60 protein-coding genes, 2 tRNA genes and 1 pseudogene (2 of these 63 running past the window's edge) are annotated in these 56240 nt (G+C 51.2%); 37 read left to right on the plus strand and 26 right to left on the minus strand.

Annotated features, from left to right (window positions below; translation table 11 throughout):
* The 7 genes from phnC to AAC622_RS02070 form a co-directional block, all read left to right on the plus strand.
* A protein-coding gene (phnC, locus tag AAC622_RS02040; protein ID WP_340260057.1) for a phosphonate ABC transporter ATP-binding protein crosses the window boundary here: on the plus strand, positions 1 to 355 show its 3' end. The gene continues 476 nt to the left of window position 1, outside the view; only the last 355 of its 831 coding nucleotides appear in the window; its start codon lies beyond the left edge, outside the window; it ends in the stop codon at positions 353 to 355.
* 52 nt (positions 356 to 407) lie between these two features.
* Entirely contained in the window at positions 408 to 1307 is a 900-nt protein-coding gene (phnD, locus tag AAC622_RS02045; RefSeq protein WP_340255022.1) for a phosphonate ABC transporter substrate-binding protein, read from the plus strand.
* A 76-nt stretch (positions 1308 to 1383) separates the two neighbouring features.
* The gene (phnE, locus tag AAC622_RS02050; RefSeq protein ID WP_340260058.1) at positions 1384 to 2259 is read left to right on the plus strand and encodes a phosphonate ABC transporter, permease protein PhnE; all 876 of its coding nucleotides are present in this window, start codon (positions 1384 to 1386) and stop codon (positions 2257 to 2259) included.
* 7 nt (positions 2260 to 2266) lie between these two features.
* Positions 2267 to 3601, plus strand: coding sequence for a phosphonate ABC transporter, permease protein PhnE (gene phnE, locus AAC622_RS02055; protein ID WP_445322611.1), 1335 nt, complete (start codon positions 2267 to 2269; stop codon positions 3599 to 3601).
* Positions 3602 to 3610: 9 nt separating this feature from the next.
* Entirely contained in the window at positions 3611 to 4246 is a 636-nt protein-coding gene (locus AAC622_RS02060) for a chloramphenicol acetyltransferase (RefSeq protein WP_340260060.1), read from the plus strand.
* A gap of 96 nt (positions 4247 to 4342) precedes the next feature.
* Positions 4343 to 6169: an ABC transporter transmembrane domain-containing protein gene (locus AAC622_RS02065; RefSeq protein WP_340260061.1), complete on the plus strand. Its 1827-nt coding sequence runs from the start codon at positions 4343 to 4345 to the stop codon at positions 6167 to 6169.
* Between the two features lie 116 nt (positions 6170 to 6285).
* A complete protein-coding gene (locus AAC622_RS02070) occupies positions 6286 to 8175 on the plus strand; it encodes an acyl-CoA synthetase (RefSeq protein ID WP_340260062.1) in 1890 nt (629 codons plus the stop codon).
* A gap of 56 nt (positions 8176 to 8231) precedes the next feature.
* Here the strand turns inward: AAC622_RS02070 and AAC622_RS02075 are convergent, their stop codons facing one another.
* From AAC622_RS02075 to AAC622_RS02090, 4 genes are all read right to left on the minus strand, one after another.
* The gene (locus AAC622_RS02075; protein WP_340260063.1) at positions 8232 to 9119 is read right to left on the minus strand and encodes an amidohydrolase family protein; all 888 of its coding nucleotides are present in this window, start codon (positions 9117 to 9119) and stop codon (positions 8232 to 8234) included.
* Positions 9120 to 9171: 52 nt separating this feature from the next.
* Entirely contained in the window at positions 9172 to 10179 is a 1008-nt protein-coding gene (locus AAC622_RS02080; RefSeq protein WP_340260064.1) for a 4-hydroxythreonine-4-phosphate dehydrogenase PdxA, read from the minus strand.
* A gap of 109 nt (positions 10180 to 10288) precedes the next feature.
* Positions 10289 to 11065 (minus strand): enoyl-CoA hydratase, encoded by a 777-nt coding sequence (locus tag AAC622_RS02085; RefSeq protein ID WP_340260065.1) that lies wholly within the window; start codon positions 11063 to 11065, stop codon positions 10289 to 10291.
* Entirely contained in the window at positions 11062 to 12264 is a 1203-nt protein-coding gene (locus AAC622_RS02090; protein ID WP_340260066.1) for a CaiB/BaiF CoA transferase family protein, read from the minus strand. The genes AAC622_RS02085 and AAC622_RS02090 overlap by 4 nt, the downstream gene beginning before the upstream one ends.
* Positions 12265 to 12446: 182 nt before the next feature.
* Here AAC622_RS02090 and AAC622_RS02095 point away from each other — a divergent pair, with 182 nt between their 5' ends.
* A complete protein-coding gene (locus AAC622_RS02095) occupies positions 12447 to 13340 on the plus strand; it encodes an NAD(P)-dependent oxidoreductase (protein ID WP_340260067.1) in 894 nt (297 codons plus the stop codon).
* Between the two features lie 149 nt (positions 13341 to 13489).
* On the opposite strand, the gene AAC622_RS02100 is transcribed toward AAC622_RS02095, so the two are convergent.
* Positions 13490 to 13564: transfer RNA gene (locus tag AAC622_RS02100), tRNA-Thr, on the minus strand.
* A 383-nt stretch (positions 13565 to 13947) separates the two neighbouring features.
* Here AAC622_RS02100 and murA point away from each other — a divergent pair.
* The 13 genes from murA to AAC622_RS02165 all read left to right on the plus strand — a co-directional run bounded on the left by murA (position 13948) and on the right by AAC622_RS02165 (position 22181).
* Positions 13948 to 15219 carry a UDP-N-acetylglucosamine 1-carboxyvinyltransferase gene (gene murA, locus AAC622_RS02105; RefSeq protein ID WP_340260068.1) on the plus strand — a complete coding sequence of 424 codons (1272 nt, stop codon included), beginning with the start codon at positions 13948 to 13950 and terminating at the stop codon, positions 15217 to 15219.
* Positions 15212 to 15673 (plus strand): DUF2948 family protein, encoded by a 462-nt coding sequence (locus AAC622_RS02110; protein ID WP_340260069.1) that lies wholly within the window; start codon positions 15212 to 15214, stop codon positions 15671 to 15673. The genes murA and AAC622_RS02110 overlap by 8 nt, the downstream gene beginning before the upstream one ends.
* Before the next feature lie 65 nt (positions 15674 to 15738).
* Positions 15739 to 17052, plus strand: a complete 1314-nt coding sequence (gene hisD, locus AAC622_RS02115) for a histidinol dehydrogenase (protein ID WP_340260070.1) — start codon at positions 15739 to 15741, stop codon at positions 17050 to 17052.
* Entirely contained in the window at positions 17049 to 17531 is a 483-nt protein-coding gene (locus AAC622_RS02120; RefSeq protein WP_340260071.1) for a UPF0262 family protein, read from the plus strand. Before hisD (AAC622_RS02115) ends, AAC622_RS02120 begins: the two co-directional genes overlap by 4 nt.
* Before the next feature lie 4 nt (positions 17532 to 17535).
* Positions 17536 to 18012: an arsenate-mycothiol transferase ArsC gene (locus tag AAC622_RS02125; protein WP_317655414.1), complete on the plus strand. Its 477-nt coding sequence runs from the start codon at positions 17536 to 17538 to the stop codon at positions 18010 to 18012.
* Complete coding sequence (locus tag AAC622_RS02130; protein ID WP_340260072.1) at positions 18012 to 18404, plus strand: ketosteroid isomerase-related protein; 393 nt, start codon at positions 18012 to 18014, stop codon at positions 18402 to 18404. Before AAC622_RS02125 ends, AAC622_RS02130 begins: the two co-directional genes overlap by 1 nt.
* Complete coding sequence (locus tag AAC622_RS02135) at positions 18401 to 18985, plus strand: GNAT family N-acetyltransferase (RefSeq protein ID WP_340260073.1); 585 nt, start codon at positions 18401 to 18403, stop codon at positions 18983 to 18985. Before AAC622_RS02130 ends, AAC622_RS02135 begins: the two co-directional genes overlap by 4 nt.
* Positions 18982 to 19875 carry a carbon-nitrogen hydrolase family protein gene (locus AAC622_RS02140; protein WP_340260074.1) on the plus strand — a complete coding sequence of 298 codons (894 nt, stop codon included), beginning with the start codon at positions 18982 to 18984 and terminating at the stop codon, positions 19873 to 19875. The genes AAC622_RS02135 and AAC622_RS02140 overlap by 4 nt, the downstream gene beginning before the upstream one ends.
* 73 nt (positions 19876 to 19948) lie before the next feature.
* Positions 19949 to 20167, plus strand: a complete 219-nt coding sequence (infA, locus tag AAC622_RS02145) for a translation initiation factor IF-1 (protein ID WP_011455993.1) — start codon at positions 19949 to 19951, stop codon at positions 20165 to 20167.
* Positions 20168 to 20173: 6 nt separating this feature from the next.
* Positions 20174 to 20749 (plus strand): Maf family protein, encoded by a 576-nt coding sequence (locus AAC622_RS02150; protein ID WP_340260075.1) that lies wholly within the window; start codon positions 20174 to 20176, stop codon positions 20747 to 20749.
* Positions 20746 to 21798 carry a ribonuclease E/G gene (locus AAC622_RS02155; protein ID WP_340260076.1) on the plus strand — a complete coding sequence of 351 codons (1053 nt, stop codon included), beginning with the start codon at positions 20746 to 20748 and terminating at the stop codon, positions 21796 to 21798. Before AAC622_RS02150 ends, AAC622_RS02155 begins: the two co-directional genes overlap by 4 nt.
* Positions 21795 to 22013, plus strand: a complete 219-nt coding sequence (locus AAC622_RS02160; protein WP_340260077.1) for a DNA gyrase inhibitor YacG — start codon at positions 21795 to 21797, stop codon at positions 22011 to 22013. The genes AAC622_RS02155 and AAC622_RS02160 overlap by 4 nt, the downstream gene beginning before the upstream one ends.
* Positions 22014 to 22106: 93 nt before the next feature.
* Positions 22107 to 22181: transfer RNA gene (locus AAC622_RS02165), tRNA-Phe, on the plus strand.
* Positions 22182 to 22754: 573 nt separating this feature from the next.
* Here the strand turns inward: AAC622_RS02165 and AAC622_RS02170 are convergent.
* The 8 genes and pseudogenes from AAC622_RS02170 to pcaC form a co-directional block, all read right to left on the minus strand.
* Positions 22755 to 23984 carry a mandelate racemase/muconate lactonizing enzyme family protein gene (locus tag AAC622_RS02170; protein WP_445322589.1) on the minus strand — a complete coding sequence of 410 codons (1230 nt, stop codon included), beginning with the start codon at positions 23982 to 23984 and terminating at the stop codon, positions 22755 to 22757.
* Between the two features lie 218 nt (positions 23985 to 24202).
* Positions 24203 to 24382: pseudogene (locus tag AAC622_RS02175) on the minus strand (FAD-dependent monooxygenase); the annotation flags it as partial.
* A 39-nt stretch (positions 24383 to 24421) separates the two neighbouring features.
* Positions 24422 to 25477, minus strand: a complete 1056-nt coding sequence (locus tag AAC622_RS02180) for a 3-carboxy-cis,cis-muconate cycloisomerase (RefSeq protein ID WP_340260078.1) — start codon at positions 25475 to 25477, stop codon at positions 24422 to 24424.
* Positions 25474 to 26259: a 3-oxoadipate enol-lactonase gene (pcaD, locus tag AAC622_RS02185; protein WP_340260079.1), complete on the minus strand. Its 786-nt coding sequence runs from the start codon at positions 26257 to 26259 to the stop codon at positions 25474 to 25476. Before pcaD ends, AAC622_RS02180 begins: the two co-directional genes overlap by 4 nt.
* The gene (locus AAC622_RS02190) at positions 26252 to 27103 is read right to left on the minus strand and encodes a BKACE family enzyme (RefSeq protein ID WP_317657379.1); all 852 of its coding nucleotides are present in this window, start codon (positions 27101 to 27103) and stop codon (positions 26252 to 26254) included. Before AAC622_RS02190 ends, pcaD begins: the two co-directional genes overlap by 8 nt.
* Positions 27096 to 27650, minus strand: a complete 555-nt coding sequence (pcaG, locus tag AAC622_RS02195; protein WP_340260080.1) for a protocatechuate 3,4-dioxygenase subunit alpha — start codon at positions 27648 to 27650, stop codon at positions 27096 to 27098. The genes AAC622_RS02190 and pcaG overlap by 8 nt, the downstream gene beginning before the upstream one ends.
* On the minus strand, positions 27650 to 28372 hold the full coding sequence (pcaH, locus tag AAC622_RS02200; RefSeq protein WP_340260081.1) for a protocatechuate 3,4-dioxygenase subunit beta: 723 nt from the start codon (positions 28370 to 28372) through the stop codon (positions 27650 to 27652). The genes pcaG and pcaH overlap by 1 nt, the downstream gene beginning before the upstream one ends.
* Positions 28373 to 28423: 51 nt before the next feature.
* Positions 28424 to 28804, minus strand: coding sequence for a 4-carboxymuconolactone decarboxylase (gene pcaC / locus AAC622_RS02205; RefSeq protein WP_445322559.1), 381 nt, complete (start codon positions 28802 to 28804; stop codon positions 28424 to 28426).
* Positions 28805 to 28900: 96 nt separating this feature from the next.
* On the opposite strand from pcaC, the gene AAC622_RS02210 reads away from it, so the two are divergent.
* A complete protein-coding gene (locus AAC622_RS02210) occupies positions 28901 to 29812 on the plus strand; it encodes a LysR substrate-binding domain-containing protein (RefSeq protein WP_340301235.1) in 912 nt (303 codons plus the stop codon).
* A 152-nt stretch (positions 29813 to 29964) separates the two neighbouring features.
* Here AAC622_RS02210 and AAC622_RS02215 read toward each other — a convergent pair whose 3' ends face one another.
* The 5 genes from AAC622_RS02215 to AAC622_RS02235 all read right to left on the minus strand — a co-directional run bounded on the left by AAC622_RS02215 (position 29965) and on the right by AAC622_RS02235 (position 34590).
* Positions 29965 to 31854 carry a bifunctional sugar phosphate isomerase/epimerase/4-hydroxyphenylpyruvate dioxygenase family protein gene (locus AAC622_RS02215; RefSeq protein ID WP_340260084.1) on the minus strand — a complete coding sequence of 630 codons (1890 nt, stop codon included), beginning with the start codon at positions 31852 to 31854 and terminating at the stop codon, positions 29965 to 29967.
* The gene (locus AAC622_RS02220; RefSeq protein ID WP_340260085.1) at positions 31851 to 32081 is read right to left on the minus strand and encodes a hypothetical protein; all 231 of its coding nucleotides are present in this window, start codon (positions 32079 to 32081) and stop codon (positions 31851 to 31853) included. The genes AAC622_RS02215 and AAC622_RS02220 overlap by 4 nt, the downstream gene beginning before the upstream one ends.
* Before the next feature lie 120 nt (positions 32082 to 32201).
* Entirely contained in the window at positions 32202 to 33122 is a 921-nt protein-coding gene (locus AAC622_RS02225) for a LysR family transcriptional regulator (RefSeq protein WP_340260086.1), read from the minus strand.
* 480 nt (positions 33123 to 33602) lie between these two features.
* On the minus strand, positions 33603 to 33857 hold the full coding sequence (locus AAC622_RS02230) for a DUF3303 domain-containing protein (protein WP_340243521.1): 255 nt from the start codon (positions 33855 to 33857) through the stop codon (positions 33603 to 33605).
* 103 nt (positions 33858 to 33960) lie between these two features.
* Positions 33961 to 34590, minus strand: a complete 630-nt coding sequence (locus AAC622_RS02235) for a DUF6854 domain-containing protein (RefSeq protein WP_340260087.1) — start codon at positions 34588 to 34590, stop codon at positions 33961 to 33963.
* A 111-nt stretch (positions 34591 to 34701) separates the two neighbouring features.
* Here AAC622_RS02235 and AAC622_RS02240 point away from each other — a divergent pair, with 111 nt between their 5' ends.
* Complete coding sequence (locus tag AAC622_RS02240; protein WP_340252843.1) at positions 34702 to 35190, plus strand: winged helix-turn-helix transcriptional regulator; 489 nt, start codon at positions 34702 to 34704, stop codon at positions 35188 to 35190.
* Positions 35191 to 35430: 240 nt separating this feature from the next.
* Here AAC622_RS02240 and AAC622_RS02245 read toward each other — a convergent pair whose 3' ends face one another.
* The 6 genes from AAC622_RS02245 to AAC622_RS02270 all read right to left on the minus strand — a co-directional run bounded on the left by AAC622_RS02245 (position 35431) and on the right by AAC622_RS02270 (position 38469).
* Entirely contained in the window at positions 35431 to 36000 is a 570-nt protein-coding gene (locus tag AAC622_RS02245) for a pyridoxamine 5'-phosphate oxidase family protein (RefSeq protein ID WP_340260088.1), read from the minus strand.
* Positions 35997 to 36209: a DUF2805 domain-containing protein gene (locus tag AAC622_RS02250; RefSeq protein ID WP_340252839.1), complete on the minus strand. Its 213-nt coding sequence runs from the start codon at positions 36207 to 36209 to the stop codon at positions 35997 to 35999. The genes AAC622_RS02245 and AAC622_RS02250 overlap by 4 nt, the downstream gene beginning before the upstream one ends.
* 557 nt (positions 36210 to 36766) lie before the next feature.
* On the minus strand, positions 36767 to 37114 hold the full coding sequence (locus AAC622_RS02255) for a cupin domain-containing protein (RefSeq protein ID WP_340260089.1): 348 nt from the start codon (positions 37112 to 37114) through the stop codon (positions 36767 to 36769).
* A gap of 90 nt (positions 37115 to 37204) precedes the next feature.
* Positions 37205 to 37489, minus strand: a complete 285-nt coding sequence (locus AAC622_RS02260) for a hypothetical protein (protein ID WP_340260090.1) — start codon at positions 37487 to 37489, stop codon at positions 37205 to 37207.
* 76 nt (positions 37490 to 37565) lie between these two features.
* Positions 37566 to 38054, minus strand: coding sequence for a hypothetical protein (locus tag AAC622_RS02265; protein WP_340260091.1), 489 nt, complete (start codon positions 38052 to 38054; stop codon positions 37566 to 37568).
* A 40-nt stretch (positions 38055 to 38094) separates the two neighbouring features.
* The gene (locus AAC622_RS02270; RefSeq protein ID WP_340260092.1) at positions 38095 to 38469 is read right to left on the minus strand and encodes a hypothetical protein; all 375 of its coding nucleotides are present in this window, start codon (positions 38467 to 38469) and stop codon (positions 38095 to 38097) included.
* Positions 38470 to 38648: 179 nt separating this feature from the next.
* On the opposite strand from AAC622_RS02270, the gene AAC622_RS02275 reads away from it, so the two are divergent.
* Positions 38649 to 39122, plus strand: coding sequence for a winged helix-turn-helix transcriptional regulator (locus AAC622_RS02275; RefSeq protein ID WP_340260093.1), 474 nt, complete (start codon positions 38649 to 38651; stop codon positions 39120 to 39122).
* Between the two features lie 647 nt (positions 39123 to 39769).
* Here AAC622_RS02275 and AAC622_RS02280 read toward each other — a convergent pair.
* Positions 39770 to 40849: a LacI family DNA-binding transcriptional regulator gene (locus AAC622_RS02280; RefSeq protein ID WP_340260094.1), complete on the minus strand. Its 1080-nt coding sequence runs from the start codon at positions 40847 to 40849 to the stop codon at positions 39770 to 39772.
* Positions 40850 to 41023: 174 nt separating this feature from the next.
* On the opposite strand from AAC622_RS02280, the gene AAC622_RS02285 reads away from it, so the two are divergent.
* The 7 genes from AAC622_RS02285 to AAC622_RS02315 all read left to right on the plus strand — a co-directional run bounded on the left by AAC622_RS02285 (position 41024) and on the right by AAC622_RS02315 (position 48277).
* On the plus strand, positions 41024 to 42346 hold the full coding sequence (locus AAC622_RS02285) for an ABC transporter substrate-binding protein (protein ID WP_340260095.1): 1323 nt from the start codon (positions 41024 to 41026) through the stop codon (positions 42344 to 42346).
* 143 nt (positions 42347 to 42489) lie between these two features.
* A complete protein-coding gene (locus tag AAC622_RS02290; RefSeq protein WP_340260096.1) occupies positions 42490 to 43437 on the plus strand; it encodes a carbohydrate ABC transporter permease in 948 nt (315 codons plus the stop codon).
* On the plus strand, positions 43434 to 44372 hold the full coding sequence (locus tag AAC622_RS02295; RefSeq protein WP_340260097.1) for a carbohydrate ABC transporter permease: 939 nt from the start codon (positions 43434 to 43436) through the stop codon (positions 44370 to 44372). The genes AAC622_RS02290 and AAC622_RS02295 overlap by 4 nt, the downstream gene beginning before the upstream one ends.
* Positions 44369 to 44557 (plus strand): hypothetical protein, encoded by a 189-nt coding sequence (locus tag AAC622_RS02300; protein WP_340260098.1) that lies wholly within the window; start codon positions 44369 to 44371, stop codon positions 44555 to 44557. Before AAC622_RS02295 ends, AAC622_RS02300 begins: the two co-directional genes overlap by 4 nt.
* Before the next feature lie 3 nt (positions 44558 to 44560).
* Positions 44561 to 45658, plus strand: coding sequence for an ABC transporter ATP-binding protein (locus AAC622_RS02305; RefSeq protein WP_340260099.1), 1098 nt, complete (start codon positions 44561 to 44563; stop codon positions 45656 to 45658).
* Complete coding sequence (locus AAC622_RS02310) at positions 45651 to 46646, plus strand: ABC transporter ATP-binding protein (RefSeq protein ID WP_340260100.1); 996 nt, start codon at positions 45651 to 45653, stop codon at positions 46644 to 46646. The genes AAC622_RS02305 and AAC622_RS02310 overlap by 8 nt, the downstream gene beginning before the upstream one ends.
* Positions 46647 to 46657: 11 nt before the next feature.
* Complete coding sequence (locus AAC622_RS02315) at positions 46658 to 48277, plus strand: dihydroxyacetone kinase subunit DhaK (protein WP_340260101.1); 1620 nt, start codon at positions 46658 to 46660, stop codon at positions 48275 to 48277.
* A 276-nt stretch (positions 48278 to 48553) separates the two neighbouring features.
* Here AAC622_RS02315 and AAC622_RS02320 read toward each other — a convergent pair whose 3' ends face one another.
* Entirely contained in the window at positions 48554 to 49543 is a 990-nt protein-coding gene (locus AAC622_RS02320) for a nuclear transport factor 2 family protein (RefSeq protein ID WP_340260102.1), read from the minus strand.
* A 160-nt stretch (positions 49544 to 49703) separates the two neighbouring features.
* On the opposite strand from AAC622_RS02320, the gene AAC622_RS02325 reads away from it, so the two are divergent.
* From AAC622_RS02325 to AAC622_RS02350, 6 genes are all read left to right on the plus strand, one after another.
* Positions 49704 to 50753, plus strand: coding sequence for an ABC transporter ATP-binding protein (locus AAC622_RS02325; protein ID WP_340260103.1), 1050 nt, complete (start codon positions 49704 to 49706; stop codon positions 50751 to 50753).
* Between the two features lie 89 nt (positions 50754 to 50842).
* Entirely contained in the window at positions 50843 to 52084 is a 1242-nt protein-coding gene (locus AAC622_RS02330; RefSeq protein ID WP_445322612.1) for an ABC transporter substrate-binding protein, read from the plus strand.
* Between the two features lie 63 nt (positions 52085 to 52147).
* On the plus strand, positions 52148 to 53173 hold the full coding sequence (locus tag AAC622_RS02335; protein ID WP_340260104.1) for a carbohydrate ABC transporter permease: 1026 nt from the start codon (positions 52148 to 52150) through the stop codon (positions 53171 to 53173).
* Entirely contained in the window at positions 53173 to 54054 is an 882-nt protein-coding gene (locus AAC622_RS02340) for a carbohydrate ABC transporter permease (RefSeq protein ID WP_340255156.1), read from the plus strand. The genes AAC622_RS02335 and AAC622_RS02340 overlap by 1 nt, the downstream gene beginning before the upstream one ends.
* 58 nt (positions 54055 to 54112) lie before the next feature.
* Positions 54113 to 55441, plus strand: a complete 1329-nt coding sequence (gene hisD / locus AAC622_RS02345; RefSeq protein ID WP_340260105.1) for a histidinol dehydrogenase — start codon at positions 54113 to 54115, stop codon at positions 55439 to 55441.
* Between the two features lie 39 nt (positions 55442 to 55480).
* Positions 55481 to 56240 carry the 5' portion of an ester cyclase gene (locus tag AAC622_RS02350; RefSeq protein ID WP_340260106.1) on the plus strand. Its footprint extends 284 nt past the window's final position, so only the first 760 of its 1044 coding nucleotides appear in the window; the start codon lies at positions 55481 to 55483; its stop codon lies off the right edge, out of view.

The following is a 56240-nucleotide window of genomic DNA, read 5'->3' on the forward strand; positions in this document are numbered from 1 at the left end:
GATGCAAGATCCCCAGATCATTCTGGCCGATGAGCCAATCGCCAGCCTTGATCCCATGAATGCCCAAATCGTGATGGATACGCTCAAGCGGATCAACACAGAAGACGGGCGCATGGTAATTGCGAACCTGCACACATTGGATACGGCGCGCCAATATTGTGACCGCGTGATCGGAATGCGGGACGGGCGCATCGTGTTCGATGGCACTCCTGCGCAACTGACCACGGGTGTCGCGCGCGACATCTATGGCGCGGATGAAACATTCAACGAATTCGCTACCTCTACCAAGATTTCGGGTGCTGAGGCGGTGGCGGAAAAGCGGGTCAAACATCCCGCGATACAAGGCCTGATGTAGGGCCAAAACCCCAGTCCATCTGTTCGGACATCTCATCTCACGGAGACTTCTCATGAAGAAACTGGCAACCCTCCTAGCAGTGACAACAGCCCTTGCTGGGCCTGCGGCGGCGCAAGAAATCACAGAATTCAATATCGGCCTTTTGGGCGGTGAAAACGCGCAAGACCGTTTGGCAAATAACGAATGCTTCCGCGCCTATGTTGAAGAGGCCCTTGGCGTTCCAACCCGTTTGTTCACCCCTGCAGATTACAACGGCGTGATCCAAGGCTTGCTTGGCGGCACGCTTGATTTCGCATGGTTGGGCGCGTCTTCCTATGCCGCGACCTATATCGCAGATGAAAACGCGGTCGAGCCTGTCTTGGTTAAGACCAATTTGGATGGCTCTTTCTCGTATCATTCCATCGGCTTTGCCCGCGTTGACAGCGGCATTGCCGATTTGGCCAATCTTGAAGGCAAAACCTTTGGCTTTGGTGATCCAAACTCGACCTCTGGTTTCTTGATCCCTTCGGTTGAGATCCCACAGTTGGGTTACTCGATGGAGCCAGGCGATTTCTTTGGTGATGTTGTATTCACAGGCGGTCACGAGCAGACAATCATCGCCGTAAACAATGGCGATATTGATGCAGGCGTGACTTGGGCCGATGGTTTGGGCAACTGGGAAGACGGCTACAACTCGGGCGCATTGCGCCGCGCGGTTGATGCAGGTCTGGTTGATATGAACGACTTGGTTGAAATCTGGCGCTCTAAGCCAATTCCAGAAGGCCCTGTCGTTCTGCGTCAATCGCTGCCTGACGATGTAAAGGCGACTGTAACCGAACTTTTGGCCAATCTGCACGAAACAGATGAGGCCTGCGCTTATGGCGTGGCGGCAGGTGAAACCGCAGGTTTCGCACCCATCAGCCACGAAGCCTATGAGACCATCATCGCTGTGCGTTTGGCACAAGGTAACTAAGCCCTTGTTGCAAACTGGTGCATGACATTGGGGGGTGCGCAGATTTGCGCGCCCCCATCTTCAAGAAAGGTTGACCATGACCGATATCACCTCATCCCAGATCGATCGGGAAAGACGTGAAACAGTGCGCGAAGATTATCTGCAGATGACGCAGCGCCGCCGTCTCTATTCAGGTCTGCTCATTTTGATCTTTGCGGTGATGTTGATCTCTGGCTTCTCTATTGCAGAAGATCGCAATGCAGGTGGTTTCTTGGAAGGCCTACATCGCCTTTTTGATTTCCCTGCTGATCTGATTTCTGAGGCGATTGAAAAAGCAGCAAAACTGCCTGGCCATATGGTGGATGCACTGCCTGCTTTGATTGAGACGCTTAACATTGCGGCGGTCGCGACTTTGCTTGGCTGCGCGGGTGGGGTGGTGTTCTCGCTCTTGGGCACGCGCGGGCTGGCCTATTGGCCGCGTCTGATCCCGTTCTTTCGCCGTATCACCGACATCTTGCGCGCGATCCCTGAGGTTGTGGTGGCATTGGTGCTGATTTTCATCATGGGCGGTGGCCCTGTGCCTGCAATGATTGCCATCGCGCTGCATACGATGGGTGCCATGGGCAAATTGTTTTCTGAGGTGACTGAAAACACGGACATGAAACCTGTCGAAGGGTTGCAGTCTGTCGGTGCAAATTGGGGTCAACGGATTTGGTTAGGTGTCATCCCACAGGTTTTGCCCAATTACCTCAGCTATGGGTTGCTGCGCTTTGAGATCAATATCCGCGCGTCAGCCATCCTTGGTTTTGTGGGCGCGGGTGGCATTGGCTACGAGCTGAAAAACGCGCTGACGTTTGGGCAGGGCAAGTTCGATGAGGCCGCCGCCGTTTTCGTGATCCTGTTTTTGACCATTGTCGCGGTTGATCAGCTCTCAAGCAGCCTGCGCAATTATTTGACCAAGGGGACGTTCTGATATGGTCATGGCTACCCAAGATGTTGCGGCTTTGCGTGCCTCCGAAATCCGCCGCATTGGGCGCAAGAAACTATTTGGTTTTGCGATCCCAGCGGTGATCTTTGCCTATGCGGTCTATGTCTTTTTTGCCTTTGACATTCTGGGTCTGGCCGAACGGGCGCGGATGGATAACGCGGCGGTGTTGGTGTCGGATGCGGTCAGCTATAAAACCCATGTCACGCGCGATAATCGCTCAGGCGAGATCACGGTCGCCATTGAAGGTTCACGCCGTGCCACCTATGCGCCTGATCAAATCCCCGCTTGGGCCGAAGTGGCAAGCCACACAGCCGAAATCGAACTGCGCCATGGGCATCGCGTGACCTATGCTGGGCCGCTGATCACCTATCACTATCCTGAATTTGGCGACATTGTCATTGATACCGCAAATGGGGTTGATTTGCGCCTATCCGCCGAGGCGGTTCCTGATTTCATCAATGCCTCTGGCAATCGCGTCTCGATTGCGACCGAAGGTGGGCGGCTGTCTGTCACCCGCAACCGCACCGAAACCATGCGCTATTTCGCGGGATGGGAGATGTTCTTTTTCGATCTGGCCAGCCCCTATTCAGGCATGAGCGCGGGCGAGGTTTTCGCGACCATCACCCGCGGCGCGCAAATTGACCCCGCGCATTCCAATTTTGGTCTGATGCTATCGAATGTCTGGAACAATTCAATCTGGCGGCATGGGGATGTTTTTTGGGCTTTGGGGGAAACGATCCTGATGGCCTTTCTGGGCACATTTGGCGCGGCAATGATTGCGCTGCCTTTGGCGTTTTTTGCGGCAACAAATTTCGCTCCGTCCAAAGCGGTGCGGTTTGTCATCCGCCGCCTGTTTGATTTTGTGCGTGGCTTGGATGCGCTGATCTTTACCATCATCCTATCGCGGGCCTTTGGGCCAGGGCCGATGACAGGGGCCTTGGCTATTTTGCTGACAGATACGGGCAGCTTTGGCAAACTGTTTTCCGAGGCCCTTGAAAATGTCGATGAAAAGCAGATTGAGGGGCTGGCATCGACAGGCGCGAATGCAGTGCAGCGCAATCGTTTCGGCGTCTTGCCGCAGGTCATGCCCATTTTGCTCAGTCAGGTGTTGTATTTCTTTGAATCGAACACGCGCTCGGCCACGATTGTGGGCGCGATTGTGGGCGGGGGCATCGGTCTATTGCTGACCCAAGCCATCCAGACCACGGCAGATTGGGAAAAGGTCACTTATTATATAACCTTGATCGTGCTGATGGTGGTTGCAATGGATGCGGTTTCTGGTCGTATACGGGCGCGCCTGATCAAAGGCGATGGCTCAGGCAAGTGATAGGCCAACATGAGTGACGCAAAAAAACTGACAGCCGATACGCCCCTGATCCATCAAGGCTGCGAAATCGCCAATTCTACCTTCGGGGCTTATTGCGAGGTGGGGGCGTTCTCGCGCGTTCTGAACTCGGCTTTCGGGGCCTACGCCTATTGTGACCGTATGGCCGATATTGCCAATGCCGATATCGGCAAATTTTCGAACATTGCTGCGATGACACGGATCGGGCCAACCGATCACCCGATGCGCAATGCGGCGCAACATCATTTCCTCTATCGCTCTGAGCTCTATTTCGATGACGCGTCAGACGATGCTGCATTTTTTGCCGCGCGTGCGGCGCGCCGTCTTAGCCTTGGGGCCGATTGTTGGATCGGTCATGGTGCGATTATCAAACCCGAAATCCGCGTGGGCATCGGCGCGATTGTTGCCGCAGGCGCTGTGGTGACCAAGGATGTGCCAGATTTTATGATTGTGGCAGGCACGCCCGCAAAGCCCTTGCGCATGCGCTTTGCCGATGAGGTCGCGCAAGATCTCATGGATTTGGCGTGGTGGGACTGGGATCATGCCCGTCTGCGCCGCGCATTACCTGATTTCCGCGCAATGCCTGCGGCGGAATTTGTTGCCAAATATCGCGGGCCGCGTCCCTGATTTCATTTCTGCGCGCATTAAGTCGCGCCACGCGGGGCTTGTTTGATGAGCCGTGCCGCTTTATCCCACTTTCACAGATTGAGGATAAACGCGACCATGACCACCCAAACCGATGCCGCTAAGGCAGCACCGCCTGCAAAGGCCGCCAATGCCACGGAGGAGCGTGCGCGCTCCAAAAAGATTGGATCGCTGCGTGCGCTTGTGCCCTTTCTCGTGCCGTATCGTGTCTGGATCATCGGGGCGGGTTTGGCGCTTGTGACCACGGCGCTTGTGGCGCTGATTATGCCCTTGGCCGTGCGCCGTGTCGTAGATGGGTTTGAGACAAACACCGCCGCCCTCTTGGACAGCTATTTTCTTGCTGCCTTGGGGATCGCGGGCCTTTTAGCCCTAGGCACGGGCGCGCGTTATTACCTTGTGACACGATTGGGTGAGCGTGTGATTGCCGATATTCGCAAGGCAGTGTTTTTCCGCATGATCTCGATGAGCCCAAGTTTTTATGAGAAGGTCATGACGGGTGAGGTGCTTAGCCGTATCACCACGGACACTACGCTTTTGCTCAGTGTGATTTCTTCTTCGGTGTCTGTAGCCCTTCGCAATGCGCTGATTTTAATGGGCGGCTTGGTGATGATGGTTGTCACATCGCCCAAGCTGACGGGGATGGTTTTGTTGCTTGTGCCTGCGATTATCGTCCCGATTGTGGTTTTGGGGCGCAAGCTGCGCGTGTTGTCGCGTGAAAACCAAGATTGGATTGCGCAAAGTTCTGGCGCAGCATCTGAGGCGCTTTTGGCCGCTCAAACTGTGCAGGCCTTTACTCATGAGCGAGCCTCTTCCAATGATTTTTCCAACGTTACAGAGGCCAGTTTCAACAGTGCCAAGCGCCGCATTTCAACCCGTGCCTTTATGACAGTGATTGTGATCTTCCTAGTTTTTGCGGGGATTGTGGGGGTACTTTGGGTGGGAGCGCGGGATGTTCGCGCAGACGCAATGAGCATCGGCGCGCTGATCCAGTTTTTGATCTATGCAATTATGGTCGCAGGCGCGGTGGGTGCGCTGTCTGAGATTTGGGGCGAATTGCAGCGCGCCGCTGGTGCGACCGAGCGGTTGGTAGAACTTGTCTACGCTGAGGACGCAGTCACCGACCCAGTCCGCCCTGTGTCCCTGGCACATGCGGGCAAGGGCGATATCGTGTTTGACGGCGTGGGTTTTGCCTATCCGACCCGCTCAGAAACTGCGGCGCTCAAAGATGTGAGCTTCACCATTAAATCGGGTGAGACAGTGGCGCTTGTCGGGCCATCAGGCGCAGGTAAATCCACGATCTTCCAATTGCTGCAACGCTTCTATGATCCGCAAAAAGGCAAGATCACCCTTGATGGGGTCAATCTGCGCGATATGCGCCGTGAGGGGTTCCGCGCGGCTATGGCGCTGGTGCCGCAAGACCCTGTGATTTTCGCGGCCTCTGCGCGTGACAATATTCGCTTTGGCCGTCCTGACGCCACCGATGCTGAGGTCGAGGCCGCCGCCCGCGCCGCCGCCGCGCATGAGTTCCTTGCGGCTTTGCCCGAAGGCTATGACAGCTATGTGGGCGAGCGGGGGATTATGCTGTCTGGGGGGCAGAAACAGCGTATTGCCATCGCCCGCGCCATTTTGCGCGATGCGCCGATCCTGCTGTTAGACGAAGCGACCAGTGCGCTTGACGCTGAAAGTGAGCGATTGGTGCAGCGCGCGGTTGCAGATCTCAGTGCCGAGCGCACGACCTTGATTGTTGCGCATCGTCTGGCAACGGTGAAAAAGGCCGACCGCATTTTGGTCTTTGATGCGGGGCAGATTGTTGCCGAAGGCAGCCATGATGCGCTTGTCGCGGAAGGCGGACTTTATGCACGTCTGGCACGGTTGCAATTCACCGATGGAATCGCTGCTGAATAATCACAGCGTGCTTGCGAAAACGCGCTTTTCTCTTCATTCTCACGCAAAGCCTGCCGTGCGACCGCGTGCATCGTGACCGCAGGACCATTTGGGAGAATGATGGGGGAGGCAAGGCCATGCTGCCTTTTGCGAATAATCAAGATGTGCGCAAAATTGAGACAGATCACCCGTGGCCTGCGGCCGCGCCTGCGCAAAGCATTTATGAATTGCTGACTGACGTTGCAGCGCGCCATCCCGCGCGCCCGGCGGTTACCTTTCAACTGTTTTCAGATCCTGACGCAAAAGCAGAGACATTGGATTGGCAAAGCCTCAGGGCGGAGGTGACCCAACTGGCCAATCTGTTTGCACGGCTTGGCATTGGCCCAGAGGATGCGGTTGCCTTTGTGCTGCCCAATAGCACCGAAACAGTCTTGACCCTTCTGGCGGGGATGGTTGCGGGCGTTGTGGTGCCCATAAACCCGCTGCTTGAGCCTGATCAAATCGCAAGCATCTTGCGCGAAACGAAAGCGCGGCTTGTGGTCACTTTGGCGCCATTTCCCAAGACGGATCTTGCACAAAAGACCGCCGCCGCCGTGGCCATGGCCCCCGAAGTTGAAACTGTATTGGAAGTTGATCTTCTGCGCTATCTGACGGGGATCAAGCGGGTGATCGCGCCCTTGCTGCGGCCCAAGGTAAAGGTCACGCATCAGGCCTGCGTGTTGTCGTTGCGCGCGGAAATGGCGGGCGAGACGGCTGATCTGTTGCGCCACCCAGATCAGGGGAGAGATCGTATCGCTGCCTGTTTTCATACAGGCGGCACAACCGGCATGCCCAAAGTGGCGCAGCACAGCTATTCGGGCATCATCTATAATGGTTGGGTAGGTCACAGTCTGTTGTTTACAGAAACCGATACGGTGCTCTGCCCGCTGCCGCTGTTTCATGTTTTTGCAAGCCATGTGATCCTTATGGGGGGACTGTGTTCAGGCGCCCATACGGTCTTTCCGACCCCGCAAGGATATCGCGGAGCAGGGGTGTTCGATAATTTCTGGAAATTGGTCGAACGCTGGCAGGTCACATTCTTGATCACGGTGCCAACCGCGCTTGCGGTGTTGATGCAACGGCCTGTAGATGCGGATATCTCCTCTGTGAAAACCGCATTCTCAGGATCAGCTCCCCTGCCATTGGAATTGTTTCGCCGGTTTGAGGGCGCAACGGGCGTCAGCCTTGTCGAAGGATATGGCCTGACCGAGGCTACTTGTCTTGTCTCCTGCAACCCAGTTGAAGGTGAGAAAAAGGTTGGGTCTGTTGGCATCCCCTTTCCGCATTGTAACGTGATCATCCTCAAAGATACGCCCGAAGGCCTCACAGAATGTGCCATTGATGAGATCGGCGAGATTTGCGTGGCAAGCCCCGGCGTGACGGAGCAGGGTATTTACAAAGACGCTACAAAATCGGCGGCGCAAATGTATGAGGGCCAATATTTGCGCACGGGCGATTTGGGGCGGTTTGATGCGGACGGGTATCTCTGGATCACGGGCAGGGCGAAGGATTTGATTAATCGCGGTGGTCACAACATCGATCCTGCAATTATTGAGGAGGCTTTGGCCACTCATCCGTCAGTGGCAATGGCAGCGGCCATTGGCCAGCCTGATCCAATCGCCGGCGAACTGCCCTGCGCCTATGTGGAATTAGTTGAAGGGGCAGATGTGACCGTGGATGCCTTAATGGAACATGCCCGCATCCATGTTACCGAACGTGCTGCAGCGCCCAAATATGTCGAAATTTTACCTGAATTACCGAAAACTGCCGTAGGTAAAACCTTTAAGCCTGCTTTACGCAAACTCGCGATTGCTCGCGTATTAGATGCAAACCTTGCTGAGGCGGGTTTTGCGGCCCGTGTTGTATCAGTGCGCGATGATATAAAATTTGGTCTAATTGTTTGTTTGAATAGTAATATTGATGAGGAGGAAGTAAAGCTGTCGCAGGTTATGGATAGGTTTTCATTGAAGTGGGAGTATCGACCCTAGCCTCAACTGATCTCAGAATTATTGACCAAATGATTATAAATTTTGTATTTTAAAAATTACAGCATCTTGATCCCGTATACTTCCGATGCAGTGCCGCTAAACAATGACTGTCTCTCCTCGTTTGAATAGTCATTGGTGGCGGTGTCAAACCCTGAAAAAATAGTGTTGAAATCTCCGCACAAGCCGTCCACCGGGAAGTTTGACGCAAACATAGATCTGTCAGGCGAGAAAATATCAATTGCCCTTCTGATGATGTCGCGATTGTCCGCTAGGGACCAAGGCTTTCCTGGAACACCTAATCCTGAAATTTTGATAAATGTTTGGGGAATTTGCGCAAAATCTTTTAGCGCTTCGTACCACCCAGCCAAACCCTCGGCGGATCTATCAGAAGGAAGTCCAGTGTGATTGAGTATAATTGGCACTTCTGGAGCCATATCTGCCATCGATTTTACTTCACACAAGTGCCACCACGGGGTCTGTAAATCGAACATCAGGTTTGATTTTGCTAAGGCTTTGTAACCGGCTTTGAAATATGGGTCTGTCATACCGCCCGGTGGTCCTCCTGGAGATGCATTGAACCGTGGTTTATGGCGTACAGATTTGACAATTGGTAGATTGGCTAAAGTAGAAAGAACCTCATCTAAATCGTTTTTGTCCAACCATGCTTGAGCGACATGCGCGGCTGGTTTTCCGGTACTATCTGCAACTTTTTGCATCCAAATTGCTTCGCCAGTTGGGTCCGCGGGATCCCATTCTCCCTCCATTGTTACATTCGCAACAATCTCCCAATCTGCTGATACTAAATCGTATTCTTTATGCATGAACCTTGTGCGGATACTGGAGTAATCACCATATCTAAACGGGATTAGGGGCTCGTCGCGGAGCCAAGGATGGTAATTTAAGTCTGGATCCCAAAAGTGATGATGAGCGTCGATGATTTTCATATTTCGCTCCCGATAAAGACAAATCAGCAGAAAGTTGGGTTATTGTAGATAATTAAATTACGGCATTAACGTTTCTTGTGCGCAGTAATAAACGAAAAGCTTGAAGCGTCGCGCTGGCAGAGGCAACGCCTTTACCGGCAATATCAAAAGCAGTGCCGTGCGCAGGGGTGACGATTGGTATTGGTAAACCGCCTGCAACGGTTACCCCACGCTCAAACCCCATCAATTTCATCGCGATTTGCCCTTGGTCGTGATACATTGTAACCACAGCATCCACTTCGCGGTTCTGCGCTTTTAAAAACACAGTGTCAGAGGGCCAAGGCCCAGTGACTTTCATCTGACTTTGTTGGTAATTCTGAATTACGGGCCCAATTACATCAATCTCTTCGCGCCCAAATTTTCCATTGTCGCCGGCATGGGGATTGAGTGCTGCAACCGCTATGTGAGGGTATTCAATTCCGAAGCGTTTGAGAGTTAAAGCGGCTAAATCAATGGCTCGGCTGATTGACAACTCATTTATATTGCGGGCCACTTCGCCCAAGCTTATGTGGCTTGTGACCCTGGTGGTCATGATGTTGTCCAAGACATTTATTTCAGAGTGATGGCCAGAAAACCCTATATGCTTGGCAATAAACTGATGCTCGTCTTGTTCTTCCATGCCTGCGAGTGTCAACGCTGCCTTATTGAAAGGTGCGAATAAAATACCATCGATAAGACCACTTTTAGCAAGATCTAAGGCGGTTTCCAGGCTGCGTAATGACGATCTTCCGCTTGCTAAACAAATATTGGCCACTTCAATTTCTTCAGGTTCACAGGTCTGTAAGTTAAGGTGTGCAACTCCTTCAAAACTGGAAATTTCTGAACGGGGTATTGTATTTAAAACTACATCTTTTCTGGCCTGCTTCGCGCCTTGTTTCCAAACATGAGCATCACCGACAAGAAGGATATTCGCCGCTTCTTTTACATCTGCTTCTTGTAATAATTTCGCGATAAGCTCAGGCCCAATACCGGATGGATCTCCTGGAATAATAGCAATTCTTGGCTTCATTGGATGCTTCACTTTCAAAAGTCCTCTATCATATCCGTAGAGTTTAAAATCGTGTTGGAGAAATCATCGATCATGGACATTTGGGGGCTCGAAATAGATGACAGATATCACCTGCATTAGTTCATTCCCCAGTCCAATTAGGGCGTCTTTTCGCCTTAAAAGCTTGAACGCCTTCTTGAAAATCTGAACTCCCATAACAAAGCTCGATCAAGTCCTCGCCGCTAGGTAAATCTGCGGTCCTTAAACGTTGAAGTGCTTTTTTACTTGCCGTGATGGTGAGAGGCGCCACGGAGCATAGCTTTTCAATCAATTCATCGCTTGCAGTGTCCATCTCCTGGGGGGGGACTATGCGGGCTAGAAATCCAGTTCCGGAAAGCTCTTCGGCGGTCATTAGTTCTGCTAAAAACAACATTCGTTTTGAAGCGGGTTCGCCAATAAGACTGATCATATTGGCATAGTTCCGCATAGAGAGGCAGTTTCCCAGTGTTCTAGATATCGGAACACCAAACCGAGCGCCTGTAGCAGCTAGTCTCAAGTCGCATGATGCTGCAATATTTAGGCCACCACCAATCGCCAAGTCGTCAATCACTGCCAGAGTAGGTGCCGGAATCGACACGAATTCATTGAGTATTCGGTCCATTTTTTTTTCATACTCAACGCCATGCTCACTGCGATCAAAATCAGAGAATTGATGTATGTCGGTACCTGCGACGAAGGCTTTACCACCCACACCACGTAAAACTACCGCTCTTAGCTTTGACATTGTTTGTAGACGAAGACTTATTTTTTCAAAGTCATTGTACATCTTCCAAGTCATCGAATTCATTGCTTCCGGTCGATCAAACCAAATTCTAGCAACAGATCCCTCGACTTGCATATGTACCTCACCGCTACTCACTCAAAAGCTCCTTCTGCGCGTAATTTGTTTGTATCTAATCCCAGTTCAATTGCTAGTTCATGAGTATGCTCCCCCAGCAGAGGCGGAGGTAAACGTACTTGTTGTGGGGTGTCTTGCAACTTTACCGGGAAGCCCAAAGATTTTATTGGCCCTTCAACGGGGTGATTGATTTCCAGAACCATGTCGCGTTCCAATGTATGATCAGCACTCAACACTTGCTCAAAGTCGTTAATTGGGCCTGCTGGAACACCGTAGTTTAAAAACTTTGTGACCCAAAACCCTACATTCTGTTCGCTGAAAATAGGTTTGAGTTCGGCTTCCAATTGGCTGCGGTTAGCGACCCGATCCATGTTAGTCATAAAGCGCGGATCTTCTTTTATTTCCGGGCGGTTAATCACATCACAAAATAACTCCCATAATTTTTGGTTTGCAGCGCCTACAACAAACATACCATCGCTCGCCATGAATGCTTGGTAGGGCGCGCTCATACGATTTGCTGTACCGAGTGGCTGGGGCGATTTGCCTGTGGCCCAAAATTCGGTGGTTTCCCAGATCGATAGAGATAGCGCTGCCTCAAAAAGAGAAGCGTCAATATATTGACCCGTACCAGATTTTGTGCGGCCAATTACTGCGCTTAGAATGCCATAAACGCAGAATAAGCCTGCTCCCAAATCGCCAACAGAAACGCCAGACTTTACTGGTCCCATATCGGGGTGCCCCATGGCGCTCATAACGCCAGACATAGCTTGTGCCATAAGGTCGAAACCTGGACGCTGAGACCAAGGCCCAGTCTGCCCAAAACCAGATATGCTTGCATAAATCAGTTTAGGGTTAATTTGTTTGAGAGATTGATAGTCTATGCCCAGCCTCTTTGTGACACCTGGTCGATAGTTTTCAACAAGCACGTCGGCTGTTTTAACGAGCTCTATGAACATGGTCATGCCTCCAGAGCTCTTTAGATTTAAGACAACTGATTTTTTATTCCGGTTCAACGCAAAAAAACCGGGACTGTCATTTCCTTTCATCCGAAAGCCCATTGCCGCTCGGGTTTGATCACCTTTTGGCGGCTCAACTTTTATAACATCTGCGCCCATATCTCCAAGCATCATGCAACAGAATGGCCCAGCCATCACCTGTGTCAGGTCAATTATTCTCAATCCTGTTAGTGGTAAGTTTGACGTGCTTGTTTGGCTGGGCATATCTTTATCAGTTCTTTGAGGTCGCAATTTGTTTGCAATATGAGAGACTATAAATTGGCTAGATCCAAGATTCTTATCCTGAAAGCTAAGCAAATTTGGTTAGATTAAGCTATGATTCATCGAGCTCGTGTTAGCTTTTCGAATGTCCGTAAAGTGTCATTTCCTGTAAAACTGGAGCTATTATGAAAGACCATTCGAAATTACCTCAAATTGGATTTGTCGGGCTTGGGATTATGGGCGCCCCAATGGTGAGGCGCCTTCTGTCGCGTGGCTTTGAAGTGACTGTATGGAACTTAGAGCCGGAACGGGCTTTAGAGGTATTGCCGCATGGAGCAATTTGGGCAGACACTCCAGCAGAAGTGCGCGAGTGCAGTGATATCCTTGCAATGTGTGTTCTGAACACTGAAGCAGTTGAAAACTGTTGCTTTGGTCCTTTAGGCTTTGCCAAATCAGATGGTGGCGCCGACCTGATTATTGATTTCTCAACTGTGCCACGCGAAGACACTGTGAGAATTGCTGGCAGAATGGCTGAACATGGAGTTGCTTGGATTGACGCTCCCGTATCAGGAGGTCCTGATCCAGCAGAGACCGGAACTTTAACGGCTATGCTAGGCGGTGTGCAGGCCGATTTTGAAAGAGTAATTCCGATACTTGATGCTCTGACAAAGACCTCAACTCTATTGGGTCCATTGGGTGCTGGTCAAATTGCTAAAACTTTAAATCAGGCGATTGTTGGAACGAATTATGTACTGATGGCAGAGGTTTTGACATTGGCGCGATCTGCGCAGATTGATCCCAGGCTTTTACCAGAAGCATTATCGGGTGGAATGGCGGATTCTCAAATTTTGCAACGGATCTACAAGCAGATGGTTTCTGAAGATTTTGATCCCCCTAAAGCTTACGCAAGACAGTTAGCCAAAGACATGACCGCTCTTGCCGCCTTTATGAAGGCTATTAATGGCGGGCTACCGCTTATTGATAAATCTATAGAAATCTACACATCCTACGCGAATGACGGGAACGACTTTTCCGACTCTGCTGCTATCAGTGATTACTATTTAAAAAAATATACATAATATGAAATAATTATTAGTTTTTGAATCACCTTGATCATCTGGTCATTCTGTCAATCGCGTACAACGTGTGTACTTTTGTAAGCTCAGAACCAATTGGATTACACACACCAACTTGGGCGTTTGTCGTATTAATGATCATATGATTTTGATGGTGCTGCAGGGGAGGATTGAACTCCCGACCTCTCCCTTACCAAGGGAGTGCTCTACCACTGAGCTACTGCAGCGCACGTGTGGCGCGTGGATTAGACGCAATCGCAGACCCATGCAAGACCAAAGCAAACGAAAATTCGCACCAGGGCCCAATTCCTTTTGATGGCTGCGGATGCGCATAGGCAATTTATGCCAATTTCGATTTGCATCGCGCTAGACGCGAATTGTCCGCTTCGCTATTAGAGGCTGCATGAAGCAACCATCAAACTCGCCGAAAAGATCGAATTCTGGTCAAAGAAGCGCACAAGACATTCGTACGGAGCGGTTGAAAGCAGCGCTTAAGGCCAATTTGGCCCGCCGCAAGGCGCAGGCCCGCAAAAGACGTGCGGAAGATGGCGAAAATGGCGCGGGCCCGTCATCTTGACGCGACCTGAGCAGAGCAAAAGAGGCAGCACCCGTGGACAGTATCATCGTTAAAGGAAATGGCCCGCTTTCGGGCGAGGTTCCCATCGCGGGCGCGAAGAACACCTGCCTAAAGCTGATGTGTGCGGCCCTCTTATCGGATGAACCTTTGACGCTGACCAATGTGCCGCGCCTGTCTGATGTGGCGACACTGGGCAGCTTGTTGGAAAGCTTGGGCTGCGAAGTGGCCCGTTTGGCAGATGGCCGCGCGATGATGATCTCGTCTGCCGATGTGACCAATCTAACCGCGCATTACGACATCGTGCGCAAGCTGCGCGCTTCTTTCAACGTGCTTGGGCCCTTAGTGGGCCGATTTGGTGAGGCGGTTGTCTCGCTTCCGGGCGGTTGTGCAATTGGTGCGCGCAAAGTGGATTTGCATTTGACCGCGCTTGAGGCTTTGGGGGCCACAATTGATCTGCGTGAAGGCTATGTTCAAGCAACGGCAAAAAATGGCCTCAAAGGGGCTGAGATCAGCTTTCCCTTTGTTTCCGTGGGTGCCACGGAAAATGCGCTTTGCGCGGCGGTTTTGGCCAAAGGCACCACCGTTTTGCGCAATGCCGCGCGCGAGCCCGATACCGTGGCGCTAGCGCATTGTTTGCAAGGCATGGGCGCAGATATCGAAGGCGCAGGCACAGACACCATCGTTATTCGTGGCGTGGATCGTTTGCATGCAACAACGCATCGTGTCATCGCAGATCGTATTGAACTGGGCACCTATATGATTGCCCCCGCGATTGCAGGCGGCAGCGTAGAATTGATCGGCGGCAGCCGTGCTATTGTGGCGGCCTTGGCCGATAAGTTGGAAGAGGCGGGGGTCGAGATTGTTGAAACCGATCGCGGCTTGCGCGTCAGCCACAAAACGGGCCGCGTGCGGGCCGTGGATGTGACCACCACCCCATTCCCAGGGTTTCCAACCGATTTGCAGGCACAGATGATGGCGCTGATGTGCACCGCTGACGGGGTTGCCACATTGGAAGAGACCATCTTTGAGAACCGCTTTATGCATGCGCCCGAATTGATCCGCATGGGGGCCAAAATTGATGTACATGGCGGAACAGCCAAGGTGACCGGCGTTGTACAATTGCGCGGCGCGCCTGTGATGGCCACGGATTTGCGTGCCTCGGTCAGTTTGATCCTCGCGGGGCTTGCAGCCGAAGGGGAAACCCGTGTGAACCGCGTCTATCACCTTGATCGCGGGTATGAGCGGGTTGAAGAAAAACTCAGCGGCCTTGGCGCACAAATTGAACGGGTGGCAGACCATGGTTGACGCCCGATTTGAGGATGGTTTCGAAGCGCCTTTGGCGCTTGCCGCTGCAGATGCAGAGGATGTGAAAATCCTGTCTGCGCTTGCGCAAGATGCCGTCCTTACTGCGGCTGATATCAAATACACGCGCGCCAAACGTCAGGTGGTTCTGCTGCTCAATCGCTTTCGTTGGGAAAATGGGGCGCGCGTCAGCCCGCCTGAGCGGGTGCGCAGTTTGCTGATTGTGGATGATTTGCTGAGTATGGCCGCGCAAGGCATCAGCCCGCAGGCGCGCGATGTGGTTTTATCATTGCTTTCGGTCGAGTGGCAGGCGGGCGAAGATGGTATGGGGCGCCTCACCCTGACCTTTGCAGGCGATGGGGCCTTGGCGCTTGAGGTCGAGGCAATCAATCTTGCTCTGCGCGATGTGACCAGGCCCTATCAGGCCCCTTCAGGAAAAACCCCCTCGCACCCGTGACGCTTTCGCGTCTTGAGCACGCGGCCAACAAAAGGTAAGCCCCTCCTATTCTGACGGAGACGGGTATGCCTATTTTTCTGAACACGGATACGGCGGATTTTGAGGCGGCGTTTGAAGCGCTTCTCGGGATGAAGCGCGAGGATAGCCCTGATGTAGATGCGGTGGTTGCCGATATCATTGCGCAGGTGCGCCGTGATGGCGATGCAGCCTTGATTGCCTTTGGCGAAAAATTTGATCGTGTCCGTCTGACGCCCGAGCAGTTGATCTTTTCCGAGGCCGAGATTGATGCGGCCATTGCCACTGTGCCCGCCGCCGAGCGCGCAGCACTGGAATTGGCCGCCACGCGCATACGCGCCTACCATGCCCGCCAACTGCCCGAAGATGCTGCGTGGCAGGACGAACTTGGTGCCAAACTTGGGTGGCGGTGGAGCCCTGTCTCCCGCGCGGGTCTTTATGTGCCAGGCGGACTAGCTAGTTATCCCTCATCCGTTTTGATGAATGCAATCCCCGCGGCCGTTGCAGGGGTTGGTCATTTGTCGATGGTGGTGCCGACGCCCGATGGCAAGGTAAACCCCCTTGTTCTCTTGGCGGCGCGTCTTGCGGGGGTGCATCGCATTTACCGCATGGGTGGTGCGCAGGCGATTGCAGCCTTGGCTTATGGCACTGAAACCGTGCTGCCCGTGGATAAGATCACAGGGCCCGGCAATGCCTATGTTGCAGCCGCAAAACGGCGGGTCTTTGGCAAGGTCGGCATTGACATGATCGCAGGCCCGTCTGAGATTTTGGTGATCGCAGATCGTGACAATGACCCCGATTGGATCGCACTGGATCTTCTGTCGCAAGCGGAACATGACGAAAGCGCGCAATCCATTTTGATCACGGATGATGCAGAATTTGGCTGCGCTGTTGCGGAGGCTGTAGATAAACGCCTCGAAACCCTACAGCGGCGGGCCATCGCAGGGGCCAGTTGGCGTGATTTTGGCGCTATCATTGTTGCGCGTGATTTGGATGAAGCGGCTGCGCTCTCCAACCGCATTGCGCCTGAACATCTCGAGCTTTGCGTGGCTGAGGCCGAAACCTATGCCGATAAGATCACCCATGCTGGGGCTATTTTTGTGGGGGCGTGGACGCCCGAAGCGATTGGCGATTACATCGGGGGGCCAAACCATGTGCTGCCGACCGCGCGCTCTGCGCGGTTCTCTAGCGGGCTATCGGTGCTTGATTTCATGAAACGCTCCACCATGGCGCAAATGACACCCGCAGCATTGCGGGCCATTGGCCCTGCGGCGGCAACATTGGCGAAATCAGAAAGCCTTGAAGCACATGGCCTATCGGTTTTGGCGCGGCTTGCGCGGATCAATCAGGGGGATGGTGAATGACAATGCGCATTACCGATATTCAGATTGACACCTCGAATATGCCTGCACCAACCCCTGAGATCGAACAGGAACGGCGCGTAGCGATTTTTGATCTACTCGAAGAAAACAGTTTTGTTTTGCCTGCGCGGGATCGGCGCACACCGCTCGATGGGCCCTATCATTTGGCTTTGGCCATTCGTGACAAACGTCTGGTCTTTTCTGTTGCCACCCAAGAGACGGAACTGGCCGCCGAATTCCACCTTTCACTGTCGCCATTTCGTCAGGTGGTCAAAGATTACTGGCAGATTTGTGAGAGCTATTATTCTGCCGTGAAAAAGCTACCTGCGGCCCAAATCGAGGCGATTGATATGGCGCGGCGTGGTATTCACAATGAGGGTGCGCGCGTTTTGCAAGAACGGCTTGAAGGCAAAGCCGAGGTTGATACCGATACCGCGCGCCGCCTCTTTACCCTGATCTGCGTGCTGCATTTCGGGAATTGATGTGGTGGGAAAAGAATTTCCATCCTCGGTTCTGTTTTGTTGCGATCATAACGCAACCCGCTCACCCATGGCGGAAGGGCTGATGAAGAAATATTACGGCCACCGCGCCTATGTTCAATCTGCGGGCGTTCATCATGAATTGGAGATAGATGGCTTTGCCGTTTCTGTTTCCGCCGAGATCGGTGTCGCCCTTGAACGTCATCGCGTGCGCTCTTTCGATGAAATGGCGGAATGGGGGGATGATCTCTCCGGGTTTGATCTGATCGTGGCGCTTTCGCCCGCCAGTCAACGCCGCGCGCTGGATCTGACGCGTCATGCGCATCTCGATATTGAATATTGGCCCATCATTGACCCAACAGGGTTGGGTGAAACGCGCGAGGCGAAATTGGATGCCTATCGCCAAGCCCGTGATCAAATCAAAAAACGCATTCTAGATCGTTTTGGCCCCCCAGATGCGGGGCTAGAACAGGAGGGGGACTAATGGATCTGATCAATCGGTATTACGCCGCGTTTAATGCGGGCGATCTGGAGGCCATGCTTGATTGCCTCAGTGAAGATGTGGCGCATCATGTTAATGAGGGGCAGGTGCGCATGGGCAAAGCGGCCTTTGCCGAATTTTGCGCCCATATGAACCGCTGCTATAAAGAACATCTCACCGATATTGTGGTGATGCAGAATGAGGCAGGCAATCGCGTTGCCGCCGAATTTATCGTGAATGGCACCTACCTGGCCAAGGATGGAGGATTGCCCGAGGCGCGCGGACAGAAATATGTCCTGCCCGCTGGCAGTTTCTTTTCCGTTGAGGACGGTAAGATCACCCGTGTTGTGACCTATTACAACCTTGCTGATTGGATCGCTCAGGTTTCGGCATGAGCCTTGCCTATCGCATCTATCGCGGGGCTGAGATCGCGGCAATTGTTCCCGATCTGGCACGGCTGCGCATCTCGGTCTTTAGTGATTGGCCCTATCTCTATGAGGGGGATTTGGCCTATGAGACGGGTTATCTCGCTCGCTATGCGCAAGGCGAGGCCATAGTGGTTGCCGCCTATGATGGCGCGCAGATGGTTGGCGCGGCCACGGGGATGCCCTTGCTTCAGCATGATGATGATTTCTCTGGTGCTTTGGCGGCCTGCGATATCGCCGCCGAAGATGTGTTCTACTGCGCAGAGTCTGTTCTGATGCAAGACCATCGCGGGCAGGGGGCAGGGCATATGTTTTTCGATACGCGCGAGGCAGAGGCCCGCGCACAGGGGAAAGCCTACAGCGCCTTTTGCGCAGTGGTGCGCCCTCTGGATCATCCGATGGCCCCAAAGGACTATCTCCCGCTTAATGAATTCTGGAAAAAGCGGGGCTATCAGAAATTGGATGGCGTCTTTGCAGAATTTTCATGGCTCGATATCGGAGATTCCGAAAAAACCCAAAAGCGCCTGCAATTTTGGATCAAACAGCTATGAAATGTGCCGCCGCTGCCTATCCGCTTGATCCCTTGACCCGTTTCGCTGATTTTGATGCGAAGATCACCGCATGGGTCGCTGAGGCCGCGGATGGCGGCGCAGAGATTGCGATTTTTCCTGAATACGGCGCGATGGAATTGGCCCATCTTGCAGGGCCATCCGTTGCGGCCGATCTTGAAGGCAGCCTGCGCGCAGTCAGTGATATTTGGCCTGAGGCGGATGCCCTTTTTTCGCGGCTTGCGGTGCAGCATGGCCTTGCCCTATTGGCTCCCTCTGCGCCAATTTTTGACCAAGATTATGGGCTGCGGCCCGTCAATCGCGCCTGCATTTATGGGGCGCAGGGGCGGATTGGGCATCAAGACAAGCAGATTATGACCCGCTTTGAACGCGAGATTTGGCATGTTCAATCGGGCGGGCCTTTGCAGGTCTTTGACTTTGGCGATCTGCGGGTGGGTGTTTTGATCTGCTATGATGCGGAGTTTCCGCTTTTGGCGCGCGCCTTGGTTGAGGCGGGGGTTGATTTGCTTCTGGTGCCATCCTGCACGGATAGCGGCGCAGGCTATTGGCGTGTTCGGGTGGGGGCGATGGCCCGCGCGCTAGAGGGACAATGCGCAGTTTTACAATCACCCACAGTCGGACAGGCGGCATGGTCGTCCGCAGTGGATGAAAACCATGGCGCAGCGGCGATCTACGGCCCGGCCGAAGCGGGCTTTTGTGACAATGGCGTGTTTGCTGAAGGCGCAATGAACAAGCCAGGATGGGTGATGGCCGATATTGACCTTGGTCGGCTGCGAGATCTGCGCCAAAACGGCACTGTTTTAACCCGCCGCGATTGGCCCGAGAGCGCCACGCGCACAGCGCTTGTGCCGCAGGTGAAAGATTTACCTTGAAAATCCGCTCCTTTGGGCGCATTTACCGCGGCGAAGCTGCCATTTGGGGCAGTGAGAAAGCTAAGGAGAGACCATGGCCAAGGAAGAGATGCTCGAATTCCCCGGTGTCGTGAAGGAACTCTTGCCAAATGCGACATTCAGGGTCGAGCTCGAAAACGGCCATGAGATCATTGCACATACGGCAGGCAAGATGCGCAAAAACCGCATCCGCGTTCTGGCAGGCGACAAGGTGCAGGTTGAGATGACCCCCTATGACCTGACCAAGGGCCGTATCAATTACCGCTTTAAGTGATTTGTTTTGCGCCTGATTTTGGGATCAGCAAGCCCGCGCAGGCGGGAGTTACTGGCGGTGTTGGGGATCTCACCTGACGACATCGCCCCGCCTGAAATTGACGAAACCCCGCAAAAGGGGGAACATCCGCGCGCCTATGTCACCCGTATCGCGCGCGAAAAGGTTGCCGCTGTATCATCTGCGCCCGAGGATATCGTTCTATGCGCAGATACGACCGTCTTTATGGGGCGGCGGATTTTGGGCAAGCCTGCGGATGCCGTGGAGGCTGAGGCGTTTTTGCGCCTTTTGTCGGGCTGCCGTCATCGCGTCATCACGGCCTTGGCCGCCCGAAAAGGCGCGCGCGTGATCGAGCGCGCAGTTGAAAGCCGTGTGAAGATGAAATCCCTCAGCGATGCGGAAATCGCGGCTTATCTGGCGACAGACGATTGGCGCGGCAAGGCAGGCGGCTATGCCATTCAAGGCCCTGCTGGTGCGTTTATTCCGTGGATTTCAGGCAGCTATCCCGCCATTATGGGCCTTCCTTTGGCCGAAACAGCCAGTGCCTTGGCGGCCTTGGGCTATCCCGTTTGGAGACAAGAATGAAGGGCTGCGTCATTGCATTGGATGAGGTTGCAGGGCGCAAGGCGGCGGCATTGATCGTTGATGGCCGCTTGCAGGATATCCGTATTGATCCCCCCGAAAATGACCCAAGCCCCGAGATTGGCGAGATTTACCGCGCCAAGGTGGCCCGTGCAATGGGCGGGCAGGGCGGTGTTATAGTCACCCTCCCCGATGGGCAATCGGGATTTTTGCGCGGGGTCAAAGGCCTTGAGCAAGGGGCAAGCGTGATTGTTCAGGTGATGGGCTATGCCGAAGGCAATAAGGCCGCGCCTGTGACGACAAGGCTGTTGTTCAAAAGCCGCTACGCCATTGTCACGCCCGCGGCGGCAGGATTTAACATCGCCCGCTCGATCCGTGACGAAGAAGACCGCGATCACCTGTTGGAACTGGCCCATGAGGCGATGGAGGGCGCGCCTGAGGATTTTGGCGTGATCATTCGCTCAGCCAGCGCTGAGGCGGCGGATGAAGATATAGTTGAGGATGTCAGCGCCATGCGCGCCTTGGCCGAGGCCGTGGTGGCCGATATGAATGGCGCCCCCGAATTGCTGGTTGCAGCCCCCACATCCCATGAGATTGCATGGCGCGATTGGACAAGCCCGATGCCTGATGAAGTGGTAGAAAGCCCCACCGCCTTTGCCGATCTCGGCGTGGAGGAGGCAGTTGATACCCTCCTCTCCCCGCGGGTGGAGTTGGGTGGTGGCGCGTGGGCCATGTTTGAACCCACCGCTGCCCTCTTGGCGATTGATGTGAACACGGGCGGGGATTTATCCCTTGCGGCAGGGCTTAAGGCCAATTTGGCTTTGGTGCGTGATTTGCCGCGTCAATTGCGTCTGCGTGGGTTGTCGGGGCAGATTACAATGGATTTGGCCCCGATGCCAAAAAAAGACCGCCGCCTGTTCGAGGATAAATTGCGCAGTGCCTTGCGCTCTGACGCGACTGACACGGTGCTTGCGGGATGGACACCGCTTGGCCATTTTGAACTGCAGCGCAAGCGCGACCGCGCGCCTTTGCACGAGATATGGCCGTCATGAGTTGCCCGATTTGTCAAAAAGAAACAGTCGCGGCCTATCGCCCTTTTTGCTCGCGCCGCTGCGCGGATGTGGATCTGGCGCGATGGTTGAACGGATCATATGCCGTGCCGTCCAATGACCCTGAAGATATCGAAGAAGCCCTTGATCAAGCAGCCCGCGCCAAAGCATTTGGTTGCAACGGTGATGGCAAGGACGACGCAGGGCCGCTGCAATAGAAAAAACGCGATAATTTTGCGCAAACCCTATGGACAGCCCCCCACGAAGGCCCTAGAACGCCCCCACCGTGATGGTGTTCCGCCATCTCCCGTGCCCGGGTAGCTCAGGGGTAGAGCAGTGGATTGAAAATCCTCGTGTCGGTGGTTCGATTCCGCCCCCGGGCACCACTTCAAAAAATATTCCAATGAAATCAGTAATTTGATGTGGATTTAGTCCCACTTTTTGGTTTTTGGGGCAAAATGGGACTTTTTTGTTCACCCTTTGGGCTCATTTTGATGGCGCGATAGGTGCTGCATGCCGGCGGTTGCCAATATTTGTTGGCGAGCGGACCGCGTGTAACGGCAAGCTTCTTTTAGGGTGCTCCAGCCGAACATTGCCATGAGCTGGCGTTCCGTTGCACCGTTCTCTGCTGCGGTGGCCGCGCCCGCTTTCCGGAGACCATGGGCGCTACAAGCTTTTGCAAAACAGTTCGCCCTTAGATGCGTTTGATTGGAGATACGCGCGTTTCTTGCCATCATGTTTAGACTATGCTTACACCATTTTATTCCGGGTGTTTGGTGCTTAACTGTGGTTCGACATAGGCTTAATCCCGCCGCTGCAACCACCTTCTCTGAATGACTCAATTTTTAGGTTTTACTCAAGTCTTCTAGTTTCCACTTTAGACTCTTGTCGCGAATGAAAGAAAATCAGAGGGCAGGTCGGTAGGTCACACCGCATACGACATCTGTCATCTTCGTGTTTTAAACAGAGTATTTCCTTAGGATTTCTGGATCAGGTTCTACACCGATCCCTGGAGCAGTCGGGACAGTTACGTAGCCCTGGTTGTTTTTCACCTGCCCCAAAACGTTGAGCGGTTCCTTCAACAACTCATCACGGAAATGATTGTGTGTTGTATCTAACTCCAGCATTGGTTCCCATTGGTGCATACCACCTGGCATGACTGGCATAGCTGCAAGAAGCTGTAAGTTTGCTGCTACAGCTATTGCTGATCCCCACACATGATTAATGACGGGGGTGAAATGGGCGTGGCATAGGGCTAGAACGCGTAGATATTCAGAAATACCGCCTAGAGCACAGACTTCAGGTTGGGCAATATCAAGACCACGGTTTTCTAAAATAGTCCGCCAACCCCAGCGGTTAAATTCTGCCTCACCGCCCGATATGTTTACCGAAAGGCCTTGACGTAATTCGCGATAGCCATCCAGGTCCTCAGGAGCGACAGGTTCCTCGAACCAGTATGCACCCATTTCCTCTAGCGCTCTACCTACATAAAACGCATCAGAGGTTGTATAGCAGTGGTTGGCATCAACCATAAACTGGCCTGTTGTGCCCACTCCTTCTGCAACGGCGGCGCAAAGCTCTACATCGGCCTTAGCTCCGAGCCCAACTTTCATTTTAGTGGCGTGGAAGCCCATTGAAAGTATACGGGATGCCTCGTCCTTGAAGCGCGATTTATGATCCGCAACACTTTCGCGTTTTAGCATCATGCCATAACCGTAGGCTTTTATACTACTGCGATGCGCCCCGCCGATCAGCTTATGCACGGGTAAGCCAGCGACCTTACCTGCAATGTCCCATAGGGCTATATCTACGCCTGAAAGGGCCTGTAGAGGCATACCCTTTTGGCCATGATCTCTCAGTAAATTGTAAACTTTGTGCCAGATAACATCACGATCCAATGGATCCGACCCCAAGATTATTGGTCGTATGACTAATTCCACAATGCCTTTATTCGCGAGTGCAATGTTCCCCGCACCAAAGCACTCGCCCCATCCGGTTACTCCTTCATCGGTTTGCACCTCAACCAAGTGCGCACTTCGCTTTGAGTAGAATTGTTGGGAATATCCAAGGTCTTCTGGCAGTTCATATTGTAGAACATGGCTTTTTACTTTGGTTATTTTCATGATCGCATTCACCGAAAACATATTTACAAATGCACAACAGCAAACCCTTCCTGCGTCAAGTGACATTGCAGAGCTTTGTCAAAAGACCTGGGTACTTAAAAAATTCTTTCAAAATTACGTTTGGAGCGTGAAAAGCAGATCAGCGCCCATACCGCCCTTAGAACATTCCTTTATGTTGAGATTATAGTGGTTCGGCACAGGCTTAATCCCGCCCCCGCAACCAATAAAAAATTATTAAATATCAAGATATTAAATCATTTCGACGCTTCCGCGGTGACGGCCGTTATTGTCACAGTGCCGCTTTCCAGCACACCTGCGCGGATGCGAGCCAGTACCCGTTCGCGGCTGGTGCGTTCAAGAATGATGGTGTCTACACCTGAGCGGTTCAGCAACTGCGACAACAAAAGACCCGATGGCCCGCCGCCAATGATCGCAACTTGAGTTTTCAGCGATAAAGTTTCCATATTTTGCCCTCTTAGTTTCAGGCTTCTGAAATGTGGTCTCTAACCGTCGTCGCCTATTTGTCTGATCTTTTTACATAAGTCTTTGGCTGCCAAAGTCGCGCTTCCAGTTGCCATCGCCATCTGCGGTAACACCATCCATTCTAGCATCCATGCAGCGCCGGATCGTTCCTGTTCATGGACGAGGCTATGATGCATGGCGGAAAGCTGTGTAGCGTTGAAACGTGCAAGGGTGATAAGCAATTCGGCGAGCACTGGATTTGATTTGTGTGGCATCGCGGATGATCCACCACCGCCAGACAATGCGATCGCGTCCACGCCTTGCTGCGCCATAAGCGCGATGTCCTGTCCCATCTTGCCCAGTGCACCAGTAATCTGCGAAAGAAGAGATGCAAAACCGGCAATTTGGCTACGGTCACTGTGCCAAACTCCATTTTCAGTGAGCTTGAGCGCTTTGGCCACTTCTTTAGCAATGGCGTCCCCTTTGCCCTCAAAGGCATCGCGAGTGCCCACCGCGCCACCAAGTTGCAGGCGGGCAATCTGCAAACTTGTATGATTGAGATTGGCTAGCGCCGACTGAAGGGGAGAACGCCAAGTAGCAATTCGTTCAGCTGCTGTTACGGGCAATGCCGCCTGCATTCGTGTCCGAGCTACCAGTCGATTGCAGCCATAATCTTCTACAAGTCTGTCGAGCTGGTTAAGCAACTTGCTTATGCGGTCCGTCAAAAGGTTAGTTGTCGCAGCAAGGGTAATAGATAGGGCTGTGTCCAGCACGTCCTGCGATGTGGCTCCTGCGTGGATCGCCTCTGCACAGTCTGGGGCAGCCGCATGCATTTGTTTTACGAAGTTGGGGATTGGTAGCCCGTCAATAGCGGTCGCTCGGGCCAATTGTGGGATATCGAGCGGTGCTTGCTCGATGCGAATGGCGGCTTTTTGGCCTAAACCGGCTGCTACCAACCCATGTGCTTCGAGCGCATGCGCCAAAGCTATTTCGAACTTACGGTAATGCATGATCTGAACTTCGGCCGACCAGAGCGCTTGAAGATCTGGGTCAGAAAAGAGGCCGCCAAGCCAGGGATGGTCAAAGATTGATGTCATTCCAAGAGAGCCATCTGCTCACTTATAAGCCGCGCGACGGTGTCAGGTGCTTCGATCGCCGGGATGTGCCCAACACCATCGATTACATGGTAAATTGCTCCTGTAATCTTGTCGGCTAAGGCTGCGACAACCTCTGGCGTTGTTGCCTTATCTTCGGATCCTGCAAGGCAAACCGTCCTACAACTGATAGACGCAGCTTCGGGCGCTAGATCTGCATCCCGAATTGCAGCGCAGACACATGCATAGCCCTGCACAGGCGTGCGCGACAGCATCATCCTATAACCAGCAATCTGAACCGTTTCCTTTTGCCGGAACTTACTGGAGAACCACCGATCAAGCACACCATCAGCCATTGCATCAAGTCCTAGTTCGTTAACCGCACTGATCCTGTCGGCCCACATTTCTGATGTACCAATTTTGTATCCTGTGTTGCTAAGCAGGAGTCCTGCAGTCAAGTCAGGGCGGGCGGCGGACAGTGCCATCGCAATCATTCCACCCACTGACACACCACAGACCAATGCTCGTGTCAGACCCAAGGAATCCATCAAAGTGGAAAGGTCCGCAGCATGGTCAAAAATTGTGACTGCACCCTTTTCACTCAGGCCGTGGCCGGATTTGTCATATTGCAAGGTTGATGTGCCTTCCGGAAGGCGCGCAATAACATCATCCCAAATGCGGAAGTCGGTCCCAAGTGAATTTGCGAAAACGACGGGTATGCCGCCATTGCCGGATCTAAAACGAAAGTGTAACACGCGTCCGTTTATGTTAGTGAACTTAGCCATTGGCTTGCGCGACCTCCTTTTTTAGCCCAAGAATTGCCCGAGCTTGCTGCCAAGTGGCGACTGGACGTTCGTAGGTCTGGCACAGATCAACAACGCGTTTCACCAATGCTGCATTTGACGGGGCAAGCTTTTCGCGATCGAGGCGGACGTTGTCCTCCAAGCCTGTTCGCGCATGACCACCTGATGAGACGGCCCATTCGTTCAGGGTAAGCTGATGTGCACCAATTCCCGCAGCACACCATGGAGCGTCGTCACCAAACAACCGCTTTACTGTCTTCACGTAGTAATCAAAGACATCGCGGTCCACCGGCATAGCATTCTTAACGCCCATTACGAATTGCACATAGGGTGTGTCTATGATCTGGCCCTCAGCGTGCATCATAGCCGCTTGATGGATGTGGCTAAGGTCAAAGGCTTCAACCTCAGGCTTGATGCCGTAAGTTCGCATTTCCGACGCCAGCCAATCGACTAGATCGGGAGGGTTCTCGTACACTCGAGTGGGAAAGTTGTTTGATCCTACCGACAGTGAGGCCATGTCAGGTGACAGTGGGAGCATTCCACCGCGTGTTTTGCCGGCGCCAGATCTTCCACCAGTAGACAGCTGGATGATCATACCGGGGCAGTGTTTCTCAACCCCTTCTTTTAGAGCCGCAAATTTCTCGGGGTCTGAAGAAGGGGTTTGGTCATCATTACGTACATGGGCATGCATAATCGCTGCACCTGCCTCGAAGGCTTCATGCGTACTTTCAATTTGCTCTGCCACTGTAATCGGCACAGCGGGGTTGTTTGCTTTAGTCGGTAGAGACCCGGTGATTGCGACACAGATAATGCAAGGTTTAGACATCGAAAAACACCGTTTCATGATCACCCTGTAGGTGGATTGAATGAACATAACCGTTGTCGGTTTTTTCGGCTACAAGTGTTGCAGCACGCTCCCCGGCAATAGCAAAGACTGGATCAGCCGCGTTGTCGTTTTCAGGAAAGTAAACTCGCGTAATCAGCGCCATATTTATTCCGCGAGCAGCAATCCAGAGAAGAATATGTGGTGTTTGGCCGGTAGGTGCGCCTGGCATAAGCGTTTTGAAGATTGCCTCACCGGTTTCAGCATGGGTCGGCTGGCGCCCCCAATGGTTAAAGCCTTCGGTCGGGCCGAATGAGCCTTCTGGACCGGGCTGCCAGGCTTCGATCATCGCATCAGTCATTGGTTCTCCAGCAGCGTCAATGACACGCAGACATAGGGTGATCCGCTCGCCGGCGGGGTTGCCGGTAATCATCGTGTTGCCGAGGTCTTTGCCGCCATACATGCCTTCAAGTCCAGCAAAAGTGGGCACGCAGCCTATATGCACGTAAGGTCCAGCGGTCTGCGACGGAGATTCTTTGAAGTTTGCCATCACGATCCCTCCATCTTGTTTTCAAAGAGTGTCTGATTGCGGCCACGAAGCACTATGTCAAAACGGTAAGCTCGAATGTCCATCGGGATCGTGTTCGACATATCCAATCGTGCAACCAGTGTGTTGATGGCTTGGGTTGAAGGTATCGACTGAACAATTGGACAGAGCGCGATGTGAGGGTCGCCTTCGAAATACATTTGGGTGATCAAGCGCTGTGCAAATCCATCGCCGAAAACCGAAAAATGGATGTGCGCCGGACGCCAGTCATTGCCACCATTGGGCCAGGGGTAGGGGCCTGGCTGAATGGTTTGGAAGCTATAGCTCCCATCCTCCCCAGAGATGCAACGCCCACAGCCCCCAAAGTTTGGATCAAGCGGCGCAGTGTAGCCATCTTTTTTGTGCCGATAGCGACCGCCTGCGTTAGCTTGCCAGACTTCGATCAATTTTCCAGGTAACGGGCGGCGATCTTCGTCTATCAGCTTGCCATGCACGATGATGCGCGGGCCGATGGCAGCTTCGCCAGGATTTGCGTAGTTCAGGATCAAATTGTCATCCAACGCTCCCAGCATGTTATGGCCAAATGTCGGTCCAGTCATCTCAGTTTCAGTCGGATGATAGTGGAGACGCGCATGGGCTGGCGAACGCAAGATTGAGCTACGATAGTCGGGTGCTAGTGGTGGGGGGTGCCAGTCCAAATCACGAGCAGAAATTAGTCCTGTCATATCACTTCCCCTTTAATGCGGATGATCTTTGTCGCAGTGGCATTTGGTGGGTCATGGATGCTCTTCCATTTCGCTGAAGGTCTGTTTTGCGAGTTTGATGGCATGGTTTGCCTTCGGCACTCCTGCATAGATCGCCACATGCAGAAATGCTTGCATTATATCTTCTTTGGAAGCGCCAGTGCGCGCCGTAGCGCGGATATGCATTGGTATTTCCTCGAAGTTGCCGGTTGCAGCCAGAAGGGCAAGCGTTAGCAACGAGCGCTCACGGTAGCTGATTGTGTTATCAGCCCAGACTGTGCCCCATGCACTTTCGGTGATTAACGTTTGAAATGGTTCGTCAAAGGCTGTTTTTGCCGCTTCGGCACGGTCGACATGAGCGTCGCCCAGAACTGAGCGACGTACCTGCATGCCTTTTTGGTGACGCTCGGACAACATTATTCTCCATAATTAGGCTAAGCTTGTCCCATTATATATCATTATTTCGCTTTTTATATTGATTTTATCGGCACATTATATACCAAATATGTTATGAATTGGGATCAGCATCTAAATCTTCGGCACGTTCGAACCTTCCTAGAAATTGCGCGTGCGGAAAGCGTGTCGCTTGCAGCGGACAGGTTAGGGATCACTCAGCCAGCGGTGTCACGCAGTCTGAAAGAGTTGGAGCAGATGCTCGGTGTGCGACTATTCGATCGCGTCGGCCGGCGGCTTAGACTAAATGAGGCCGGACGTGTATTTCAGGGGCACGCAAGCTCGTCGCTCACTGAGCTAATACGAGGAGCAGAACGCCTTACAGCTGATGGCGAACTAACGACACGTTTATCAATTGGGGTTTTACCGACGGCTGCGACGGATCTGCTTCCTCGAGCAGCTCTGGCATTCCGAAAGGAAATGCCGCATGTCCGCTTGCAAATTCAATCTGGGCCAAACTGGCTTCTTTTCAATCAGTTGCGAGACGGGCAAGTTGATCTGGTGGTTGGAAGAATGCCAGAGCGAGACACTCGAACGGGTGTTACCTTCCAGCAACTTTACATAGAGGATGTGGTCCTCGTCTGCCGTCCTGGCCATCCCATATTACTTGAGCCAGTACCGGAGCAGAAGGTCGAGGGCTATACGTTAATTTTACCTCCGCAGGGTGCGGTTATTTCTCAAACGGTCGAGCGCTACCTCTCCAGTATTGGTTTGCCGGAGATACGTGCAGCCTATGAGACGGTTGCACTTCCAGTGGGGCGTAAGCTTGTGCGTCTTTCGGATGCGCTGTGGTTCATCTCACATGGAGTGGTTGCCGACGAATTGAAAGAAGGAACGCTGGTTGCTGTTGCACTGTCTTCACCTTTGCTTTCCGGCCCTGTTGGCTTCAGCGTAGCAAGAGGAGCGCCAATCAATGTTGAGCGCAGTGTCTTTGCTGAATGCCTGCAATTTGCGGCATCTAAGCAATAGTCAACAAGTGCTCACAATTAGCTGTGTGCTAAAAAAGTGATCAATCTTCTCGGTTGGAACAAAGCGTACGACACATGGCGTCTCAGACATTAATATTTGGAGTGGTTCCCGAGAGCTCTAAGATAAATTGTGGAAGTAACCTATTTTAGCAGTCATTTGCTTGGCATTCCCTTTGGCCGCATGAGCCGTTTTTGCGCAACAATTCTAAAGGGTGCATTTGCTGCGCCATAGCCGTCGTATTGATCGATACGTTGAACAATTTCAAAGAATAAAGCACCCGCAAAAGGCTTGCCATAAAGCTGGTAGAATGCGCCATCTTGATCCTCGTCGTAAAGAATATTGAGCGCTTTCATTCGCGTTAAATTTTCATCGTTAATTGAAAAACGAGCCTGTAGATCGTGATAGTAATTCTCGGTCATTTCTAGCGGTTCAAAGCCACGCTCTTGCATGCCTACTGCAGTTTTAAAAATGTCTTCTGTTCTGAAGGCCACATGTTGCACAGCACCTGTAAAGCGCTCTGCCAAAAATCTGCCCGCGACAGTTCTATGAGTCTCTGCACCATTAAGAGTTATTCTAATTGAGCCATTTTTTGCTTTAATTGCTTGGCTCCTGACAAGTCCGTCAGGATCGATAACATCCACCATGGGCGTGCGATCCATGTCAAAAATTGAAGTGTAGAACAATGACCAGCTGAGCATTTCATCATAGCTCATAGTTTCTGCCAAGTGATCAATTTGGGTCAGCCCGACCTGATTTTCGATGTTGTTCTCAACTGGGACAAATTCTACATCCCACACATTTGATAATCCGCTATCTTTATCAATAAAATGCATGACGCTGCCCGCAACATTATGAATTGCAGGGATGTCCAGCTCACCCGAAGCGACCTGTTGTGTGAAAGGTTTCGCCGCCAGCGCTTGAGCTCGTTTTACAGTGTCGGATGCGTTGTTCACCAATACGCCAATGTCGCAAATGCTCGTACCATTTGCTACGAAAGATGAATGGCTAAAGCCGGTTTTTTCAGTATTTAACAGAATGCGGATTTCACCTTGCTGCCAGAGCTTAAGTTTTTTTGAAACGTGGTTTCCTACATGTAAAAAGCCCATTGACTTTAATTGGTGGCCTAGCGCCTCAGCTTCATTTTCATCAGTTCCGAATTCAATGAATGCGACCCCTTGTACCTCTATCCTCGGCGGTAAATTGGGCATTGGAACAGTGATGTCGGGTTCGCTTTTGCGAACATCATCCATGAGTGCCACTAAAGAACGGTAGCCATCTCTTGCTAATCCTTTCGGTAGCCCTCCGCGGAATTGGTCATTAAATATTTCCAGACTTATGGGTCCGGTATACCCAGTTGCCATGACGGCTCGCATGAAGTCAGTTACAGCAAGGTCTCCTTCGCCTGGCATGTTTCTAAAATGCCGAGACCAATAAAAAAGGTCCATTTCAATTGAAGGCGCATCTGCTAATTGAACAAAAAATATTTTATCGCCGGGAATACTGCGGATCGTATTAGGGTCGATTTTTCTTGCCAAGGAATGAAAGCTGTCAAGGATCACGCCGATATTAGGATGGTCTGCGCGTCTCACAATCTCCCAAGCATCACGATGATCGTAAACGTGCCTACCCCATGCCAAGGCTTCATAACCCACGCGAATGTTGTACGTTGCAGCTATTTCCCCAAGATCTTGGAAATCTGCGGCGGCGCGGTCAATTCCACCTAGCCCATCTGGGCGGGTTGAGGAGCAGAACAAAATCAAATCCGTGCCTAATTCTTGCATCGTGTCGAATTTGTACCGCGCTCTATCAAACGCTTTTTGGCGTGCTACTCCAGTCAGTCCCTCAAAATCTCTAAATGGCTGAAAGAGCGTTATTTCAAGACCATGATCACGGATCATGTCCCCAATGTCGCGGGGCGTCCCACTATCTGCAATAAAATCTTGTTCGAAAATCTCTATGCCCTTGAAGCCTGCTGAGGCGATAGCTTCAAGCTTTTCTCTTAGGTTTCCAGATATAGAAACTGTCGCGATAGAAGTCTTCATGCCACGTCTCCATTGGATATGAGGTCTGATCGAACGCGATTTTCAGCAGGGGGAAGATTAACAAAGTGTGCCCACGCATGTACTCCTTGATAGAAGAACAATTCATATCCAGAAATAACGTCCAATCCCTTCGTTTCTGCATTTTGAAGGAACTCAGTATTTATAGGGGTGTAATGAGCGATATTGTCACCAATAAGGCCAAGATGAAGATTGCTTTTGTTGACCATGAACACTTCCCCAGTGAGCTGTGAGCCGCACTTGGCACCTCCAGCTTTGTGTTCATTGTTTATATCCCATCACTTAACGTCAAATATTTATATGATTATATCATTAACATGATGTTACTTTTATGAGCGGTACCAAGGCCCGTCTTTTACTGCACGTTCCAACTGTCGTTGAAAATGACCTATTGTGTCTTCTGCGAAACGCGAGAGCACCCGGCCTTTTTTGCGAGCGACATATGATTTGATAGGGATATCGTGCACCAGTGGCCGTCGCACCAATCCGGGCATATACACTTCAGCTACCGAAAACTCATCAATAACCGCCACCCCCAAACCGTGTCTAACCAGGCTAACAACGGTTTGAGCAAAGCGTCCACGCATTGCATGATTAATCTCAATACCAGCCTGTAGAAAAGGTTTAGCCAATAGCGCTCCATAAGGATCATTGGGATCGACGCCGATCACAGGCTCCTTAGCAAGATCCAAGGCTGAAATATTCTTATTCTTGGACAGCCTGTGGCCTTCGGGCATAATGGCGACTAACCGCCCCTCTGCGATCTCTTCATTATCAATTGCTGCATTTTCTACAGGGGAGCTCATAATGACAAATTCACCTCTTTCAAGAAGAAGGTAATCAACTGTCTCCTCAATTTTTAGAACATTCATGTCTACAAATAAGTCGCCATACACGCCCCTAACGTTCTGCAAAACTCGTGCAGCGATAAATTGTGCGATTGAAGGTGCAGTAGCGAACGATAGCCTTACATCTTCGCCACACTTAAGTGAGCTGACTGCAGCATTTAAGCTTTCAACTTGCCGGTATACTTCTCGCACCTGATCAAATACGCGACTTGCTTCAACTGATGGTATGAACACGCCAGCTTTTCGCTCAAATAATCGTATTCCAAGCGTTTCTTCAGTATGCTTTACAAGCCGACTAATCCCTGGGGCGGAAACATTTAAGAGCCCTGCTGCTCCTGAAATCGTGCCCGTTAGCATAACAGCACGTATCACTTCAATTTGTCGTAAGGTCATGTCGTGCATTCGCAAAAGCTCCCTACCTTTACGACCACTATAAGATCTTTGTTAAACGGAAGTCAGCATAGTTTCACCATTCAAAATGTATAAGAATTTCGGGATCAAAGTGGGAGGGTTGGATCTTTAAAAACAACACGGAATATAAAAATTTTTATGAAAAAACCATGTCTCGGCACAGGCTTAATCCTGCCCCCGCAACCACTTTGGCCGAACCAATAAACAAGGCTCCTCCGTAACAGGGTGAGCCTGTTTTTTGTCTGATAGGGCGACATTGAACAAAGTCACCAACTGACCGTGCAGTACGACTTTCCATCCCTTAGAGGTGTGGCCCAGATCAACTTTGCTATTTCAAAACGCTGTCGCCAGTTGGTGACTTGCGGTTTTAATAAAATCTCATGGCAGAGCCTTTTTGCGGTCAACGGTTAAAACTTTGATCGCTATCTTCAGCTGAAGGTTAATTCGACGGTGTTAACGCGTTCTGCTTCCTTATCTTTGGATAACCGGTGTAATCTCGAAATGGCCCATCTCAAGAATTGGATCAAATGCCGCATCAAGCTGTTCGAAAGTCTCGGCCTCAAGGATCATGTAGTTGGTATGTTCCAGACGATTTGAATAGTGACCGTGGACTTTGATCCCATGATCTTTCACGTTTGCTAGCGTATCTCGAAACAGTGGAAATTTTTCGGGGTGATGGGCCTGACACGTGGAGTAGTCGTGCGTTAGTTTTACAACAAATAGCATTGCGCGCTCCTTTATGCGTTGATTTTGATAAGGGAAATGTGTTCAAGGAAGCATTTTTTCCATTGCTTCCTCGCCACCCTTTGTTGGTCTGTTTGATCGGCGCCTAAAGAATGCCAGCTATCTTCGTGATTGAACGCATGTCGACGTCGACGCCGCTGATTAACTGCGCATAATCCGTGTTGCCCGCTAGTGCATCATAGGTTCGCTCAATGGCAGACATGTCAGGATATGTTACGCCAAGCATATATGTCCCGAGATCAGATCCAGTGAGGACCTGGCCCATGCGCATAGTTTGAGCCCCTGATGCTTTGAAAACTGATGCTGTCTTATTTAGCAATCCAAGCATACCAGCCTCGTCCAAAGCTCCGAGACGAGCGCGGGTCAGCATCAAGTACTTGGGCATCGGCTCTAGCTTTGGTTCAAACTCAATCGGCTTGCCCCGGAACAAGTTTCGTGAAAACGGAGCCACCGCGTGGTTGTTAATCATTCGTGAGTATGCAGATGATTTTGGGATCATGTTCATAACCCCTTCAAACCCAGTGAGGTCATCAAAGAACTGGACGAACACTAACGCTCCGGGATGACGGCCTGAAATTACGCTGCCGTATGTGACACGCACTGCGCCATTTTCTCGGCACTCTTGAGCGAAGTGCGCCATTTCTTCTATCGCGCCCTGCCTGCTAACAGTGGGGCAACTAGCAGCTGTGATGGCAATAAATTTGGGTATCGACATGATGGATCCTCCAGGTCTTGAAATGCGTTATATCGGCACGGCACAATTTGAAGTTGACCACAGACCGCCCAGCAATCTAGTCTTTAGGTTAAAGTAGTTTGGGGGCTTGTAATGTTGGACATGAATATCGTTGAAAAAGAAATGTGTCCGATAGGGCTCGCCGGTCACCTACTCGTTGATAAATGGGTTCCCATCATACTCAGGGATATTGCTCTGTTTGATCGACGTGGCTTCAACGAAATATTAAAAAAAAATCGCGAAGGAATTTCGTCTGCATCTCTTGCAGCTCGACTTCAATACATGGTGCAGTTGGAGTTGCTACATGTGAAAAAATCAAAGGAGCATGCGCAGAAGAAACTTTACTTTCTGTCTGAAGCAGGGATCGCTTTCGTACCCATTCTATTCCACCTAGCCAGCTGGACATCCGAATTTCGTGATCCTGCGCCTGAGGTTGTAGAGCTAACCCACCCATTTCACAGCGGTCGAAAAGATTTACAGGAGAAATTGATCCAGAAATTGCGCAAAATTCATATTCACAAGAGTGTTGATCCTGACCCTATGTGGTGGTTAGCAGATGAGTTGGAAAAATTAGAAATTTAAGTTTTGTCAAAAATGTGGCTCTCAGTAAACGTCTTGGAATTGTGTGTGGTTGACGTTTGATCTTACCCACATAATCACTCTCGTGGTTTTAGCCCCGGCGATGATTAGTCTTCGGCTTTTTTGTAATAACTGTATCAATTGATATTGGCACTCATTCAGAGTGCGGTGTGAGGCCGTTTTGCGAACTGCGTCCAGTGAGTAATCGGGACATCCTGAACTATCTCTTCAAATAGTCAAAGCTCAGGGTGCGACCCAAGTCCCTGACCAGTTATCGCCACGGCTAAAGCGCGCTCGACGATGGTTTTGACCAAGATGCAACGCATCAATGCATGATAGTTCTAACCGCAACACGGCAAAAGATGCTGGGTCGGCATTTTTCAAATAATCCAGTGCTGTTGGAATAGGTTCGCCGGGTGGTGGGCTTATTCCGTATGATAAGCGTGATACTTCAGGGACCTTCTCCCATATCTGTTCTGCCTCATCGCCCGTCAGGACGTTTACTTCTGCCTCGAGCCGCATCTGCAAATGGGCTGATGGATCCCATATGTGGAGTGCCGCATAAGGTGTGATGGTCAAGTCTGTGACCTTTTTGGATTGTGAATCGGTATGTATATCCAGAGTGGCCGAACGTTGATCAGCTGCTCGTAACACGACCGTCCGCGCTTGTGGCTTTCCCTCGCTATTTACTGTTGCCAAGGTTGGGTGCCGCGCTGGGGCATGGCGGTCGTCGACACCGCGTATCAGGCGCCTCCAAGTTTCAGCGTATAACTGAGACAGATCATGCGCCCATGAATTAGGATCTGAGTTCATTTATAGATCTCGCGACGATCAGAAAATGTACGTACGCGTCTCCGCCAAGCAAGGTAACTGCCACGCTTCAAATGTTTACGCATCAGTGCCTTTACCTCATCTGGTTCAAGTCCATGTAAGCCGCGGATCTGATCGAAGGTCACATGATCACTCAGCGCCATTTCGATAATTTCGCTGACCAGTACAGGGTTAATATTTTTATTTTTCATAGGAGGGGAGGTGTTTTTCTTGAGCAGTAAGTCAAGTCACGAACAAAGTTCAATATAGCGCAGAAAGCATAGCGTAATGGGAGCCTTCGGTGAGTTGGCGCCTAATTTTTTTCTTGTGGCTGATAAAATTGGGCCGCTTCATAAGTGCTAAAACGCCAATACTCAAAAGGCGAGGCTGCCTTGGCTGGGCCTCGCCTTCTTTTAATCATTGGTTGCATCATGCATTTATTAAAGAGGGGTCGCCCCTGTTTCCATGCGAATAATTTTTCCGTCTTTAAGCATGCAAACCAGCATAACCGCTTCTTTTGTGTCGTCGGGATACGAATTGAAATTATGTGAGACCATAATTTCACTATTTTCGTAAACACATCGCGACGAATTGGTTACGAACTTTGGGTTTTCCATCATCGTAGAAAACATCGGCCCCCACTCACTTTTGGTGAGTTTTCTACCCGATTTGTGAAATACAATTTCCGCGTCTTCATGAATGAGCTCAATATAACCCTCGAAATCTCGGGCCTCGATGACTTTTTTTAGTTTTTGGTATAGAGACATTTCTATTCCCCCCACATTCCTGCGAATTCGTATACAACTGCACGCTTTCCACCGACACACCAAGCATCATGATTGGGTGAAATGGCATATGCGTCACCCGCAGTGTAGGTGGCTTCGGAGCCGTCCTCGCAAATACAATGAATAGTACCTTCAACTATCACACCAGTATGTGTGGCTTTGCAGCTAGGCGTACCAACAAGTGGCTTAATGTCCTTTGACCATTTCCACTCTGGTGCAAGCGTCAACTTCATCACTCGCTGACCGAGTACGTTCACGGCCTCCATACGCGCATTGGGCATGTCCTTGGCTTCGTCTGCCTGTGACGCAAAACTTTTCACTTCGATGGGCATATTTTTGGTCCTTATTTTGTAGTTAGGCGAGATATTTGGGATAAACTCAGGACAATCAGCACTGTCATATTTGCTTCAATTATCTCTGCGTCACTTAGTGAAAGACTCTCCACTCATGGGTGTCACCACAGTTGTTTCCAAGATAGCGCCTGCGGCGGCTCTTTTGGCTTTAAGTTCCTCGTGGCCGCCAAAAGCCTTCAAGGCTTCGGGGGAGTCAAAATCGATTATAACGGTTAACTTATTGTCGTTATCTTTTTCGGTGCCTGCGAAAACGAGCTTTCCTCCAAGGGCATTTAGTGCGGCCTCATTCTCATGAAACATGTCTTTCCATGGTTTAAAGCCACGAGCCAAATCCTGCGTAAGTTTTACTATCATAATGGGCTTCCTTTCTCTGGGAGTTATGCACCGTGACCTCTGTGGGGGCAGGGCGTTAATTTATTGAGGTAAGATTTTAGTCGGCCGGGACTACGTGGTACATTTGCTGTCCTGTGCTCAGCATACCGGTGACTGTCCCAATGAATTTTTGGCCAACATAAGGTTCATACTTCCCGCTGCCAGCAGTCAGTGACCCAATGTATTCCATATTCGGGGTGATCTCGCCAAAGTATATGGCTAAATCTCCGTCGGGATCCATCATGCTGCAAACGCCCACACCACCAACTGGCTGTCCATTGGTTGTGAGTGCAACAGATTGAGTGCACTCCGCAGTGACAAGTGATGGGAATCCCTCAGGTGCGGCAGACCAATCCCACAGGTCGGTAGAAGATGCCATCATGATTGAACCGGTGGTGCCTTCGATCATTGCCATCGTTGATGGCGTATTTGCAAGGCCAACCATGTTCCACAGACCTGCATGTCCGTCTGCTAATAAAGGGCTGGTGCTGCATGCCAAAAAAAGTGCCGTCCATTTTGATAAATTACGCATATTTTGAATTTCCATAATTGAAGGTTTAAGTCGACTTTCTGTTGATATGCCAAGGTCAGAGCGTCTCAATGACCTCACCATTGGCAATCAGAACACTCCCAAATTCAGTGATTGTGCCGACAAACGATTGGAAGTTTTTCCAGCTTTGTCCTGCGACAAGGTGCTGGTCTAAGCCTTCGTCCATTACGTAGACTTCGTTGATAGAATAGAGAACCTGATTGGTCGTGCCCTGACTGGGGTCAGCGATGTTTACAAGCTCATGTGCTTTTGACACGTAATAGTGAACGAGCTGTATTTTGCTGTCGTCGTAGCTATGTGTTTCTCGCATCCAAGTGGCATGATCTGATATTGCGGTTTCAACTTCATCTGCCGCATCTAACGGTACTGACAGAGCGAAATTGAAAGTTCGTTGCTTCAGTTTCACGCTCATGTTTTCTCCTATCTTAGCTTGACTATTCGTAGATATTATCCACTGGTGAAACCTTCACTTCAGCGGTTGAGCTTGCACCAGCAGGGTATCTTTTCCCGATGATGCCCGATCAGGCTTGCACCCACTCACCCGGCAATCTAGTCTAAAGGTTGAAGCGGTTTTTACAGGGGTACGTTGCAATGCTGGATTTAAGTGAAGAGGAAGATCTGTGTCCCATCGCTTTGGGATCGTACTTGTTTGGCGATAAATGGATCCCGGTAATTATAAGAGACATCGCTCTTTTTGACCGTCGGACATTTAATGATTTATTGAAAAATAATAATGAAAAAATATCATCAGGCGCCCTGTCTTCTCGTTTGCAGAGAATGTGTCAATTAGGAATGCTTGAGGTTTCTGGTGATGCATCCCACGCCCAAAAAAAGCTCTATAGTTTGACCGAGGCCGGCATAGCTTTTGTGCCAATTATTTTCAAAATGGCAGCTTGGACAGCGCAATTTAGGAATCCGTCAAAACAGGTTGTGGCGATGACGCGACCATATATTGATAATGACCAGGTCGCCATCAACTCGGTTTTGGAAAATCTTGAGAAAATACATATTTCGAAAACAGTAAATCCAGAGCCGTTTTGGTGGGCGTCAAAAGTTAAAATTTGAATAGATTTGGTCTATAGCTTCGAAACTCCAGGGCGGGGACTGCTCCCCTTTACACGACACTTATATCGTGGAAAAAGTTCGCGACCTTGGGTTGGAGGGCTATTCAGGTGGGCAATCCTGTTGGTCAGCAGTGGGATACAAGTTTAATAGACGCAAGGGTGGCGCCCGTCCCAAACCCCGCACACCAGCCGCCAGAATATCTCTCGTAACCGCGCATAAAGACGCAACAATTAATATTAGGCCCCGCACGCGGTGAAAATTTTGACTTTAATGCCTTTGAAGAAGCATGGGCAGCATTTGAAAAATCGCGCGTTTGAATGCGTCAAACTTCTCGTTGGTTAATTTGAGTTCGACAAAGGCTTAATCCTGCCCCCGCAACCACTTTTTTACTTGCTTGATTGGTGAAAATCACTGACGTTTTGAGCGGCCTCATTTGATCGGTCCAAGTTTAAAGTTAGTGCATATCTGGCCTCTGATCCATTTGTAGGATGGTTTGGGGACCTGGCGGGCGATGGCCCACTGCACTGAGTGGTCTCTTTGTGTTGCAGTGCTGCCCCCATTTTTCAATGATGATTTGGGCTTCTCGTACAGCGGACTTTCTGTTTGAATTGCCAAAACCGAACGAGGGCATTTCTGCCGCCTCATTTCTATAAGTTGGTACGCATTAGGATTTCGACGCGAATGCGATCTTGCTGGGTGTGTGTAATGCTTTTGTCGGAAATTGCTTTGAGTTTTCTAGTAGCACTTCGTACGAGGTGCCCGGTATTCTGAGCGATAACACAGTCCAATCGCCCGTCATGTAACGCAGCCACAGTGAAAGGCGTGCGTTCATGCGCAATTCGAACGACCTCAGGTGCTAACGGCAACCCTTCCAGTGTCGTAAGCGGCACCCGTGCCTCGGACGAAATGACATAGATGCCGACAATTTTGGGGTTGTTCCTGACAATGTTGGTTATGATCTTATCGGCACGCTCTTTGTCACCATAAGTCTCCAGTGATGGAAGTGCCGTCAAGTTTGGAAAGCACGCACAGAGCTCTGCGTCAAAACCTAAACGGCGTTCAAGGCTGTCTCGGGATTGCATGCTTTCAGCAATTACGAGAATGGAACCGGATTTATTTGCACAAAATCGACCTAGAAGAACTGCGGCTGTTGCGCCTGCAGCCTTGTTGTCGATGCCAATCCAATCCGTGTCCATTGTTGTTTGGTTTGCGATAAAGGGGAGGGCCGCAACCCCGCGTTCCTTCAGGCGAAAAATGGCATCCCGTACTTGTGGATACTCGGGGGCCATTATGGCGACCCCTGTCACTATGTCCGGGTCCAGTGAGCCAAGAAACGAAGCGATGCTATGCGGATCATTCTCGTCGATCTGATGGACGTCACACCAGATTTGTTCCTGGGCAAACGCTTCTTCGCCATCGCGGATGTGCTGGATGATCTCTTGGAGGAACTCATCACCCGATCTGGGTAGGGCGAAGACGAATCGATAGCGCTTTGACTTGGCCAGGTTTGCGGCCTGAATGTTTCGTGTGAAGCCTAGTTCTTTTATAGCAGCATTCACCTTTTCGACGGTATTTTTCTTAACGCCATCGCGGCCATTCAGGACACGATCTACGGTTGCACGGCTAACACCGGCTGCTTTAGCTAGGTCTTTTGTCGTTGGCCGAAGCATAAGGCGATCATCATAACTGTCTGAAGATGCGGAAAGTTTATCAGACGTTTGCAGCATCTAAAACCTTCATCCTTTGTTCTGTTTCTGAGGTGTCATGAGATATGTCTTATCATAAATTGAGGCACGTGCATCAGAAATATCTTGCAATGAGGCACGTGTCTCAAATAATAAGATTATACAATGAGTCTGGCGAGGAGGCTGGACTTGACGCACCAGGGAGGACATATCCTTATGAAAAATACGCTTCTAACATCTGTGGCGGCGGGCGCGGTTTTGGCGTCTGGCCTGTCGACAGCCGCGGTGGCTGAAGATTTGACACTTTGCTGGGCCGCATGGGATCCTGCAAATGCGCTGATTGAGCTGTCCAAGGATTTCGAAGAGCAATCTGGCCATAACATGAGCTTTGAGTTCGTGCCATGGACAAGCTTTGCTGACCGCATGTTGAACGAATTAAACTCTGGCGGTAAACTTTGCGATCTGATGATAGGCGACAGTCAGTGGATAGGCGGCGGCGCTGAAAACGGCCACTACATCAAACTGAATGACTTTTTTGATGCAAACGGCATCGACATGGGCGATTTTATCCCAGCGACAGTGACCGGGTATGCAGAATGGCCCAAGAACACGCCAAACTACTATGCGCTCCCGGCTTTTGGCGACGTTGTAGGGTGGACCTACCGCAAGGATTGGTTTGAACGTCCCGAGCTGCAGGCTGAATTCATGGACACATACGGCTATGAGTTGGGTGTGCCAGCGTCTCTTGAACAGCTAACGGACATCGCGCAATTCTTCCAGGGCCGCGACATTGACGGCACCACTGTCTACGGTGCCGCGATCTATACCGAACGTGGGTCGGAAGGCATCACTATGGGTGTGACCAACTGGCTTTATAATTACGGCTTCCAGTACGAAAACCCCGATCAGCCTTATGACTTGGCTGGTTTTGTAAACTCAGCCGAGGCCGCAGCCGGTCTTGAGGCTTACAAAGAGCTTTATGATACTGGTACCCCTCCGGGATCGTCCAACTGGTATATGGGCGAAAACATCGACGCCTATCGTTCTGGTCAGGTCGCCATGCAGATGAACTTTGCCTTCATCTGGCCTGGTGTCGAAGCAGATGAGAACGTTGGTGGCGGAAACTCCGGCTATTTCCCCAACCCTGCTGGCCCTGCAGGTCAATTTGCTCAGCTTGGCGGACAAGGCATCTCAGTAGTTGCTTATTCCGAGAAACAAGAGGCGGCGCTGGAATATATCCAATGGTTCGCTCAGCCTGAAGTGCAGGCCCGTTGGTGGGAACTGGGTGGTTATTCTGCACTAAGTGCAGTGGTGGAAGACCCGAGCTTTGCCACGAGCCAGCCTTACGCGCAGACTTTTCTTGATAGCATGGCGATCGTCAAAGACTTCTGGGCCGAGCCTGCTTATGCTGACCTATTGATCCCGATGCAGGAGCGTATCCACAATTACGTGGTGGCGGGTGAAGGTACGGCTCAAGAGGCGCTTGACGGTTTGGTTCAGGACTGGACAGAAGTCTTCGAAGATGAAGGCAAGCTCTGAGCACTCCTCCCTGTCAGGTCTCCCCACGCTGTAAGCACGGGGTCTGACTTCCCCAGCCGAACAAAAACTTTGGCTGGGGAATATCCTTAAATATTTGCATGATGCAAAATACCCCACGCAAATTTGCATCACAGGAAGACCAAATGACGACTTCTCCACTAGACCATGTGGCGGCAACGACACCCGATCGCATAGCATGCAAGATTAAAGGTTTATCGGATCGTACAATCGCTTGGATTTTTGTTGCGCCGACAATCTTTTTGCTTCTTGCCGTGAACATCTTCCCGCTGATCTGGACGATCCGGCTGAGCTTTACCGACTATCGGGTGAACCGACCGAATAACGATGTCGAATGGGTTGGTCTACGAAATTATGAACGAATTTTGAATGATTCGGATATCTGGATTACAATGCAGGCAACTGCACATTTCTTGATTTGGACGATTGTCTTACAAGTCCTCATTGGTTTTGCACTGGCATATCTCATTAACAAGAAATTCAAGGGCAATGACCTTTGGACGACGATCATCGTCTTTCCTATGATGTTGTCACCTGCTGTTGTTGGAAACTTCTGGACGTTCCTTTACCAGCCTCAAATTGGCCTGTTTAATTACGTGGTAGCCTTTTTTACGGGCGCTGATCCGGCAAGTTTCTCGATGATTGGTGACGTGCATCTCGCGCCTTGGGCAATTATCATCGCAGATACTTGGATGTGGACTCCGTTTGTAATGCTGATCTGTCTGGCAGGCCTCAGGTCTATTCCCGACAGCATTTATGAAGCTGCCGAATGCGACCGCGCCAGCAAATGGCGACAATTTTGGACAATAACCGTTCCTATGGCTCTGCCTTTTTTGATGCTGGCAGTTTTGTTCAGAGGGATTGAAAACTTCAAGATGTTCGATCTGGTCGTTCAACTCACCGGCGGCGGTCCGGGTAACACGACCACGCTGACCTCCATCGACCTCAAACGCGAAGCCTTCGAGAAATGGCGCACCGGCTATTCCTCGGCTTATGCTGTAATCCTCTTTGTCACCGTCTTCGGCCTCGCGTCAGTATACGTCAAGGCGCTCAACAAGGTGAAAGAAAGATGAGCTTTTCTGTCACTGAACCGACCAAAGGGACCAAGTGGTTCGCTGGTATTCTGGTTGTTACCTATGCGGTCTGCTCAATTATCCCACTGCTTTGGATCATCGCGACGGGTTTCAAATCACCGCCCGACTCGATCGCATATCCGCCTGTTGTCATATTTGAGCCGACGCTTGAAGGCTATGTGAACCTGTTTACTGATCGCACCCGTGCAACCGATGACATGCTGGAGGCCGCAGGACAGCCACAGACGTGGTATGAACAAATCGTGAGAGAACGCGGCACGGTCATTTCGGGCCCGTCACGCTATGGCGAGCGGTTTCTTAACTCTGTGATCATTGGCTTCGGATCAACGGCGCTGTGCATGATCCTTGGAACCGCTGCCGCTTACGCCTTCAGCCGATTTCGGATCCCTTTGAAGAATGATCTACTGTTCTTCATACTGTCCACGAGGATGATGCCGCCAATCGCGGTCGCTATCCCAATCTTCCTGATGTTCCGCAATCTGGGCCTGAATGACACACACCTCGGCATGATCCTGCTTTACACGGCCGTGAATCTGTCTTTGTCGGTTTGGCTGTTGAAAGGTTTCATTGACGAAATCCCAATAGAATATGAAGAGGCGGCGCTGATCGACGGCTATACGAGGTTCCAAGCCTTCTACAAGGTGGTTTTGCCACAGGCAGCCACGGGCATCGCCTCCACCGCAATTTTCTGTTTGATCTTTGCCTGGAATGAATACGCCTTTGCGGTCCTGCTGACCTCGGGCGAAGCACAAACAGCACCACCATTTATCCCAAATATCATTGGTGTGAACGGTAAGGACTGGCCTGCTGTGGCCGCTGGTGCCACGATTTTTCTAGTCCCAGTAATGGTGTTCACCGTACTTCTTCGTAAACATCTGCTGCGCGGCATTACCTTCGGAGCGGTACGCAAATGACCAGTTTTATCGATGGCCTGCTACGGCTTCGCCGTGGCCCGTGGGAAATGGTGGCCTCAATCCTTATTGCTGTGGGGGTCATTATGCTGATGCAGCCAATTGCCATCGGACTCTACACCTACTCCTTTATTGTCACCCTAGTCGGGACAGTGATGTTCATTATCGTCAGCCACTTCCCGGAGTAACTCATGGCCCAGATTCGAATTGAAAACGTGCGCAAGGATTTCGGGGCTTTCACGGCCGTTCAGTCTTCCACCTTCACGATCGAAGACGGCGAATTTTTCATGCTGCTCGGCCCGTCAGGCTGTGGCAAGACAACAACTCTGCGTATGATGGCGGGGTTGGAGTTACCCACATCGGGCGAGATTTTCATCGATGGTGAAGAGGTGGGCCAAAAGCCCGCCAGCCAACGCGATATTGCCTTTGTGTTCCAAATGTTTGCTCTGTATCCGCACATGAATGTCGGTAAGAACATCAGCTATCCCCTGCTGAGCCAGGGAATGCCAAAAGCACAGGTAAAAAAGAAAGTCGGAGAGATAGCCGAAATTCTTGGCATCACCGATATCCTGAACAAACCTGTGGGCGGGCTGTCAGGCGGTGACCGTCAGCGTGTGGCCCTTGGTCGTGCGATTGTCCGGGACCCCAAAGCTTTCTTGATGGATGAACCGTTGGGCGCGCTGGATGCCGAATTCCGTGAACGCATGTCCGAAGAACTCCGAGCACTGCATAACCGCATGAGTGCAACCACTGTTTATGTGACCCATGACCAGTTAGAGGCAATGCAAATGGGTGATAAGATTGTGGTTATGAATCACGGTGTCGTTGAGCAATTCGGCGTACCGCAAGACATTTATGACTGGCCTGCGACCAAGTTTGTGGCGCAGTTCATTGGCTCCCCTGCTATGAACTTTCTCGACTTTAATGGTGTGGCAGGAACCGGTTCAACCGAGGTTCGGATGAATGACGTTTCGATAACTGTGCCAGAGATCCGGGAAGGGATAAGCGGCGCGATTACATTTGGTATCCGGCCCGAGCATGTGCGGCTTGATGACGGCGCGCCTTTCCGAGGACGTGTGATTGCCACCGAGTATCTTGGTACGACCCAGATAGTGACGCTGGAGACCGCCAATGGCGCGGTAAAGGCACGCTTGTCATCAGCTGATCGCATCAATGTTGGTGATCAAACGGGCCTTTATTTCGATGCACGCACTATCACCCTCTTTAACGCGGAAAACGGCAAGGCGCTCAAAAGCGTTTCAAATATGGAGGTTTTGTCAAATGGCTGATGTAACTTTAAACGTTGTGTCAAAGTCCTTTGGCGAAGAGACCGCTTTGGACTCTGTCACGATGACAGTGCCAGATGGATCTTTTGTGGTGCTGCTTGGCCCGACGGGTGCAGGGAAGACTACAACCCTACGGATGGTGTCAGGTCTCGACAAGCCGGACGCCGGAACTGTCATGATTGGAGGCCGTGACATGACGGGTCTTGCGCCTGCGCAACGTGATGTTGCGATGGTGTTCCAGCAGTATTCTCTTTATCCGCATTTGACAGTTCGCCAGAACCTTGAGTTCCCACTGAAATCTCCGATCTTGAAAACGCCACAGTGGGTCATCGACCAAAAAGTTGGTGAGGTGGCAGAAGTTCTGCAGATCAGCCACAAACTGGACAACAAGGCAACTGCCTTGTCGGGGGGCGAGATGCAACGTGTTTCGATCGGGCGGGCGCTTGTTCGCAACCCATCCGTCTATTTGATGGACGAACCGCTGAGCTCGCTTGATGCCAAGCTGCGATCTGATCTGCGCATCGAATTGAAGAGCATTCAGGCAAATACGGGCGCTACTTTTCTTTACGTCACCCATGACCAAATCGAAGCGATGACCATGGCGACCCACGTAGGTGTGCTGGATCATGGCAGGTTGGTGCAATTCGGTACCCCGCGCGAGGTTTATCAAAACCCAGTAAGCATTTACGCTGCCAGCCGCTTGGGCCAGCCTCGCATAAACATACTTCCTGCAGATGTGTTTGGGCGTGCACCCCTTGGGGCGGTCTTAATCGGCTTGCGACCTGAACATATCTTGCAGGGCGAGGGTGAGGATAGCATCGTAACCCGGGTTGAGCATCTGGGTGATCAGACCCGCCTTCACATTGTACTCAAGAACCACGAGCTGATCACGGTGACCGACGCTCATACAACGTTGAATCAAGGCGATGTGGTCAAAATAAAACCTAAAAATCCGTACTACTTTGACGCCGATGGCGCGCGCGTGGCCTAAAGGAGGACACAATGCAACACTTTATTAATGCAAAAGAGGATATGGTCACACAGGCAATCGACGGAACGATTGCCGCTTCTGGCGGGAAGCTGACTCGATTGGACGGTTATCCACACATACGGGTTGTCGTTCGGTCTGATTGGGACAAATCCAAGGTTGCATTGGTTTCTGGTGGTGGTTCCGGCCATGAGCCAGCGCATGCGGGGTTTGTTGGTGAAGGGATGTTGACTGCAGCTGTCTGTGGCGATGTCTTTGCCTCGCCCTCTGTTGATGCGGTATTGGCCGGTATTCTTGCCGTCACAGGCGCAGCCGGCTGTTTGCTAATTGTAAAGAACTACACGGGCGACCGCTTGAACTTTGGTCTTGCTGCCGAGCGAGCTCGGTCGTTTGGATTGAAGGTGTCCATGGTGATTGTGGACGATGATGTAGCCCTTCCGGACCTGCCTCAGGCGCGGGGGGTGGCAGGAACCCTATTCGTCCACAAGATTGTAGGAGCTATGGCCGAGAATGGAGCAAGCCTTGAGGCCTGTACGTTGGCTGCCGAACGGGTCAGAAAGGCAACGCGGTCTATAGGGATGTCGCTTGATACATGCACTGTTCCTGGGTCTTTGAAAGAGGATCGGATCCCCCTTGGGATGGCGGAACTTGGCCTTGGTATTCACGGGGAAGCAGGTGTTGAACAAGTCGCCTCAAGTGGGGCAAGAGACGCAATCGCGCTGATGACGAAAAAGCTATTAGCAGGCATGCCCAAGACGCCGCACGTTGCGTTGATCAATAACCTAGGCGGGACATCCTTCCTTGAAATGTCGATCCTGACCAATACATTGCTCGCGTCGGAAGTGGGTCAGCAAATCCAGTATGTGATTGGTCCTGATGCAATGATGACTGCACTCGATATGCATGGATTCTCGATCTCTTTAATGGAACTTTCCAACGGAGATGCAGACCTGCTGGCACAACCTGTTGGCGTGCCTGCGTGGCCGGGCTGCAACCGGCGTCAGACGCCCAAGTTTCTTGCTTTGCCCGATGGCTTGTCGCCTATTCGCGCGCCCGCCTCTCAGCATGAGCCGACAAAGGCCTTCCTAACGGCGTGTTGCAACGTGCTGATCGCATCAGAGATAGATCTGAATCTGCTTGACGCCAAATCAGGGGACGGCGACACAGGATCAACCCTTGCAACCGCATCCCGCGCTTTGATTGAGGCGATGGACAAGCTTCCCCTGGCTGATCATACGCAGCTGTATCGGGCAATCGGGCTGGAGTTGAGTCAGACTATGGGCGGTTCGTCCGGAGTACTTTTGGCGATCTTTTTTGCAGCGGCTGGTGATGCCTCATCCTCTGGACTGCCGATGAAGGATGCGCTGCAGACGGGACTAGACAGAATGCGCCAGATTGGTGGGGCTAATCCGGGAGACCGTACGATGGTCGATGCTTTGCAGCCAGCTTTACAGGTGCTGGGTGAGGGTATTGCCGCCGCCGCCGCTGCAGCTCGCAAAGGCGCAGATTACACAGCCACGATTACCTCTGCCAAGGCGGGCCGAGCCAGCTACATCAACGCTGAACAGTTGGAAGGTCATATTGATCCTGGCGCTGAGGCAGTCGCTCGTTTATTCGAACATTTGGCAAGCTAAACAAATGTCACATCAAACTCTTGACGCCCATCTCGAACATCAGGTGGGCGATCCAGACCTACGCAATTTTACTGATTGGATCGCGAGTCTGAATGCTTCAAACTGCTCATTGGTTAATTTGAGTTCGACATTGGCTTAATCCCGCCCCCGCAACCACTTTTATCGAACCAGTAGAACCGGGTTTATCCGTAACCGGGTGGTCCCGATTTTGTCTGATAGGGCAACAAGCTCTCGGCTTTTTAGAGAATGATAATACTAGTATAAATCCTAAAATTTCTAAGACTGTTGGCGCTGCAAAACATCAAGTCCTTGAGTTTTTAGGTAATGTAGAAGATCGATGAACACCCAATTCTCGATCAGCTTGTCATCCCGTCGGCGATAAATATCAACCACCCTAAATTCTCCGGCCTTGTCTGACGCAGGCATTCCAAGAAACCCACCAGTTGGCTTGGCCGTGAAATTTGGCCAACCGAAAAAGCCGCCGTAGTGCCCCTCGGCAAAGCGACACACGTGCCCTGTACCGCTGCGTTCAGAAAAGGCAGCACGAAATGGCCCGGAATGCTGTTTGGCATAACGTTCAATCGTGTATGTAGCTCCAATTCCTGCTGGCCCCCACCAAACCATGTCTTTGTGCCATGATCTGGCAAGTTCTTCCTCTAGCGGAAGTCCAGATTTCCATTGGCCAAGATCAGAGATCATTTGGTTTATGGCTGCGAGTGTTTTTGCGCCTTCACTGGCAGGCTGTGATGCCGTCATTATTGCATCATGGGGAAGTGGGCCGGGATGAACGACCTGCGCCGCTGTTTGGTCTGGGAACGGCCGTAAGCCAACTTGCATCATCAGCGCTGGGATATCCAAAAACAACGCCGTTTCTACGATTTTTCCCGCCTTAATGCGGTGAAATTCTGCGTAGCGTAGCAGTACCAACTTGTGTGTCGGTTTGATGCCTAGCCAAGGGTTGTCAAATAAGCCCATAAAATGGCCCATGCTTGTTACCCAGGTTTCCTTTGTCTCGGATAACCAATTTTCGCCGGCCATGAACATATCCATGCGACGTTGTAGGCTAGAGAATGCATGAGAAAAACCTGACCAAAAAATAGCGTCAACCGCGACAGGACCAGTTTGGACATCAAAGGGATGAACACCGCGCCACAGCCAATCTGTGGAGCAATAGTTCTCGAACACGGCACTCGATTCGCTCAGCGCTGCGTTCTCGAGCGCTTTATAAAAGCTCAGTACGAGTTCTTTCTCAGCTTGAAAATCCATTTGGAAATTTGCCTTTTATAAGCGTTTTACTGTGTAAACATTTGCCGTGTAGCGATTTTAGTCCACGAACATTGCATACGCTTGCAAAAAAATCTTGCCAAGATGTCGCGCTATTGTCTAGCCTTCGCAAACGTATGCAAAGCGTGCCTTGGGAGGGTTCATGGCAGAAGTCCAGTTGCGCAACATCTCAAAGAGATGGGGCAGTTTCATCGGCGTTGATCGGTTTGATCTCACTATTGCCGATGAGGAGTTCTTGGTTCTGCTTGGTCCATCCGGCTGTGGTAAAACGACGACAATGCGCATGATTGCTGGTCTAGAAGACCCGACCGACGGAGAAATCTTAATTGGGGATAAGGTGGTGAATGGCCTAGAGCCGAAAGACCGCGATGTGGCCATGGTTTTTCAAAGCTATGGCCTGTACCCAAACATGAATGTCTATGAAAACATTCGCTTCCCTCTAAAAGTCCGTAAAATTGCCCAAAAGCTGCATGATGAAAAAGTCATGAAGGCTGCGCGTATGGTAGAGTTGGAGCCCTTTTTGCACCGTAGACCTGCTGAGCTCTCGGGCGGGCAACGCCAACGCGTTGCACTGGCGCGGGCCATTGTGCGCGAACCAAATGTATTTCTGATGGACGAGCCCCTCTCGAACTTGGATGCGAAGTTGCGTGTTTCTACGCGAGCTCAGATCAAGAATTTATCTCATGAGCTGAAAGTTACGACTGTCTACGTGACACACGATCAAATTGAAGCCATGACGTTAGCTGACCGTGTGGTAGTGATGAACCATGGTGTTGTTCAACAAGTCGGCACGCCAACGGAGATCTATGACCGCCCGGCTAACACCTTTGTAGCCAGTTTCATCGGTAACCCTGCAATGAACCTTATAGAGGGCGAGTTGCAGAGTGGTGTGTTCACTGCACCCAATACAAAGATTTCTGGCCTAAAGGGCCCCAATGGCCTGGTTACGCTCGGTTTTAGAGCAGAGGACGCCTCTGTTGTTTCGCGTGGGGGGCAAATCAAAGGGCCAATCTACACACTCGAATTGTTGGGTGAGGCAACCATGGTCAGTCTCAAGATTGGCGGCGCACTGGTCAGCGCCAAAACAGACAAGAGTTTCCGTGCGAAAATTGGTGATGCGGTATCGATCAAGGTTTCAGCGGATCAATGCCATCTGTTTGATGCACAAACAGGTGCAAACACAGGGGAGTAATCCTCAATCATGCCCGTGGCAGAAGCGCGGGAGCATATGATGGGAATGGCATCTTGCTAGTTTTCATCATCACCAACGGGAGAAGCAAAATGTATCTCAAGACTCTATCTACTGCCGGGGCGTTGGCTGTACTGATGACAACCGCGTCTTTCGCAGGTGGACACGGCTGTTCAATCGAAGCACGTGTCTCAATTGTTGGGAATGAATTTCCTGCGATCCAGTCTGTTGGCGCGGGTGCACAAGAGTGTTCTGGAGCAGAAGTGACGACAAATCTCACGGCTGACCACCAGCAAATCAATGTTGCGGGCATGTCGGGAAATCCTGCGGAATACACGTCTGCAATCATTGCCAACTCTTCTATTGTAGCACTGATGAACGAGGATGTGATCCGTCCTCTGGATGATCTTGTTGCTAAATATGGCGAAGGCTTAGCGCCTAATCAGTTAGTAACAATCAACGGTCAGGTGATGGCAGTCGCGTTTATGGCAAATGCGCAACACCTAGTTTACCGCTCTGATGTCTTGGAGCAAGTTGGCCTAGATGTACCAGCGACCTACGAAGAGATGCTCGAAGCCGCTGAAGCTATTCGCGCTGCTGGCATCATGGAAAACCCAGTGGGCGGTGCCTACGCGGCAGGTTGGAACCTGGCACAAGAATTTAACAACATGTTCCTTGGTTTCGGGGGACAATTCTTCGTGGAAGGTTCCGCTGAACCAACTGTAAACAGCGAAGCTGGTGTTAAAACGTTGGAAATGATGAAGGCGCTCTCCGAGTATATGAATCCGGATTTCCTGACACACGATAGCAATGCAACAAATGCCGAATATCGTGCAGGAAACGTAGCGCTGATGAACATGTGGGGTAGCCGAGCTGCCACCTTGGTTGAAGCAGATGGTGTACCACAAGAAGTTGTAGATGGTTTTGCGATTGCCGCGCCAATGACAGTCGGTGGTGGTGACATCCCTGCATCAACTCTTTGGTGGGACGGTTGGACCGTTGCTAAAAATATCTCTGACGCCGAAGCCGAAGCAACTTTCATTGCGATGATGAACGGCATCAGCCCTGCACGAATGGAAAATGAAGATATCCGGACCCTAGCTGTTTGGTTAATCCCGGGTTATGAACCTACCCCTGCAGCAGTTGGTGTGTTCGCTGCAGCAGAGATGGGCACAATTCCTTATCCGATGCTACCATACATGGGTTTGATGCACACGGCCCTTGGCAACGAACTAGCTGATTTCATGCAAGGCAATGAAAGCGCAGAGCAAGCTCTCGCTGACGTTGAAGCCGCTTACACTGCAGCAGCGCGAGAGCAGGGCTATTTGCAATAAATTGGTGAGTTTTCGTGGGGCGATCACCGCCCCACGAAGCATGTTTTTGCTTAGGCCTTTTCGATGAAACATCGCACTTTCTTTTGGTTCTTTTTGCCCACAGGCTTGGCGATGCTGCTTTTTATCGCAGCGCCGATTGTATCCGTCGTTTTGCAGTCAGTGTTTGCGCCGCATGAGCCCGTTTTAATTACTGCGCAGACATGCACGCCGTTCAGTTGCACTGAAGAAACAACGATTGATCAGGAAGCTACGCGCGCCCTGCGCGAGGCAAAACCGTTGGGGCGATTTGTTGGCTTGGACATCTATTTCAATCGCGGTCATTTTGCCACCGCAGAAGTAGCAGAAGCCTGGCGCACAAGTAATGGTCTGACTGCGTTTTTCCCCGAGTTAGGTGATTTGCCATTTTATCGCGCAATGGCTTTCACGTTGACCTACACATTCACTGTTACCCCATTGCTGATCATCCTTGGCATGGCGATTGCGTTGGCAGTCAACACCTTGGCGCAGACGCTGAAGGGCGTTGTTATATTTTTCTCCCTTTTGCCAATGATTGTGACTCCTTTGGTGGGTTCGTTGATCATGTTTTGGATGATCGACAATCGTGGCGTTTTAGGCAATTTTCTGAGCTGGTTGGTCAGTGACCCAGATTTATCTGTGAAAGCCTCCACCGGGCTAATGTGGATTTCTCTCATCGTATATGGCATTTGGCATTCTGCACCTTTTGCATTTGTAGTGTTTTACGCGGGCCTCCAGACGTTGCCCGAGGATCAAATCGAAGCTGCGCAAATCGATGGCGCTTCTCGATGGCAGCAGGTGCGTTACATTGTTGTTCCACATCTCATGCCATTAGTGACGTTTGTCGCCCTCATTCAATTGATGGATAATTTTAGAGTGTTTGAGCCGATTGTTGGGTTCAACGCCTCAGCTCATGCGACAAGTTTAAGCTGGATTATTTTTAATGATCTTGGAGGCGAAACGCGCCAACTTTCTGCGGCTGCGGCCACGTCTGTCATGACTATTCTTGGTGTTGCGATTTTGCTCTCTCCTGTTTTGGTTCGCACCTGGCGCGACTTTAAGGGGAAAATGTAATGGCCTCAAAAACGTTACGCGCACCATTTTCACTACGTTTGTTGACCAACGGGTTTATTGTGTTTTGGCTCATACTAGCCGCATTTCCGTTTGTTTGGACGCTATGGGGCTCATTTAAAGTTGAGCTTGATTTCTTTTCTATTGCTGATTGGACGAACGCGCTAACCGGTTACAACACCGAGCGGACATATGGATCACCGTTTACTGGCGTGGGTTATCATGGTGCTTGGGTGCAAGAAGAATTTTGGCGTGCCGTAATAAACACAGGCATTGTCTGCTTCTTTGTCGTTTGCACATCTCTCACGATCGGTACTTTAGGCGGATATGCACTTTCACGCTCAGCTTTCCGCTATACGTTTTGGCTTTTGATTATTGCATTGATCTTTCGCGCAATGCCGCCAATTACACTTGTTTCTGGCTATCTGCTGCCATTTTTTGAGTGGAATGTCTGGGGTATTCTGCCAACCACCATCATTGTTTTGGTCGCTATAAACCAACCGTTTACGTTGTGGATGCTCCATTCATTTTTTCAAAATATCCCCAAAGAATTGGACGAAAGTGCTAAAGTCGATGGTTGCACACAGTTTCAAGCGTTCCGTTGGGTGATTGTGCCGGTTATGTGGCCGGGAGTAATCACAACTGGGCTTTTCAGCTTTCTACTTGCGTACAATGACTTTGCAGTAACCTCGATGTTGCTGAGTGAAAGCAATCGAACAATGGTTCCAGAAATTGCCGCATTTTTGGGGACCACTTACACTGAGGGCAATGTAATGTTCGCAGTTGCTGCCGTGGTGTCCGCGACTGCTCCGTTGTTCATTCTCGTGATGTTTTTCCAGCGTCAGATTGTGTCTGGTTTGACTGCTGGGGCGGTTAAAGGGTGACCACAATATTGATCTTGCAACAAGAAAGCAGCCGCAGAAGCGAACAAGGGAAAAGAAGATGACGATTGAATATCTCAAATCAGGCAAGCCCGCCACTGAACGTGCAGATGATGATGCAAAGACGCGCGCCGCCGTCGAAGCGATCCTCGCTGATATTGAGGCGCGCGGTGATGCAGCTGTCAGGGAACTGTCTGAAAAGTTTGATGGGTATTCTCCGCAAAGTTACTGTTTGTCCTTGGCCGAGATTGAGAGCTTAATCGCAGAGCTGTCTCCGCGGGAACTAGCGGACATCAAATTCGCACAAGAGCAGGTCGTTAAATTTGCCGAGGCTCAGCGGGCATCAATGCAAGATATCGAAGTTGAAACCCTTCCAGGCGTGATACTTGGTCACAAGAATATTCCTGTCCAGTCAGTTGGTTGCTATGTGCCAGGTGGCAAATTCCCAATGGTGGCTTCAGCGCACATGTCAGTCGCAACTGCAAAAGTGGCGGGTGTGCCACGGATTGTTGCTTGCACCCCACCATGGCAAGGAAAACCTAACCCAGCCGTTATTGCGGCAATGCATCTTGGGGGTGCCCATGAAATCTGTGTTCTGGGGGGCATCCAGGCGGTCGGTGCAATGGCACTTGGGACCGAGACAATTGAGCCTGTCCACATGTTGGTTGGCCCTGGTAATGCATATGTGGCAGAGGCGAAACGTCAGCTCTACGGCCGCGTTGGCATTGATCTTTTCGCAGGTCCCACAGAGACCATGGTAATTGCTGATGACACTGTCGATGGCGAACTTTGCGCTACCGATTTGTTGGGTCAGGCCGAACATGGATACAACTCGCCTGCCGTTCTTTTGACGAACTCACGTAAGCTCGCACAAGACACATTATCAGAAATTGATCGCCTTCTCTCTATCCTTCCTACCGCGGACACAGCCCGAACGAGTTGGGAGGATTACGGCGAGGTCATCCTATGCGATACCTACGAGGAAATGCTCACTGTAGCGGATGACATTGCCTCGGAGCATGTGCAGGTCATGACGGACAGGGATGACTGGTTCCTTGAAAACATGACATGCTATGGTGCCTTGTTTCTGGGCGCCCGCACGAATGTTGCAAATGGCGATAAAGTGATTGGCACCAATCACACATTGCCCACGAAGAAAGCGGGTCGTTATACAGGTGGCCTTTGGGTTGGAAAGTTCCTCAAAACGCATAGTTATCAGAGGGTTTTGACGGATGAAGCCGCCACGATGATAGGTGAATATGGCTCGCGTCTCTGCATGTTGGAGGGTTTTGTAGGCCATGCCGAGCAATGTAATGTGCGTGTGCGCCGTTATGGTGGCATAAACGTCCCTTATGGCGAAGGTGCGCCTCATCGTGAGGCTGCTGAGTGATATCGACCCGACATAAAGCCCGTTATGAGAGGCAAGATTATGTCTGAGCGTGCGGGTCAAATAAAGGAGGCATTTGCTTCCTTTATTGCCGCGCAGCAGGATTGCTCGCGTGATGGGCTTCGAGCCGCATTAGTGGATTTTGCCCCTACAGCACGATTTCTGATGTGCCATCCATTTGGTGAGATCTATGGCGGCACCGAATTTTTTGATCAGGCTTATGCTCCATTATTGGATGCTTTGCCTGATCTTGAGCGGCGCGACATGATTGTAATTGCGGGCACCACGCCAGAAGGACAAGACTGGCTCGGTGCAATGGGGAATTATTCGGGTACTTTTATAGCCCCGTTTTTGGATGTTCCGCCAACAGGCCACATAGTCCACATGCGGTATCATGAATTTTATCGCTACAACGGTGATGAAATCATTGAGGTTCAGGCAATCTGGGACATTCCAGAGTTGATGATGCAAGCGCGGGCCTGGCCGATGGCGCCACAATTGGGCGCACTCATCACAACACCTGCTCCCATGTCAGGCGATGGATTGACAATTTCTGGGGACGGAGAGGCGGCATTAGATCACGTGATTGCTATGCTCACAGATCTTTGTCGCTACCCTAGTAATCCAGACCCCGCAATAATGCGGCTGCATGACTATTGGCATCCTAAAATGAATTGGTATGGCCCTGCAGGCATTGGAACTGCGCGGAGTATTGCAGGTTTCAGAAACTGGCACCAGGGGCCGTTTTTGCGCGGAATGCCTGATCGTAAGCTCGATGCTTTAGGTGATTTGATGTCTCATT

Origin of the sequence: Roseobacter sp. HKCCA0882 (assembly GCF_037805225.1) — a bacterium.
Classification (GTDB): Bacteria; Pseudomonadota; Alphaproteobacteria; order Rhodobacterales; family Rhodobacteraceae; genus M30B80.

Coding starts and splice junctions, on each gene's coding strand:
- AAC622_RS02095 (WP_340260067.1), top strand. CDS start 12,447: ATGAAAGACCATTCGAAATTACCTCAAATTGGATTTGTCGGGCTTGGG.
- AAC622_RS02300 (WP_340260098.1), top strand. CDS start 44,369: ATGACCAGTTTTATCGATGGCCTGCTACGGCTTCGCCGTGGCCCGTGG.
- AAC622_RS02140 (WP_340260074.1), top strand. CDS start 18,982: ATGAAATGTGCCGCCGCTGCCTATCCGCTTGATCCCTTGACCCGTTTC.
- AAC622_RS02305 (WP_340260099.1), top strand. CDS start 44,561: ATGGCCCAGATTCGAATTGAAAACGTGCGCAAGGATTTCGGGGCTTTC.
- AAC622_RS02280 (WP_340260094.1), bottom strand. CDS start 40,849: ATGCTGCAAACGTCTGATAAACTTTCCGCATCTTCAGACAGTTATGAT.
- AAC622_RS02255 (WP_340260089.1), bottom strand. CDS start 37,114: ATGCCCATCGAAGTGAAAAGTTTTGCGTCACAGGCAGACGAAGCCAAG.
- AAC622_RS02275 (WP_340260093.1), top strand. CDS start 38,649: ATGCTGGATTTAAGTGAAGAGGAAGATCTGTGTCCCATCGCTTTGGGA.
- phnD (WP_340255022.1), top strand. CDS start 408: ATGAAGAAACTGGCAACCCTCCTAGCAGTGACAACAGCCCTTGCTGGG.
- AAC622_RS02225 (WP_340260086.1), bottom strand. CDS start 33,122: ATGCACGACATGACCTTACGACAAATTGAAGTGATACGTGCTGTTATG.
- AAC622_RS02290 (WP_340260096.1), top strand. CDS start 42,490: ATGACGACTTCTCCACTAGACCATGTGGCGGCAACGACACCCGATCGC.
- AAC622_RS02235 (WP_340260087.1), bottom strand. CDS start 34,590: ATGTCGATACCCAAATTTATTGCCATCACAGCTGCTAGTTGCCCCACT.
- pcaH (WP_340260081.1), bottom strand. CDS start 28,372: ATGACAGGACTAATTTCTGCTCGTGATTTGGACTGGCACCCCCCACCA.
- AAC622_RS02285 (WP_340260095.1), top strand. CDS start 41,024: ATGAAAAATACGCTTCTAACATCTGTGGCGGCGGGCGCGGTTTTGGCG.
- AAC622_RS02135 (WP_340260073.1), top strand. CDS start 18,401: ATGAGCCTTGCCTATCGCATCTATCGCGGGGCTGAGATCGCGGCAATT.
- AAC622_RS02160 (WP_340260077.1), top strand. CDS start 21,795: ATGAGTTGCCCGATTTGTCAAAAAGAAACAGTCGCGGCCTATCGCCCT.
- AAC622_RS02250 (WP_340252839.1), bottom strand. CDS start 36,209: ATGAAAAATAAAAATATTAACCCTGTACTGGTCAGCGAAATTATCGAA.
- AAC622_RS02330 (WP_445322612.1), top strand. CDS start 50,843: ATGTATCTCAAGACTCTATCTACTGCCGGGGCGTTGGCTGTACTGATG.
- AAC622_RS02270 (WP_340260092.1), bottom strand. CDS start 38,469: ATGAGCGTGAAACTGAAGCAACGAACTTTCAATTTCGCTCTGTCAGTA.
- infA (WP_011455993.1), top strand. CDS start 19,949: ATGGCCAAGGAAGAGATGCTCGAATTCCCCGGTGTCGTGAAGGAACTC.
- AAC622_RS02190 (WP_317657379.1), bottom strand. CDS start 27,103: ATGTCTAAACCTTGCATTATCTGTGTCGCAATCACCGGGTCTCTACCG.
- phnE (WP_445322611.1), top strand. CDS start 2,267: ATGGCTACCCAAGATGTTGCGGCTTTGCGTGCCTCCGAAATCCGCCGC.
- hisD (WP_340260105.1), top strand. CDS start 54,113: ATGACGATTGAATATCTCAAATCAGGCAAGCCCGCCACTGAACGTGCA.
- AAC622_RS02180 (WP_340260078.1), bottom strand. CDS start 25,477: ATGACATCAATCTTTGACCATCCCTGGCTTGGCGGCCTCTTTTCTGAC.
- AAC622_RS02155 (WP_340260076.1), top strand. CDS start 20,746: ATGAAGGGCTGCGTCATTGCATTGGATGAGGTTGCAGGGCGCAAGGCG.
- AAC622_RS02210 (WP_340301235.1), top strand. CDS start 28,901: ATGAATTGGGATCAGCATCTAAATCTTCGGCACGTTCGAACCTTCCTA.
- AAC622_RS02240 (WP_340252843.1), top strand. CDS start 34,702: ATGTTGGACATGAATATCGTTGAAAAAGAAATGTGTCCGATAGGGCTC.
- hisD (WP_340260070.1), top strand. CDS start 15,739: ATGCCTATTTTTCTGAACACGGATACGGCGGATTTTGAGGCGGCGTTT.
- AAC622_RS02120 (WP_340260071.1), top strand. CDS start 17,049: ATGACAATGCGCATTACCGATATTCAGATTGACACCTCGAATATGCCT.
- AAC622_RS02310 (WP_340260100.1), top strand. CDS start 45,651: ATGGCTGATGTAACTTTAAACGTTGTGTCAAAGTCCTTTGGCGAAGAG.
- AAC622_RS02070 (WP_340260062.1), top strand. CDS start 6,286: ATGCTGCCTTTTGCGAATAATCAAGATGTGCGCAAAATTGAGACAGAT.
- AAC622_RS02335 (WP_340260104.1), top strand. CDS start 52,148: ATGAAACATCGCACTTTCTTTTGGTTCTTTTTGCCCACAGGCTTGGCG.
- AAC622_RS02230 (WP_340243521.1), bottom strand. CDS start 33,857: ATGCTATTTGTTGTAAAACTAACGCACGACTACTCCACGTGTCAGGCC.
- AAC622_RS02295 (WP_340260097.1), top strand. CDS start 43,434: ATGAGCTTTTCTGTCACTGAACCGACCAAAGGGACCAAGTGGTTCGCT.
- AAC622_RS02130 (WP_340260072.1), top strand. CDS start 18,012: ATGGATCTGATCAATCGGTATTACGCCGCGTTTAATGCGGGCGATCTG.
- AAC622_RS02265 (WP_340260091.1), bottom strand. CDS start 38,054: ATGGAAATTCAAAATATGCGTAATTTATCAAAATGGACGGCACTTTTT.
- AAC622_RS02060 (WP_340260060.1), top strand. CDS start 3,611: ATGAGTGACGCAAAAAAACTGACAGCCGATACGCCCCTGATCCATCAA.
- AAC622_RS02320 (WP_340260102.1), bottom strand. CDS start 49,543: ATGGATTTTCAAGCTGAGAAAGAACTCGTACTGAGCTTTTATAAAGCG.
- AAC622_RS02075 (WP_340260063.1), bottom strand. CDS start 9,119: ATGAAAATCATCGACGCTCATCATCACTTTTGGGATCCAGACTTAAAT.
- AAC622_RS02215 (WP_340260084.1), bottom strand. CDS start 31,854: ATGAAGACTTCTATCGCGACAGTTTCTATATCTGGAAACCTAAGAGAA.
- pcaD (WP_340260079.1), bottom strand. CDS start 26,259: ATGGCTAAGTTCACTAACATAAACGGACGCGTGTTACACTTTCGTTTT.
- AAC622_RS02245 (WP_340260088.1), bottom strand. CDS start 36,000: ATGAACTCAGATCCTAATTCATGGGCGCATGATCTGTCTCAGTTATAC.
- AAC622_RS02220 (WP_340260085.1), bottom strand. CDS start 32,081: ATGGTCAACAAAAGCAATCTTCATCTTGGCCTTATTGGTGACAATATC.
- AAC622_RS02325 (WP_340260103.1), top strand. CDS start 49,704: ATGGCAGAAGTCCAGTTGCGCAACATCTCAAAGAGATGGGGCAGTTTC.
- AAC622_RS02260 (WP_340260090.1), bottom strand. CDS start 37,489: ATGATAGTAAAACTTACGCAGGATTTGGCTCGTGGCTTTAAACCATGG.
- AAC622_RS02065 (WP_340260061.1), top strand. CDS start 4,343: ATGACCACCCAAACCGATGCCGCTAAGGCAGCACCGCCTGCAAAGGCC.
- AAC622_RS02170 (WP_445322589.1), bottom strand. CDS start 23,984: ATGTCACTTGACGCAGGAAGGGTTTGCTGTTGTGCATTTGTAAATATG.
- AAC622_RS02090 (WP_340260066.1), bottom strand. CDS start 12,264: ATGCCCAGCCAAACAAGCACGTCAAACTTACCACTAACAGGATTGAGA.
- AAC622_RS02340 (WP_340255156.1), top strand. CDS start 53,173: ATGGCCTCAAAAACGTTACGCGCACCATTTTCACTACGTTTGTTGACC.
- AAC622_RS02315 (WP_340260101.1), top strand. CDS start 46,658: ATGCAACACTTTATTAATGCAAAAGAGGATATGGTCACACAGGCAATC.
- pcaG (WP_340260080.1), bottom strand. CDS start 27,650: ATGGCAAACTTCAAAGAATCTCCGTCGCAGACCGCTGGACCTTACGTG.
- phnE (WP_340260058.1), top strand. CDS start 1,384: ATGACCGATATCACCTCATCCCAGATCGATCGGGAAAGACGTGAAACA.
- AAC622_RS02110 (WP_340260069.1), top strand. CDS start 15,212: ATGGTTGACGCCCGATTTGAGGATGGTTTCGAAGCGCCTTTGGCGCTT.